Source organism: Streptomyces sp. P17 (assembly GCF_032436805.1).
GTDB lineage: Bacteria > Actinomycetota > Actinomycetes > Streptomycetales > Streptomycetaceae > Streptomyces.
Genome location: NZ_JAVRBF010000061.1, coordinates 1 through 48,632 on the forward strand (window position 1 = coordinate 1; position 48,632 = coordinate 48,632).

Genomic DNA, 48,632 nt, shown 5'->3' on the forward strand with positions numbered 1-48,632 from the left:
GGACAACGCCCACCCCAACCAGCGGCCGCCCCGCACCCCACACAGCTGCGGGCAGTCGTGCCGCCGGGACAACGCCCGCAGCCAAAGAGGCGGCACCCCGCGAGCGCGGGCAAGCGACCCCACGCCGGCCCCAGCCGACCCGCACCGCCGCACCCACGTCCGCCACAGACACCGTCACCGGCACCCACCTGGCCGCCTACGCCCTGACCCCCACCCACGGCTTCGTCCTCGGAGTGGCCGCCCCCCGCCGCGACCCCGCCGCCCACACCATCGCCTCCGTAGCCGCCGTACTCCTCTCCCTCCTCACCGGAGAACAGCAGAGCGGCACAGGGGCGGCGCGCACCTCCGCGCTGGTGCGGCTGTTGCTCGGGGCGAGGCCCGAGGACGTCGCTTCGCTGCTGGGCACCGGAAAGTGGCTCGTCGTCCATGCCAGGGCCGATACGCACACCCCTGACCCCGTAGCCGCCTCCGCCCTCGGCGCAGCCCTCGGCTCCCCCCTGGTCGACCTCGCGAAGGACGTCGTACGCGTCCTCGTCCCCGCCGACCGCACCCCCACCCCCCAACCCGGCTGGACCCTCGGCGTCAGCGACCCCGCACCCCCCGCGGAGTGGCCCGCCGCGGACACCCGAGCCGCCCGCGCACTCGCCCGCGCCCGCGCCACCCGCACTCCCCTGGCCCACCACGGCACCCGCCCCGCTCTCGCCGAACTCGTCCCCCACGACGAGGCGGAGACTCACGCCCGCACCCTCCTCCAACCCATCGTCCACGCCCCCGCGCTGGTCGACACGCTCCGCACCTGGCTGTCCCTGCACGGCAGTTGGGACCGCACCGCCGTCGCCCTCGCCGTGCACCGCAACACCGTCCGCCAGCGCATCGCGAGGTGCGAGGCACTGCTCGGCACCGACCTGGACGACCCCGACGTACGCATGGAGCTGTGGTTCGCCCTACGGCAGTGACCCGCGTCCCAGCGTCCGGGACACCCCGCGAGCCCGCAGGGGTCTGCCCCACAATGGGACACATGCCGATACCCGGGACACCCAGCCGCGCCGAGCTCGTCGAACACCTCGTCAGAACCCGTATCGCGGGCGACGTCGCCACCCCGCGCGAGAACAACCTCTCCCATTACCGCAAGCTGGCGAACGGCGAGCGCAACTGGTGGCTCGGCCTGGAGCTGGGTGACCGCTGGACCGACGAGCAGGACGTGCTCGCGGTGATGGCGGAGCGGGTCGGGGTGAACGACGACCCCGAGTACCGCTACGGCCAGGACACCATCGACCCCGAACTGACGGTCGCCGCGCTGGAGCGGATGGCGGGCCGGCTGCGCAAGGCGGCCGACGGCGGCCAGCGGGTGCTGTTCGCCACCGGCCACCCCGGCGGCCTGCTCGATGTGCACCGCGCCACCGCCGCCGCCCTGCGCACGGCCGGCTGCGAGATCGTGGTCATCCCGGACGGGCTGCAGACGGACGAGGGGTACGTCATGCAGTTCGCGGACGTGGCGGTGCTGGAGCACGGCGCCACCCTGTGGCACACGCACTCGGGCGAGCCGATGAAGGCGATCCTCACGGCGCTCGAGCGGCTCGGCAGCCCGCTGCCCGACCTGGTCGTCGCCGACCACGGCTGGGCGGGCTACGCCGGACAGCACGGCGTCGACTCGGTGGGCTACGCCGACTCCAACGACCCCGCGCTCTTCCTCGCCGAGGCCGAGGGGACCCTCCAGGTGACGGTCCCGCTCGACGACCATGTGGTCAGCCCCCGCTACTACGACCCGATGACGGCGTATCTGCTGGCGGAGGCGGGGCTGGTCTAACGCCGGGGGGCGCGGACCACGCCCTCCTGGATGACCGTGAGGGCCAGGCGGCCGTCCTGGGTGTAGATACGGGCCTGACCGAGGCCGCGGCCGCCGGAGGCCGACGGGGACTGCTGGTCGTACAGCAGCCACTCGTCGGCGCGGAACGGCCGGTGGAACCACATCGCGTGGTCCAAGGACGCTCCTACGACATCCCCTACGGCCCAGCCGCCCCGCCCGTGCGCCAGCAGGACCGAGTCCAGCAGCGTCATGTCGGAGACGTAGGTGGCGAGGACGACATGCAGCAGCGGGTCGTCACCGAGCTTGCCGTTGGTGCGGAACCACACCTGGGAGTGCGGTTCGCGCGGCTCGCCGAACTTCCCGTACGGGGGTTCGTCGACGTAGCGCACGTCCACCGCGGCGCGCGCCTCCAGGAACTTCTCCACGACCCCGCGGTCGAGATGGCCGTAGCCGCTCAGCCGTTCCTCCGAGGTGGGGAGCGTGGCGGGGTCGGGGGCCTCGGGCATCGGGGCCTGGTGCTCGAAGCCCTCCTCCGGGCGCTGGAAGGACGCGGACAGGGCGAAGATCGGCTGCCCGTGCTGGACGGCGACCACCCGGCGGGCCGTGAAGGAACGGCCGTCGTTCATGCGGTCGACGGTGTAGACGATGGGCGCGCCGGGGTCGCCGATGCGCAGGAAGTACGCGTGCAGGGAGTGGGCGAGTCGGTCCTCGGGGACCGTCCGCCCGGCGGCGACGAGCGCCTGGGCCGCGACCTGTCCGCCGAAGACGCGCGGAACGACGGCGGACCGGGACTGGCCGCGGAAGATGTTCTCCTCGATCTGCTCCAGGTCGAGCAGATCGAGGAGATCCTGTAGTGCCTGGCTCATGCGATGGTTGTACCGGCCAGTAATTTCCGGAACCTTACAGGCCCATGTCCTTCGCGATGATCGACTTCATGATCTCGCTGGTGCCGCCGTAGATACGGTTCACGCGGTTGTCCGCGTACAGGCGGGCGATCGGGTACTCGTTCATGAAGCCGTAGCCGCCGTGCAGCTGGAGGCAGCGGTCGATCACGCGGTGGGCGACCTCGGTGCAGAACAGCTTCGCGGACGCGGCCTCGGCCGGGGTCAGCTCACCGGCGTCCAGGGCCTCCAGCGCGCGGTCGGCGACGGCCTCGGCAGCGTCGACCTCGGCCTGGCAGGCGGCCAGCTCGAACTTGGTGTTCTGGAAGGAGGCGACGGACTTGCCGAAGACGGTGCGGTCCTGGACGTACTCCTTGGCGAACCGCACGGCGGCCTTGGCCTGCGCGTAGGCGCCGAAGGCGATGCCCCAGCGCTCGGAGGCGAGGTTGTGGCCGAGGTAGTAGAAGCCCTTGTTCTCCTCGCCGAGGAGGTCCTCGACCGGGACCTTGACGTCGACGAACGCCAGCTCGGCGGTGTCGGAGGTCTTCAGGCCGAGCTTGTCGAGCTTGCGGCCGACGGAGTAGCCCGCCGACTTGGTGTCCACGGCGAACAGGGAGATGCCGTGGCGGCGGTCCTCGGCGCTGGGCGCGTCGGTGCGGGCGCAGACGATCACACGGTCGGCGTGCACACCGCCGGTGATGAAGGTCTTGGCGCCGTTGAGGACGTAGTGCGTGCCGTCCTCGGAGAGCTTGGCGGTGGTCTTCATGCCCGCGAGGTCGGAGCCGGTGCCCGGCTCGGTCATCGCCAGCGCCCACATCTCCTCACCGGAGACGAACTTCGGCAGGAACCGCTTCTTCTGCTCGTCGGAGGCGAGCATCTTGATGTAGGGCAGGCCGAGCAGCACATGCACGCCGGAGCCGCCGAACTGGACGCCCGCGCGCGCGGTCTCCTCGTACATCACGGCCTCGAACTTGTACGAGTCGATGCCGGCGCCGCCGTACTCCTCGTCCACGCGGATGCCGAAGACGCCGAGCTCGGCGAGCTTGTAGTAGAAGTCGCGGGGCGCCTGGCCGGCCGCGAACCACTCGTCGTACACCGGTACGACCTCGGCCTCGATGAAGGCGCGGATGGTCTCCCGGAACGCCTCGTGGTCCTCGTTGAACACAGTACGGCGCACGCCGCCACCACCCTTCTGTGCGCCTGAACCGGCGCCGCTCTCGCGTACCTGGTTGCTCGCCGTCGGGGTTCCTCAATGGATGGCTGCGGTCCCATGGCTAAGCGCTTGCTCACATAGAACCGTACCGGCCAGTACGGACAGCCGTCCAGAGGATCAGCCCCGTAACGCTCGTCACTCCCCCGCCGCCGCGAAGGCCCCCCTTGCCATACGGTGCAGCAGTTCCGAGGTGGCCCCGCGGCCCGGCAGTGAGCCCGGGCGGCCCAGGTGCGGGGTGGAGTTCAGCAGGCCGAAGACCGAGTGGACGGCCGAGCGGGCCGTGGGTTCGGTGAGCGCCGGGTAGACCTTGCGGACCACGTCCACCCACAGCTCGACGTACTGGCGCTGGAGCTGGCGGACCAGCTTGCGGTCGCTGTCGCGCAGGCGGTCCAGCTCGCGGTCGTGCAGGGTGATCAGGGGACGGTCGTCGAGCGCGAAGTCGATGTGGCCCTCGATGAGGGAGTCCAGGATCTCGCCGGGACCTCCGCCGTCGGCCTCCGCGAGGCGCCGCTTGGCCCCCGTCAGCAGCTGGCCGCTGATGCCCACCAGCAGCTCCGCCAGCATCGCGTCCTTGCCCGCGAAATGCCGGTAGAGGCCGGGGCCGCTGATGCCGACGGCGGCGCCTATCTCGTCGACCCCCACTCCATGGAAGCCGCGCTCGGCGAACAGCCGCGCGGCCTCCTTGAGGATCTGCTCACGACGGGTGGGTGCGTCGGTTCTGGTGGCCATGGAAGCAATTCTAGACAGGGAGGTTAGCGGTCGTTAACCTGAAGGAAATGCGTTAACGCTCATTAACAAGGTGAGGGGACCGCAGGATGCACGAGGCACCCGAGCTGACGAGTGCGGCAGATCCCGCGTCGGAGGCCTGGAAGGCCAATGAGGAGGCGCAGCTCGCGCTGGTGGAGGAGCTGCGCGCCAAGCTCGCCGCCGCCCGTCTGGGTGGTGGGGACAAGGCGCGCGCCCGGCACACCGCGCGCGGCAAGCTGCTGCCCCGGGACCGGGTGGACACCCTGCTCGACCCGGGCTCGCCCTTCCTGGAGCTGGCGCCCCTCGCGGCCGACGGCATGTATGACGGACAGGCCCCGGCGGCCGGTGTCATCGCCGGGATCGGCCGGGTCAGCGGGCGGGAGTGCGTGATCGTCGCCAATGACGCCACCGTCAAGGGCGGCACGTACTACCCGATGACCGTGAAGAAGCATCTGCGGGCCCAGGAAGTCGCCCTGGAGAACCGGCTGCCCTGTCTCTACCTCGTGGACTCCGGTGGCGCGTTCCTGCCCATGCAGGACGAGGTCTTCCCCGACCGCGACCACTTCGGGCGGATCTTCTACAACCAGGCCCGGATGTCCGGCGCCGGGATCCCGCAGATCGCGGCCGTTCTCGGGTCCTGCACGGCGGGTGGCGCGTATGTCCCCGCGATGAGCGACGAGGCCGTCATCGTCCGCGACCAGGGCACGATCTTCCTCGGCGGGCCGCCGCTGGTGAAGGCCGCCACCGGTGAGGTCGTCACCGCCGAGGAGCTGGGCGGCGGCGAGGTCCATTCACGGGTGTCGGGCGTGACCGACCATCTCGCGGAGGACGACGCGCACGCCCTGCGGATCGTCCGGAACATCGTCGCCACTCTCCCCACGCGCGGGGCGCTGCCCTGGCAGGTGCGGCCGGCCGCCGAGCCCGAGGTCGACCCCTACGGCCTGTACGGCGCGGTGCCCGCGGACCCCCGCACCCCCTATGACGTACGGGAGATCATCGCGCGCGTGGTCGACGGCTCCCGTTTCGCGGAGTTCAAGTCCGAGTTCGGGCAGACCCTGGTCACCGGCTTCGCCCGGATCCACGGCCACCCGGTCGGCATCGTCGCCAACAACGGCATCCTGTTCTCCGAGTCCGCCCAGAAGGGCGCCCACTTCATCGAGCTGTGCGACCAGCGCGGGATCCCGCTGGTGTTCCTGCAGAACATCTCCGGGTTCATGGTCGGCAGGGACTACGAGGCGGGCGGTATCGCCAAGCACGGCGCCAAGATGGTGACGGCGGTCGCGACCACGCGCGTGCCGAAGCTGACGGTCGTGGTGGGCGGTTCCTACGGCGCCGGGAACTACTCCATGTGCGGCAGGGCCTACTCGCCCCGCTTCCTGTGGATGTGGCCGGGCGCCAAGATCTCCGTCATGGGCGGCGAGCAGGCGTCCTCGGTCCTCGCCACCGTCAAGCGCGACCAGTTGGAGGCGCGCGGCGAACAGTGGCCGGCCGAGGAGGAAGAGGCCTTCAAGGCACCGATCCGCGCGCAGTACGAGCGTCAGGGGAATGCCTACTACGCGACGGCCCGCCTCTGGGACGACGGTGTGATCGATCCGCTGGAGACCCGGCAGGTACTGGGCCTGGCACTGACGGCCTGCGCCAACGCGCCCCTGGGTGACCCCCAGTTCGGCGTCTTCCGGATGTGAGGGACTCATGACCATGTTCGACACAGTCCTCGTGGCCAACCGGGGCGAGATCGCGGTCCGGGTCATCCGTACGCTGCGCGCGCTGGGGGTCCGCTCGGTCGCCGTCTTCTCCGACGCCGACGCCGACGCGCGGCATGTCCGGGAGGCCGACACGGCGGTACGGATCGGACCGGCGCCGGCGGTCGAGAGCTACCTCTCGGCGGAGCGGATCCTCGAAGCCGCCGACCGCACCGGCGCCCAGGCCGTCCACCCCGGTTATGGCTTCCTCGCCGAGAACGCCGACTTCGCGCGCGCCTGCGCCGAGGCGGGCCTGGTGTTCATCGGGCCGCCGGCCGAGGCGATCTCCCTGATGGGCGACAAGATCCGCGCCAAGGAGACCGTGCAGGCGGCCGGGGTCCCCGTCGTCCCCGGCGGACGCGACCCCGAACTGGCCGACGCGGCCCGTGAGCTGGGTGCTCCGGTGCTGCTGAAGCCGAGCGCGGGCGGCGGCGGCAAGGGCATGCGGCTGGTGCGGGACCTGACCGCGCTGGAGGAGGAGATCGCGGCGGCCCGGCGTGAGGCCGCGGCCTCCTTCGGTGACGACACGCTCCTCGTCGAGCGGTGGATCGACCGCCCCCGGCACATCGAGATCCAGGTGCTGGCGGACGGCCACGGCAATGTCGTCCACCTCGGTGAGCGCGAGTGCTCCCTGCAGCGCCGCCACCAGAAGATCATCGAGGAGGCCCCCTCGGTCCTCCTGGACGAGGACACGCGCGCCGCGATGGGCGAGGCGGCGGTCCAGGCGGCCCGCTCCTGCGGCTACCGGGGCGCGGGCACCGTGGAGTTCATCGTCCCGGGCGGCGACCCCGCCGCGTACTACTTCATGGAGATGAACACCCGCCTCCAGGTGGAACACCCGGTCACCGAGCTGATCACCGGCACAGACCTGGTGGAGTGGCAGCTGCGGGTCGCGGCCGGGGAGAAGCTCGCCTTCGCCCAGGAGGAGATCCGGCTGACCGGCCACGCGGTCGAGGCCCGCATCTGCGCGGAGGACCCCGCGCGCGGGTTCCTCCCGTCGGGCGGCACCGTGCTGCGGCTGCGCGAGCCGCAGGGCGACGGGGTGCGCACGGACTCGGGGCTGAGCGAGGGCACCGAGGTCGGCAGCCTGTACGACCCGATGCTCTCCAAGGTCATCGCCTACGGCCCCGACCGCGCGACGGCGCTGCGCAAGCTCCGGGCGGCGCTCGCGGAGACGGTGACACTGGGCGTGCAGACGAACGCCGGGTTCCTGCGCCGGCTGCTGGCCCATCCTGCGGTGGTGGCCGGGGAGTTGGACACCGGTCTGGTCGAGCGGGAGGTCGACGGGCTGGTGCCGGCGGAGGTGCCCGAGGAGGTGTACGAGGCGGCGGCGGCCGTACGCCTTGAGGTGCTGCGGCCCGCCGGCGAGGGCTGGACCGACCCCTTCTCGGTGCCGAGCGGCTGGCGGCTGGGCGGTACGCCCAAGCCCCTCGCCTTCCCCCTGCGGGTTGCCGGTGACCCGGTCGAGTACGTCCCGCGAGGCGCCCACACCGTCACCGACGACCGGGTCTCCGTCACCCTCGACGGAGTCCGGCACACCTTCCACCGTGCCGCCGACTGGATCGGCCGGGACGGCGACGCCTGGCACGTACGCGACCACGACCCGGTCGCCGCGTCCCTGACCCGCGCCGCCCACTCCGGCGCCGACTCGCTCACCGCGCCCATGCCCGGCACCGTGACGGTGGTGAAGGTCGCCGTCGGGGACGAGGTGAGCGCCGGTCAGAGTCTGCTGGTGGTGGAGGCGATGAAGATGGAGCACGTCATCTCCGCCCCGCACGCCGGCACGGTCGCCGAACTCGATGTCTCGCCCGGTACCACGGTCGCCATGGACCAGGTGCTGGCCGTGATCGCACCGCACGAGGAGGTGGCCCAGTGACCCTGCCCATGGCAGTCCCCGAACCCGGTCTTCCCACCCGCGTCCGCATCCACGAGGTCGGCGCCCGGGACGGATTGCAGAACGAGGACGCGACCGTCCCCACAGACGTGAAGGCGGAGTTCGTCCGACGTCTCGCCGACGCGGGCCTGACCACCATCGAGGCCACCAGCTTCGTCCACCCGAAGTGGGTGCCCCAACTCGCCGACGCGGAAGAACTGTTCCCCCGCGTGAGCCACCTCCCGGTGAGTCTCCCCGTCCTCGTCCCCAACGAGCGCGGACTGGACCGTGCCCTGGCCCTCGGAGCCCGTCGCGTCGCCGTCTTCGCCAGCGCCACCGAGTCGTTCGCGAAGGCCAACCTCAACCGCACGGTCGACGAGGCCCTGGCGATGTTCGAGCCGGTCGTCGCGCGGGCGAAGGCCGAGGGCGTGCAGGTGCGCGGCTATCTCTCCATGTGCTTCGGCGACCCGTGGGAGGGCCCGGTCCCCGTCCCGCAGGTCGTCAAGGTCTGCCACGCCCTCCTCGACATGGGCTGCGACGAACTGAGCCTGGGCGACACGATCGGCGTGGCCACACCGGGTCACGTCCGGGCGCTGCTGACCGAACTCACCGAGCACGGCACACCCGTCGACCGACTCGCCGTCCACTTCCACGACACCTACGGCCAGGCCCTCGCCAACACCTACGCCGCCCTCCAGCACGGCGTCACCACCGTCGACGCCTCCGCCGGAGGCCTGGGCGGCTGCCCGTACGCGAAGTCCGCCACCGGAAACCTCGCCACCGAAGACCTCGTGTGGATGCTGCGGGGACTCGGCATCGACACCGGCATCGATCTCGGCCGTCTCGTCGCCACAAGCGAGTGGATGGCCGGCCGACTGGGCCGCCCCAGCCCGTCCCGCACCGTACGAGCCCTCTCCCACAAGGAGTGACCCCCATGAACCACAAGCTCTCCCCCGAGCTCGAAGAACTGCGCCGCACGGTGGAGGAGTTCGCGCACGACGTCGTGGCGCCCAAGATCGGTGACCTCTACGAGCGTCATGAGTTCCCGTACGAGATCGTGCGTGAGATGGGCCGCATGGGCCTGTTCGGGCTGCCGTTCCCCGAGGAGTACGGCGGTATGGGCGGCGACTATCTGGCGCTGGGCATCGCCCTGGAGGAACTGGCCCGGGTGGACTCCTCGGTGGCCATCACCCTGGAGGCGGGCGTCTCGCTGGGCGCGATGCCGATCCATCTGTTCGGCACCGAGGAGCAGAAGCAGAAGTGGCTGCCCCGGCTGTGCTCGGGCGAGATCCTGGGCGCCTTCGGTCTGACCGAGCCGGACGGCGGCTCCGACGCGGGCGCGACCCGTACGGCGGCCCGGCTCGACCCCGAGACGGACGAGTGGGTGATCAACGGCACCAAGTGCTTCATCACCAACTCCGGTACGGACATCACCGGCCTGGTCACGGTCACCGCGGTCACCGACCGCAGGCCCGACGGCAGCCCCCTGATCTCCTCGATCATCGTCCCGTCCGGCACCCCGGGCTTCACGGTGGCCCCTGCCTACTCGAAGGTCGGCTGGAACGCCTCCGACACCCGTGAGCTGTCCTTCGCCGACGTCCGCGTCCCGAAGGCCAACCTCCTCGGCGCCGAGGGCCGCGGCTACGCCCAGTTCCTGCGCATCCTCGACGAGGGGCGTATCGCGATCGCGGCGCTGGCGACGGGCCTGGCGCAGGGCTGTGTGGACGAGTCGGTCCGCTACGCCATGGAGCGCCATGCCTTCGGCCGCCCGATCGGCGCCAACCAGGCCATCCAGTTCAAGCTCGCGGACATGGAGATGCGGGCGCACACGGCCCGTCTGTCCTGGCGGGACGCGGCGAGCCGGCTGGTCGCGGGTGAGCCGTTCAAGAAGGAGGCGGCGCTGGCCAAGCTCTACTCCTCCACGATCGCGGTGGACAACGCCCGTGACGCCACCCAGATCCACGGCGGCTACGGCTTCATGAACGAGTACCCGGTGGCCCGTATGTGGCGCGACTCCAAGATCCTGGAGATCGGCGAGGGCACGAGCGAGGTCCAGCGGATGCTGATCGCGCGGGAAATGGGGCTGCCGAGCTGACAACGGCCTGCGCCGGGCCCCGGGTTGGGCCCCATGGACAGCTCACGGGTTGGGCGTTCCAGGGGCCCACCTCTGGACATCTGCTGAGGTTAGGCTAACCTACCTTCGAATTGTCCGGCGCAAGATCGCCCCGTTCGAAAGCAGCGTACCCATGTCCAACGCCAGAGCCACCCACCTCACCCGCCGTGGCATCCTCGCCGCGGGCGGCGCCCTCGGCCTCGGTGCCGTGCTCGCAGCCTGTGGCGACGGCGACGCAAAAAGCGGTGGCTCGGACCAGGAGACGGCCGCCGCGAAGTCCGGCCCGTGGTCCTTCAAGGACGACCGTGGCACGACGGTGAAGCTCGACAAGGTGCCGGCGAACATCGTCGCCTTCACCGGTGTCGCCGCCGCCCTCCACGACTACGGCATCCAGGTCAAGGGCGTCTTCGGCCCGACCACGACCGCGGACGGCAAGCCCGACGTCCAGGCCGGTGACCTCGACGTCAGCAAGGTCACCGTTCTCGGCAACGAGTGGGGCAAGCTCAACATCGAGAAGTACGCGGCCCTCTCCCCCGAGGTGCTCATCACCACGACGTTCGACGACGCCGGCACCCTGTGGTCCGTGCCCGTCGAGTCCGCGGACAAGATCGCCAAGCTCGCGCCGAGCGTCGCCATCTCCGTCTACGACCGCCAGATGACCCAGCCGCTCCAGCGCATGTGGGAGCTGGCCGAGTCGCTCGGCGCGGACATGAAGTCCGACGCGATCGCCGAGTCGAAGAAGAAGTTCGAAACCGCCGCGGCCCGGCTGCGCGCCGCCGCCAAGGCCAAGCCGGAGATCAAGGTGCTCGCCGGCTCCGCCGCGGAGTCGATCTTCTACGTGTCCGGCACCAACTTCTCCATCGACCTTGAGTACTTCAAGTCCCTCGGCGTGAACTTCGTCGAGCCCTCGGAGCAGGCGAAGGCGGAGAGCGGCGGCTGGTTCGAGGCGCTGAGCTGGGAGAACGTCGACAAGTACGACGCGGACATCATCCTGATGGACGACCGCTCCTCCACGATCCAGCCCGCGGACATCACCGAGGCGACCTGGAAGAAGCTGCCCGCCGTCAAGGCCGGCCAGGTCATCCCGCGTTCGCCCGAGCCGATCCTGTCGTACGACAAGTGCACGCCGCTGCTCGACAACCTCGCCGAGGCCATCGAGAACGCCAAGAAGGTCAGCTGACCCCCTGAAGGTCTCCAACTGACGCTCACTCAGGAGCATGCATGAGCACGGCCGTTGCCGCCGATTTCCGTTTCTTCTCTCTTCAGGTCGTACGGACTCGGCGGCTCGGTCCGTCTCTGGTCCGGGTGACCTTCGGCGGCCAGGAGCTGCGCGACTTCCACTCCGAGGGGGGCGACCAGTCGCTGTCGCTGTTCCTGCCGCACCCGGGGCAGGACGCCCCCGTCGTGCCGATCGAGCTCGGCGACGGCTGGTGGCAGGGCTGGCGTGAACTGCCCGACGACGTACGGGCCGTGATGCGGTCGTACACCCTGCGCGCGCTGCGGCGGGACCCGGACGAGATCGACATCGACTTTGTGCTGCACGGAGTCGAGCCCGGTGCCGCCGTTCCCGCGGGGCCCGCTTCCCGGTGGGCGGCGAGCGCGGCCGCCGGAGACCGCGTCCTGCTCATCGGGCCCGCCGTCGCCGACAACCGGGCCATCCGGTTCCGTCCGCCCGAGGACACGGATCTCATGGTGATCTGGGGCGACGAGACCGCCGTACCGGCCGTCTCCGCCATCGTCGAGTCACTGCCGGCCGGCACCCGCGCCCGGGTCTGGCTGGAGGTGCATCACGCCGGGGACATCCAGGACCTGGTCACCGAGGCGGACGCCGAGATCAACTGGCTGGTCCATGAGGACCAGGGCGCCGAGGGGTCCCCCATGGCCCTCGACGCCCTGCGCAAGGCCCGACTCCCGGCCGCAGAGCACCCGTACGTCTGGATCGCGGGCGAGTCGGGGTGTGTGAAGGCGCTGCGCCGGCACTTCGTCGTTGAGCGCGGGATCGACCGGCGCCGGGTCACGTTCGTCGGCTACTGGCGGCGCGGTCTGACCGAGGAGCAGCTGCGCGAGAGCGGCGAGTGATGCGACGGAAGTGACCACCGTCACGGGAGGGGCGGGGTTTCCCCTGCACACCCCCGGTAAAGTTAGGTTAGGCTTGCCTAAGTTGATCGACGCCGTCGCACTCCCCACTCCGCATCGCCTTCGTCCCGCACGGACTTCCCCTCGGAGGACCCCCCATGCGCTCGCACCTGCTCAATGACACGACCGCGGAGCAGTACCGCCGCTCCGTGACCGAAGGTATCGAGCGGGTGGCAGCCAAACTCGCCACCACCGACCGTCCGTTCACCGGTGTCACGGTCGACGCCCTCTCCCCCCGCATCGACGAGATCGACCTGGACCGCCCGCTGCACGACACCGCGGCCGTCCTCGACGAGCTGGAGGACGTCTACCTCCGCGACGCGATCTACTTCCACCACCCGCGCTACCTCGCGCACCTCAACTGCCCGGTCGTCATCCCGGCGGTGCTCGGCGAGGCGATCCTGTCCGCCGTCAACTCCTCCCTGGACACCTGGGACCAGTCGGCCGGCGGCACCCTCATCGAGCGCAAGCTCATCGACTGGACCACCGCCCGCATCGGCCTGGGCCCCGCCGCCGACGGTGTGTTCACCTCCGGCGGCACCCAGTCCAACCTCCAGGCGCTGCTGCTGGCCCGCGAGGAGGCCAAGACCGACTCGCTCGCCAAACTGCGCATCTTCGCCTCCGAGGTCAGCCACTTCAGCGTCAAGAAGTCGGCCAAACTCCTCGGCCTGAGCGCCGATTCGGTGGTCTCGATCCCCGTCGACCACGACAAGCGCATGCAGACCGTCGCCCTCGCCCGCGAGCTGGAGCGCTGCGCCAAGGACGGCCTGGTCCCGATGGCCGTCGTCGCCACCGCCGGCACCACCGACTTCGGCTCCATCGACCCGCTGCCCGAGATCGCCGAGCTGTGCGAGCAGTTCAACACCTGGATGCACGTCGACGCCGCCTACGGCTGCGGACTGCTCGCCTCCGTGAAGTACCGGGGCCGCATCGACGGCATCGAACGCGCCGACTCCGTCACCGTCGACTACCACAAGTCCTTCTTCCAGCCGGTGAGTTCCTCCGCCGTACTGGTCCGGGACGCGGCCACCCTGCGCCACGCCACCTACCACGCGGAGTACCTCAATCCGCGCCGGATGGTGCAGGAACGTATTCCCAACCAGGTCGACAAGTCCCTCCAGACCACCCGCCGCTTCGACGCGCTGAAGCTGTGGATGACCCTGCGCGTGATGGGCGCCGACGGCATCGGGCAGCTCTTCGACGAGGTGATCGACCTGGCCGCCGAGGGCTGGAAGCTGCTGGCCGCCGACCCGCGCTTCGACGTCGTGGTCGAGCCGAGCCTGTCCACCCTCGTCTTCCGCTACATCCCGGCCGCGGTGACCGACCCCGCCGAGACCGACCGCGCCAACCTCTTCGCCCGCAAGGCCCTGTTCGCCTCCGGTGCCGCCGTCGTCGCGGGCACCAAGGTCGGCGGCCGCCACTACCTGAAGTTCACCCTGCTCAACCCCGAGACGACGGCCGAGGACATCGCCGCCGTCCTCGATCTGATCGCCGGCCACGCCGAGCAGTACCTGGGAGAGACCGTTGTCCGCGCTTCCTGAATCCACCCGCACGTATGACTTCGTGGGCATCGGGCTCGGCCCCTTCAACCTCGGCCTGGCCTGTCTCACCGAGCCCATCGACGAACTCGACGGTGTCTTCCTGGAGTCGAAGCCCGACTTCGAGTGGCACGCGGGCATGTTCCTGGACGGCGCCCACCTCCAGACCCCGTTCATGTCCGACCTGGTCACCCTCGCCGACCCGACCTCGCCGTACTCCTTCCTCAACTACCTGAAGGAGAAGGGCCGGCTGTACTCGTTCTACATCCGCGAGAACTTCTACCCGCTGCGCGTCGAGTACGACGACTACTGCCGCTGGGCCGCGGACAAGCTGAGCAGCGTCCGCTTCGGCACGACGGTCAGCGAGGTGACGTACGAGAACGATCTGTACGTCGTGAAGACCACGGCCGGTGCCGAGTTCCGCGCCCGGCACCTGGTCCTCGGCACCGGCACCTCCCCGCACTACCCGCAGGCCGTGCAGGGCCTCGGCGGCGACTTCTTCCACAACTCCCGCTACATGCAGCACAAGGCGGAGCTCCAGAAGAAGGAGTCGATCACGATCGTCGGCTCCGGCCAGTCCGCCGCCGAGATCTACTACGACCTCCTCGCCGGGATCGACGTCCACGGCTACCGGCTGAACTGGGTGACCCGCTCCCCGCGCTTCTTCCCGCTGGAGTACACCAAGCTCACGCTGGAGATGACCTCGCCGGAGTACATCGACTACTACCGCGCGCTGCCGGAGGCCACCCGCTACCGCCTCACCTCCCAGCAGAAGGGCCTGTTCAAGGGCATCGACGGCGACCTGATCAACGAGATCTTCGACCTGCTCTACCAGAAGAACCTCGGCGGCCCGGTCCCCACCCGACTGCTCACCAACTCCTCGCTGAACAGCGCCCGTTACGAGAACGGCACGTACACGCTCTCCTTCCGCCAGGAGGAGCAGGAGAAGGACTACGACCTGGAGACGCAGGGCCTGGTGCTGGCCACCGGCTACGCGTACACCGAGCCGGAGTTCCTCAAGCCCGTCAGCGACCGTCTCGTCCGTGACTCACGGGGCAACTTCGACGTCGCCCGCAACTACGCCATCGATGTGACGGGCCGGGGTGTGTTCCTGCAGAACGCCGGCGTGCACACCCACAGCATCACCAGCCCCGACCTCGGCATGGGCGCCTACCGCAACAGCTTCATCATCAGTGAGCTGCTCGGCAGTGAGTACTACCCGGTCGAGAAGACCATCGCGTTCCAGGAGTTCGCCGTATGACCTTCACCTTCCGCCCTCTCGACCCCCTGAAGGACGCCGAGCTGCTGCACCGCTGGGTCACGCACCCCAAGGCCGCCTTCTGGATGATGCAGGACGCGAAACTGGAGGACGTCGAGCGCGCCTACATGGAGATCGCGGCCGACGAGCACCACCACGCGCTGCTGGGTCTCGACGAGAACGGCGAACCCGCCTTCCTGATGGAGAAGTACGACCCGGCCCACCGCGAACTGGTCGGCCTGTACGAGCCGCTCCCCGGCGACGTCGGCATGCACTTCCTGACGCCGGCCACCGGCACCCCCGTGCACGGCTTCACCCGGTCCGTCATCACCGCCGTGATGGCGCACCTCTTCGAGGACCCGGCGGTCGAGCGCGTCGTCGTAGAGCCGGACATCGCCAACAAGGCCGTGCACGCCCTGAACGAAGCCGTCGGATTCGTGCCCTCGCACGAGATCCAGAAGCCGGAGAAGAAGGCCCTGCTGAGCTTCTGCACCCGGGAGCGGTTCCTGCTCGCGACGGGGGTGGCCGCATGACCCTCGCCGACTCCGTGGCCCACCTCTCCCCCGAACGCTGGGAGCAGGCCAACCGCCTCCTCGTCCGCAAGGCCCTCGCCGAGTTCGCGCACGAACGGCTGATCACGCCCGAGGCCACCGCCGACGGCGGCTTCGAGGTCCGCAGCGACGACGGTCTGACCCGGTACCGGTTCACCGCCGTCCGCCGCGCCCTCGACCACTGGCAGGTCGACGCCGACTCCATCTCCCGTCATCGAGACGGCGTCGACCTCCCCCTCGCCGCGCTGGACTTCTTCATCGAGCTGAAGCAGGCGCTCGGCCTGAGCGACGCGATCCTGCCGGTCTACCTGGAGGAGGTCTCCTCCACCCTCTCCGGCACCTGCTACAAGCTCACCAAGCCGCAGCTCCCGGTCGCCGAGCTCGCCAGGAGCGGCTTCCAGGCCATCGAGACCGGGATGACCGAGGGCCACCCCTGCTTCGTCGCCAACAACGGACGGCTCGGCTTCGGCATCCACGAGTACCTGTCGTACGCCCCCGAGACCGCGAGCCCGATCCGGCTGGTGTGGCTGGCCGCGCACAGGTCGCGGGCCGCGTTCACGGCGGGTGTGGGCCTGGAGTACGAGTCCTTCATCCGGGACGAGCTGGGCGAGGACACGGTCGAGCGGTTCCACGGCGTGCTGCGCGAGCAGAACCTGGACCCCGCCGACTATCTCCTCATCCCCGTCCACCCCTGGCAGTGGTGGAACAAGCTCACCGTCACCTTCGCGGCCGAGGTCGCCCGCAAGCACCTGGTGTGCCTGGGCGAGGGCGACGACGAGTATCTGGCCCAGCAGTCCATCCGGACCTTCTTCAACCGGTCCAGCCCCGGGAAGCACTACGTCAAGACGGCCCTGTCCGTCCTCAACATGGGCTTCATGCGCGGCCTTTCGGCGGCGTACATGGAGGCGACCCCGGCCATCAACGACTGGCTCGCCCAGCTCATCGAGAACGACCCGGTGCTCAAGGAGACGGGCCTCACGATCATCCGCGAGCGCGCGGCGGTCGGCTACCGGCACCTGGAGTACGAGGCGGCGACGGACCGCTACTCGCCGTACCGCAAGATGCTGGCCGCGCTGTGGCGGGAGAGCCCCGTCTCCTCCCTCCGGGAGGGTGAGTCCCTGGCCACCATGGCCTCCCTCGTCCACGTCGACCACGAGGGCGCGTCCTTCGCGGGCGCGCTGATCGAGCAGTCAGGTCTGGAGCCGACGGAGTGGCTGCGCCACTACCTGACGGCGTACTTCACCCCGCTCCTGCACAGCTTCTACGCCTACGACCTCGTCTTCATGCCGCACGGCGAGAACGTGATCCTCGTCCTCAAGGACGGTGTCGTCCAGCGCGCGATCTACAAGGACATCGCCGAGGAGATCGCGGTCATGGACCCGGACGCGGTGCTGCCGCCGACGGTCGAGCGGCTGCGCGTGGACGTCCCCGAGGACACGAAGCTGCTGTCCATCTTCACGGACGTCTTCGACTGCTACTTCCGCTTCCTCGCCGCGAACCTCGCGACGGAGGGCGTCCTGACCGAGGACGACTTCTGGCGCACGGTCGCGGAGGTCACGCGCGCGTACCAGGCGACGGTGCCGGAGCTGGCGGACAAGTTCCAGCAGTACGACATGTTCGCCCCGGAGTTCGCCCTGTCCTGCCTCAACCGCCTCCAACTGCGCAACAACCAGCAGATGGTGGACCTGGCGGACCCGGCCGGGGCACTGCAACTGATCGGCACGCTGAGGAACCCCATCGCAGGGTTCTGATCCCACAGACGGACGGGCGCCCGGGAGTACGGTCCTCCCGGGCACCCGTCAGCTTTTCAACTCCGGGCAGGGCAGCGCCGCCAGGTGCGCGGGACTGTATCAATGTGCGGCTCCGCCGCGCGGGCGCGACCAGCCCTCACGGTGCCGCAGCCGAATCACTGCCAAGGCACCCGCGGCGACCGACAGAACGAGATCCCCATCGCTTCCCATCGCGGCCCCTGCGCGGCAAGCCGCACCTTGTAGCCGTCCCAGTCATGCGTGGCCGCAGGAGACCACCACCCCAGCCGCAGGAGACCACCCCAGCTCGGCCACGCCCGCGACCCTCGGGAACGCCATGTACTCGATGTCGGCGGACGTCTGAATCGTCTCGCTCCAAAGCGGCGCCTCAACCCCCCGCACCGCCGAAGCAGGCACCCCGGCCAGATGGTCCCCGGGGTCCCAGTCGTAGGACCGCTTCACCTCGGCGTACCCCGCCCAGGACAGCCCCAAGGGAGTCCGCTCGTCGTACTTCATGTCGAGGTAGATCCGGTCGGCGGGCGCTCATGGAGGTGCCCATCGCGACCAGCGGCAGAGAACCGAGAAGGCGAAACGTTCTGTGGTGCTGTCTCACAAAACCGTCCCTTCTGTGAACCATTGAACCCCAAAAAAGGTCTGGACCACTCTCTCGTGAGACAGGTGGAACAATCCACCCCATGGCGGAAATCATCCAGAAGGACGGCACCTGGGCCTTCGACGGGGACGCACTGCGGCTGACACCGGGACGGGACAAGAACGTCAGCCTCCTCCGTAAGACCCTGGGTGAACTCGTCGTCCCCCTGGGCGCGTTGGCGGGGGTCTCGTTCGAACAGGGCAAGAAGGCCGGGCGGCTCAGGCTGCGGCTGCGGGACGGCGCCGACCCGCTGCTGCACGCCTCCGGCGGCCGCCTCACCGAGCCCCACGACCCCTACCAGCTGATCGTCGAGCCCGGCCGCTACGGCGTCGCCGAGTACTTCACCGACGAGGTCCGCAACGCCCTTCTGCTGGACCAGGTCCCGGCCGACCCGGTCACCGAGTTCCTCCTGCCGGGCCCGGCGGTCCCGCTCTCCGTCTCCGCGGGCGACGGCACCGCGAGCTTCGACGGCGAGCGGATCCGGCTGGAGTGGAACTGGAAGACGGAGGACGCCAAGGCCGCCGCCGGGGCCCGCACCCTCGCCCTCACGGACATCAGCGCCGTCGAGTGGCATCCGGCCGCAGGCCTGGAGAACGGCCACCTCCGTTTCACCGTCCGGAACGCCCCGACCAAGGCCCCGCCCAAGTACGACCCCAACGCCGTGGAGCTGTGGGGCTTCAAGAAGGACCCGCTGATGGCCCTGGTCGCGGCGGCCGTCCAGGCCCGGCTCCCGCACCCGGCCGCGGCCGCCACGGACGTACGACAGCCGGAGCCCTCCGAGGCCGCCCGCCCGCTGCCGCCCGCCGCCGAGGACGACCACGACGCGCTGCTGCGCCGACTGCGCGAGCTCGGCGAGCTGCACCGCACGGGGGTCCTGACGGAGGAGGAGTTCACCCTCGCCAAGCAGGCGATCCTGAAGCGGATGTGAGCTGCCGCACCCCAGCCCCGACACAGCTGCCCGAAATCGGGCAGGATTCTTGCGAAAGAGCCATCGGTACCCCAGGATCTACCGGGTGCACGACGAACTTGTTGATCACCTGACGCGATCCACGCCCCTCAACCGGGGCGAGGCGCTGCGGGTGATCCAGGACGTGCTCGCCTACTTCGACGAGACGACCGAGCAGTACGTCCGTCGCCGCCACCGCGAACTCCAGGCCCAGGGCCTGGTGAACGCGACGATCTTCGAACGGATCGAGGCGGACCTGAAATACCGGGCGGTGGCACCGCCGGAGCTCACCCTCCGGCAGCTGCGCCGGATCGTCTACGGCTAGGACTGCGTATATATGTGCGGAATCGTCGGATACATCGGCAAGCGTGACGTCGCGCCCCTGCTCCTGGAGGGCCTCCAGCGCCTGGAGTACCGCGGCTACGACTCGGCGGGCATCGCCGTCACCTCGCCCAAGACCAGCGGCCTGAAGACGGTCAAGGCCAAGGGCCGGGTCCGTGACCTGGAGGCCAAGATCCCGGCGCGCTTCAAGGGCACCACCGGTATCGCCCACACCCGCTGGGCCACCCACGGTGCCCCCTCCGACGTCAACGCCCACCCGCACCTGGACGCCGAGGGCAAGGTCGCCGTCGTCCACAACGGCATCATCGACAACGCCTCCGACCTGCGCCGCAAGCTGGAGGCGGACGGCGTCGAGTTCCTCTCGGAGACCGACACCGAGGTTCTCGTCCACCTCATCTCCCGCTCGCAGGCGGAGAAGCTGGAGGACAAGGTCCGCGAGACCCTCCGGCTGATCGAGGGCACCTACGGCATCGCCGTGCTGCACGCCGACTTCCCGGACCGCATCGTGGTCGCCCGCAACGGCTCCCCGGTCGTCCTCGGCATCGGCGAGAAGGAGATGTTCGTCGCCTCGGACATCGCCGCCCTGGTCGCCCACACGCGGCAGATAGTGACCCTCGACGACGGCGAGATGGCCACCCTCAAGGCCGACGACTTCCGCACCTACACGACGGAGGGCACCCGGACCACCTCCGAGCCCACCACCGTGGAGTGGGAGGCCGCCTCCTACGACATGGGCGGCCACGACACCTACATGCACAAGGAGATCCACGAGCAGGCCGAGGCCGTGGACCGCGTCCTGCGCGGCCGGATCGACGACCGCTTCTCCACCGTGCACCTCGGCGGCCTCAACCTGGACGCCCGCGAGGCGCGCCGGATCCGCCGCGTGAAGATCCTCGGCTGCGGCACCTCGTACCACGCGGGCATGATCGGCGCCCAGATGATCGAGGAGCTGGCCCGGATCCCCGCGGACGCGGAGCCGGCCTCGGAGTTCCGCTACCGCAACGCGGTCGTGGACCCCGACACCCTCTACATCGCGGTCTCCCAGTCCGGTGAGACGTACGACGTCCTCGCCGCCGTCCAGGAGCTCAAGCGCAAGGGCGCGCGGGTCCTCGGCATCGTCAACGTCGTCGGCTCGGCCATCGCCCGCGAGGCGGACGGCGGCATCTATGTGCACGCCGGGCCCGAGGTCTGCGTGGTCTCGACGAAGTGCTTCACGAACACCACGGTCGCCTTCGCCCTGCTCGCCCTGCACCTCGGCCGCACCCGTGACCTCTCGGTCCGCGACGGCAAGCGGATCATCGAGGGGCTGCGCAAGCTCCCCGCCCAGATCGCCGAGGTCATGGAGCAGGAGGCCGAGATCGAGCAGCTGGCCAAGGCCTACGCCGACGCCCGCTCGATGCTCTTCATCGGCCGGGTCCGCGGCTACCCGGTGGCCCGCGAGGCCTCCCTGAAGCTCAAGGAGGTCTCCTACATCCACGCGGAGGCCTACCCCGCCTCCGAGCTCAAGCACGGCCCCCTGGCCCTGATCGAGCCGGCCCTCCCCACGGTGGCGATCGTCCCCGACGACGACCTCCTGGAGAAGAACCGCGCGGCCATGGAGGAGATCAAGGCCCGCAGCGGCAAGATCCTTGCAGTGGCCCACCAGCCCCAGGAAAAGGCCGACCAGACGATCGTGGTCCCGAAGAACGAGGACGAACTGGACCCCATCCTGATGGGCATCCCCCTGCAACTCCTCGCCTACCACACGGCCTTGGCCCTGGGCCGGGACATCGACAAGCCCAGGAACCTCGCAAAGTCAGTGACAGTGGAGTAGTTGGCCTAGGAGACCGAGAATCTTGAAAACCCGCCCGACTTGCACCGGATTGCCCCGATCGACTTTTGCGGGCGAACCTGGGCGATCGGGGCGGCCCAAGCAAGATCTTCAGGACACTTCTAGGGGTCGGGGCCGTATCGATTTGCGGCTCCGCCGCGTGGGCGCGACCAGCCCCCACGACCCGCAGAGGCCGGACAACGGGACGGACCCCCACGTGTTGCCACCAAACACGGGGGGGTCCGTCTCTGTCGCCGGGGAGCCGCCCGCTCCCCAGCCTGCGCAGCTAGGGGGTGTTTTGAAAGTCCCGCACAGCACCCACGGCGCCCGGCACGCACCCTCGCCGCACCGGCCAAAGACCCAAGTACGTCCAGTACGAGGGCCTTCGTCCGGCACGCCGAGGGCACGCACCGAACACCGCGGGCACCGCACAGGACTTTCAAAACACCCCCTAGCCGGTGGCCGTCACGCCCCGGCCGGCAGCACGCCGCGGAACCGAAGTGGGCCAGTGAGCGAGCGCCGCGGTCGCCGCATACCAGGCAACAGCCCCCGCGGCGACGGCGAACCAGCCCCCGACCTTCGCCAGCCCGTCGTTCTCGGCGAACATCGAGATGGACAGCAGAAGCAGCGACACGAAGAACAGCCCGTACGCCCCCCGACCCAGCTGATCCCCACCCGCGAGGGTCAGCGACAGCGCCACGAGGGCGAACAGCAGCAGGAACAGTCCGGCGGCGTTCGCGGAGACCTGCGCGTCGGCGGAGACGGCCCACGTGAACCACAGCGCACCGAGCGCCGCGAAGGCCGTACCGGAGACGTTGTCGCGGTCACGGAATGCCATCAGACCGGCGACGAAGAGGGCAACTCCACCCACGTACTGGGCGATTGATACGGTGTCAGCGGCCGACACGCCGTCGATGACCTCGGTGTACCCGAGCCCGAAGGCCAACAGGGTGATACCCAGGGCGAGTCGGCCGACCACGGTGGTGATTCCGCTTCCCGCGGAGACGTCGTTGTCCACGGCGGGCTCCCTTCATGCATGTGCAGTTGTGCGGTGAGCGATATATGCCCTTCACAAAGGCACAAACACCTCTACGCGCCAGTAGATTCATACGTGAAGGAAAGAAGAAAGCCGCATCTCACCTGGGACAACGGCGAGTTACGGAATGACAACGACGGGCCGCTGCGCCCGCTTGGCGAGCCGCCCCGCGACGGAGCCGAAGATCCGCCCCACGATGCCGTGCGTGGAGCCCACCACGATCGCGTCCGCTTCGTACTCGCGGCCGACCTCTTCGAGTTCATGGCAGATGTCACCGCCACGCTCCACGAGGATCCACGGCACCTCGGCGAGATAGTCCGCACAGGCGAGCTCAAGGCCCAGCACCTCGGTGCGGTGGTCGGGGACGTCCACGAAGACCGGCGGCTCACAGCCGGCCCACACCGTGGTGGGCAGCCGGTTGGCGACATGCACGATGATCAGGCCGGAGCCGGAGCGATGGGCCATGCCGATGGCGTAGGCAAGGGCGCGCTCACTGGAGGTGGAGCCGTCGAATCCGACCACGACGCCGTGCTTGAAGGCGGGGTCGCAGGAATGACGTGTCTCTTCCGCCGCCAGGGGCTCGGCCGCCGTGGGGTCGGCGACGGGCCGCTTGCGGTCCGCGGGTTCGAAGAATTCGTGACCGGCCATGGCTGTCTCGGCGTTGTGATCCTTGTGTGGGTGGGACGACAGGGTGCGGCGGAGCTGTGTCCGGGAATCATCTTCCCAACCCCATACCCCCAAGGGTACGGCGGCACGCCTCCTTAGCCCAGGTCCCGCTACGAGCTCCGCGGGGGTTCCAGGGAGCATGCACGAGGGTGCGCCCGTAACGCAATGGTTGCTGCGCTGTACAGGCGGTTTGCACGGGATGGGGGCACGGCCGCCACGGCACCCCCTCCCCGGCGCACAGTGACCGACCGCTCGAACACGCGTTGATCCCGGTGAGCCACCGACACCGGGAGCCCGCAATGTCCGGACAGCAGCACCAGGACAGCACCACCGACGTGGTCCGCTGGGCGGCGTTCTGCTGCGTCCTCGTCCCCGTCGTCCTCCTGTGGTACGGCACCTCTCTCGCCGGCGCCACCGGCACGGCCCTGGGTCTGGCCGCCGTCACCGCGGTCTGCCGGGTCCTGCTGCGCCGCTCCGAGCGCGGCGCGGAGTGTTCGCTCGCCGAGGAACACGCCTCGCCCGCACCCCGACATGGGCGCCGTCACCGGAGTGGGACGGGCTCACATCGGGGCGGACGCCACTCCGGGGGAAATACACCGGGCGGCTGACCGGTTTCCATGCCCTCAGACGCTTCTTTTCAGCCAACTTCTCGCGACCGCGCATCCCTTGCCCGACCCACCCCCCAACCCCCGTTCGACCTGCACGGAAAGGGCCTCGAAGGTGCCGCGCACCCTACGTGGATTGGCCACTGCGACAAGGCGCACTTCCCTGCACGGCCCGTGAGTGCAACGCTTCGTGATCGAATGCTTCACGCCAAGTTGCCAAGTCGACAATGTACCGAGTGGCGAACCGGCCACTCCGGCGCGACGCGACACAGTAGATTCGATCTTGACTGTCTACGGCGGGGGACTCGTGCAGGACCGAGGGGAAACGTGCAGGAGCGACACAACCGAGGAGCCGCGACCACCGAGGGGGGCTTAGCAGTATGAGCCACGACTCCACTGCCGCGCCGGAAGCCGCGGCCCGGAAACTCTCCGGGCGACGCCGCAAGGAGATCGTCGCGGTGCTGCTGTTCAGCGGCGGCCCCATCTTCGAGAGTTCCATACCGCTGTCGGTGTTCGGCATCGACCGACAGGACGCCGGCGTACCGCGCTACCGCCTGCTGGTGTGCGGCGGCGAGGAGGGACCGCTGCGGACCACAGGGGGCCTTGAACTCAGCGCACCACATGGCCTGGAGGCGATCTCGCGGGCGGGCACGGTCGTCGTGCCGGCCTGGCGCTCGATCACCTCGCCACCGCCGGAGGAGGCGCTCGACGCACTGCGCCGGGCGCACGAGGAAGGCGCCCGCATCGTAGGGCTGTGCACCGGCGCCTTCGTCCTCGCCGCGGCAGGCCTGCTGGACGGCCGCCCCGCGACCACCCACTGGATGTACGCACCGACGCTGGCCAAGCGCTACCCGTCGGTGCACGTGGATCCCAGAGAGCTGTTCGTCGACGACGGAGACGTACTGACCTCCGCCGGTACGGCGGCCGGAATCGATCTCTGTCTCCACATCGTGCGGACGGACCACGGCAATGAGGCGGCCGGCGCGCTGGCTCGCCGCCTGGTCGTCCCCCCGCGCCGGACGGGAGGCCAGGAGCGCTACCTGGACCGCTCTTTACCGGAGGAGATCGGCGCCGACCCGCTCGCCGAGGTCGTCGCCTGGGCGCTGGAGCATCTCCACGAGCAGTTCGACGTGGAGACGCTGGCCGCGCGGGCGTACATGTCGCGCCGCACCTTCGACCGCCGCTTCCGCTCGCTGACGGGCTCGGCCCCGCTGCAGTGGCTGATCACCCAGCGGGTGCTGCAGGCCCAGCGGCTGCTGGAGACGTCGGACTACTCGGTGGACGAGGTCGCGGGCCGCTGCGGTTTCCGCTCACCGGTGGCGCTGCGCGGTCACTTCCGCCGCCAGCTCGGCTCGTCGCCGGCGGCGTACCGGGCGGCGTACCGCGCCCGCCGTCCCCAGGCCGAGCGGCCGACGGCGGACGCCGACACCGCCCCCGGTCCGGCGCCCACGCTGCACCAGGAACCCGGCCCGGTCCCGCTCCAGGCCCGCCGCACCCCGGCGACCACCACGGTGGGCTCGAACCTGGCCTCCGCCTCCTCGGACAACGGCCGGGAGACGTATCTGCCACGGGCGACCCTGCCGGGGCAGCGCAGCGGGACGTGACACCGGCCTCGGACGCCGGACGAGCTGACCGACTCAGCCCGTCCGGCGTCCGGGGCTGCGGCCGGACCTCCGCACCCGACGCGGGGCACCCAAAAGCGGACGTCAGCCGTAGGGTGGTCGCATGAACGATCGCATGGTGTGGATCGACTGCGAGATGACCGGCCTCTCGCTGTCCGACGACGCGCTCATCGAGGTGGCCGCCCTCGTCACCGACTCCGAGCTGAACATCCTCGGCGACGGTGTGGACATCGTCATCCGGCCGCCGGACTCGGCACTGGAGACGATGCCGGAAGTGGTGCGTCAGATGCACACCGCGTCCGGGCTCCTCGACGAACTCGCCGGCGGCACAACACTGGCGGACGCCGAGGCCCAGGTCCTGGCGTATGTACGCGAACACGTGAAGGAACCCGGCAAGGCCCCCCTGTGCGGCAACTCCGTCGGCACCGACCGCGGATTCCTGCTGCGGGACATGCCGAAGGTCGAGGAGTACCTCCACTACCGCATCGTCGATGTCTCGTCGGTCAAGGAGCTCGCCCGCCGCTGGTACCCGCGCGCGTACTTCAACAGCCCCGAGAAGAACGGCAACCACCGCGCCCTCGCCGATATCCGCGAGTCCATCGCGGAGCTGCGCTACTACCGCGAGGCCGTCTTCGTCCCCCAGCCGGGCCCGGACTCCGACACCGCCAGGACCATCGCCGCGAAGCACGTTCTGCCTGCTCAGTAGCGCCGGGAGGGGCCCGGGCCAGGGCCCCCGGAAAAGCCGGGCGCGAGCACCCCTTCGGACCCTGTACACTTTTTCTCGGCCGGTCGGTGAACCACCAAGGAAACCGCCGGTCATGGTGGGTGTAGCTCAGCTGGTAGAGCACCTGGTTGTGGTCCAGGATGCCGCGGGTTCGAGTCCCGTCACTCACCCTGAGTGATCAGCCGGTGACCTTGTATCAAGGTCACCGGCTGATTGCGTTACGGAGACATCGCCCATGCCCGACCCACTGCGCACCCCACGGCTCGACCTCCTGCCGCTGCGCGTCGAGCACGCCGAGGAGATGGCCGCCGTACTGGCCGACCCGGCCCTGCACACCTTCATCGGCGGCTCGCCCCTTACCCCCGAGGCGCTGCGGGCCCGCTGCGAGCGGCTCGCCGCCGGTTCGCCGGATCCGGACGTCTCCTGGTGCAACTGGGTGCTGCGGCTGCGGGCCGAGGGATGTCTGGTGGGGACCGTCCAGGCCACGGTCACCGCCCGCGCCGCGGAGATCGCCTGGGTCGTCGGCACGCCATGGCAGGGGCGGGGGCTGGCCTCGGAGGCGGCACGCGCGCTCGTCGGCCTGCTCGCCGGGCGTACCGTCATCGCCCATATCCACCCCGGCCACACGGCCTCGGCCGCGGTCGCACGGGCCGCCGGTCTCGCCCCGACCGACGCGTGGCAGGACGGCGAGGTCCGCTGGCAGCGCTCCGGCTGAAGCCGCAGGTGAGGCGTATCGTCAGCTTATGAGCCGGTCTTGAACCTGGGAGGCTCGTCATGACGTCGCGGCGGATCCGTCATCGGTGGCGGCTGCTGACGTGGCTGGTCCTGGCGTTCAATCTGGCGATGCTGCTGTGGCTGGTGGTCGCGCTGGACGCGGCGGAGCGAGACGCCGGCACCTGCGTCGGCGAACTGTGCCGGGAGGCCAACAATCCCGGCAGCTCCACCGGTACCTGGCTGGTGGTCTTCGTCTGGCTGGCGGGCGTGGTCCTGCTCGGCGCCGCCTGGCTGATCACCCACCACACCGAACGTCCGGGGCGCCGGCCCCCCAGGGGCTGGCACCGCTAGGGGGTGTTTTGAAAGTCCTGTGCGGTGCCCGCGGTGTTCGGTGCGTGCCCTCGGCGTGCCGGACGAAGGCCCTCGTACTGGACGTACTTGGGTCTTTGGCCGGTGCGGCGAGGGTGCGTGCCGGGCGCCGCGGGTGCTGTGCGGGACTTTCAGAACACCCCCTAGGGCCTGTCCGGCGGATCAGGTCGGCTCCGAGAACGGTGCATCTCAGCCGGGGCCGAGCGGGGCGATGGGGCGGCCCCGCGCGAGGTTGTTCGAGCGTGGGGGGAGCGGGCGGATGCAAGGCGGAGGCGGGAGTCGACGCGGAGCGTCATGATCCGCCGGACAGGCCCTACGGCCCGCCCTGGGAGACCACTGAGAATCTTGAAAACCCGCCCGACTTGCACCGGATTGCCCCGATCGACTTTTGCGGGCGAACCTGGGCGATCGGGGCGGCCCAAGCAAGATCTTCAGGACACTTCTAGGACGACGCCCGCTCCTCCAGCTCCGTCGCCAGCACCATCTGCCGCCGCTCAAGGCCCCGGGACACCGCCGGGCGCCGGTCGGCGATCTCCTCCAGCAGCAGGTCGATCATCCGGCGGCCCATCTCCTCGATCGGCTGGCGCACGCTGGTCAGCGGGGGGTCCATATGGCGGGCGATGGCCGAGTCGTCGTAGCCGACCAGCGCCACGTCGTCGGGGATACGGCGGCCCACCTCCCGCAGCACCTGCCGGGCCCCCGCCGCCATCACGTCCGAGCCCGCGAAGACCGCGTCCAGACCGGGCCGGCGCTCCAGCAGCGCGGTCATCGCGCGCCGGCCGCCCTCCTCGGTGAAGTCGCCGGGCTCGATCAGCTTCTCGTCCACCGTGTGGCCCGCGTCCCGCAGGGCGTCGCGGTAGCCGTCGACGCGGCGCTGGGCGCCGTAGACGTCGAGGCGGCCGGTGATGTGGGCTATCTCGTGGCGGCCCCGGGAGATCAGGTGCTCCACGGCCTGGCGGGCGCCGCCGTAGTTGTCGGAGTCCACCGAGGTGAGTGTCTCCGCGGCGGACCTCGGGCCGCTGATCACGGCCGGAATCTCCAACTGGGCGAGGAGATCGGGCAGCGGGTCGTCGGCGTGCACCGAGACCAGCAGGACACCGTCGACCCGGTGCGCCGCGAGGTACTGGGCGAGCCGGCGCCGCTCACGGTCGCTGCCCGCGAAGATCAGCAGCAACTGCATCTCGGTGTCGCCCAGTTCGGCCCCGACGCCCTTGAGCATGTCCGAGAAGTACGGCTCCGAGAAGAAGCGGGTCTCCGGCTCGGGGACGACGAGGGCGATGGCGTCGGTGCGGTTGGCGGCAAGGGCACGCGCGGCCGTGTTCGGGACGTAACCGAGCTCGGCGACCGCGGCCTCCACTGCCGCACGGGTGGCATCACTGACCCGGGGCGATCCGTTGATCACCCGGGACACCGTGCCGCGACCGACACCGGCACGCGCGGCGACCTCTTCGAGGGTAGGACGCCCACCACTCCGCCCCCGCGCTCCGTGGCTTGCCATGGGCTCCGCCTTTCGCCGTCATCTTGTCGCCGGCCTGGAATTTAACAGTCCTGTCCGTCAGTGTGACCGTCCAGCGGGGAGCGCCGCCCCCGGCCCCGGACGGATGGGCGCGCCCCCGGGGATCCAGTTAACGGCCCTATAACTGAACGCATCTCTCCGCTCCCATGCCCTTGACACCCCCGCCCGGACCGACGACTCTTCAACACATCACCTGTGGGAGCGCTCCCACGGTACCTGACACATACACATCCCGCACGTTCCCCGCCCGAGCCGCAGCGAGAACCAACGGGCCCAACAGTGCAGTTGGCCGGGGGGTCGGCACGTCAGGGCAACAGGAGGACGCAATGCGAGCACGTACCCGAATCCGCCGTAAGGCGGTTGTCCTCGCGGCGGTGGCGTCGCTGGGCACCGGGCTGCTGGCCGGCTGTGCCGACGACGGCAACGACGACGACAGCCCGTCGACCAAGGGCGGTGGCGGAAAGATCAAGATCACCCTTGGCCTCTTCGGCACCGCCGGATTCGAGGAGTCCGGTCTGTACAAGGAGTACGAGAAGCTCAACCCGAACATCGACATCCAGCAGACCGTCGTCGAGCGCAACGAGAACTACTACCCGGCGCTGCTCAACCACCTCACCACCAACAGCGGCCTCCAGGACATCCAGATGGTCGAGGTCGGCAATATCGCCGAGATCGTCCAGACCCAGTCCGACAAGCTGCTCGACCTGTCGAAGTACGGCAAGAAGAGCGACTACCTGGAGTGGAAGTGGCAGCAGGCCACCACGCCGGAAGGCCAGACGATCGGTGTCGGCACCGACGTCGGCCCGATGGCCATCTGCTACCGCACGGACCTCTTCAAGGCGGCCGGTCTGCCCACCGACCGCGAGGAGGTGGGCAAGCTGTGGGAGGGCAGTTGGGACAAGTTCGTCGACGTCGGCAAGCAGTACCAGGGCAAGGCGCCCAAGGGCACCACCTTCCTCGACTCCCCCGGCGGTCTGCTCCAGGCGGTCCTCAGCGGTGAGAAGGACCGGTTCTACGACTCCTCCGGCGAGGTCATCTACAAGACGAACCCTGCTGTGAAGGACGCCTTCGACCTGACGGCACAGGCCGCCGAGGACGGGCTGATCGGCAACCAGACGCAGTTCCAGCCCGCCTGGGACACGACGATCGCCAACAGCAAGTTCGCCGCGATGTCCTGCCCGCCGTGGATGCTCGGCTACATCAAGGGCAAGTCGAAGCCCGACGCGGCCGGCAAGTGGGACATCGCCCAGGCGCCCAAGTCCGGCAACTGGGGCGGCTCTTTCCTGACCGTGCCCAAGTCCGGCAAGAACACCGAGGAGGCCGCGAAGCTGGCCGCCTGGCTGACCGCTCCCGAGCAGCAGGCCAAGCTCTTCGGCGTGCAGGGCAGCTTCCCGTCCACCCCGGCCGCGTACGAGTCGACCGAGGTGACGAGCGCCAAGAACGACATGACCGGTGACGCGCCGATCGGCACGATCTTCGCGCAGGCCGCCGAGAACATCCCGGTCCAGACGATCGGTCCGAAGGACCAGATCATCCAGCAGGGCCTGACCGACAACGGCGTGGTTCTCGTCACCCAGGGCAAGTCGCCCAAGGAGGCATGGGACAACGCCGTCAAGACCATCGACAACGCCCTGGATCAGTGACCCGTATGACCACTGGGCACCACACCGCCGCCGCGTCCCCCGCCAAGGAGGGGGGCGCGGCCCCGGGCCGCCCGTCGGGCGGCGGTCCGGTGACCGAGCAGGAGCAGAGGCGCCGTAAACGGCTCTCCCGCCGCTGGCAGCGGGACGTCCGCTGGAGTCCCTACGCCTTCGTCTCGCCGTTCTTCCTGCTGTTCCTCGCCTTCGGCCTGTTCCCGCTGCTCTACACGGGCTGGGCCTCGCTGCACCGGGTGGAGCTGACCGCGCCGACCGACATGGAATGGGTCGGGCTGCGCAACTACACCCGGATCTTCGACGACGACTTCTTCTGGAACGCGGCCGAGAACACGCTGACCATCGGCATCATCTCGACCGTTCCGCAGCTGATGATGGCGATGGGCATCGCGCACATCCTCAACTACAAGCTGCGCGCCTCGACCTTCTACCGGGTCGCCATGCTGGCGCCGTACGCGACCTCGATCGCCGCCGCCTCGCTGGTCTTCGTGCTGCTCTTCGGCCGCGACTACGGCATGATCAACTGGGCGCTGGGCGCGGTCGGGATCGACAACATCGACTGGCAGAACGACAAGTGGGCCTCCCAGATCGCCGTCTCGACGATCGTGATCTGGCGCTGGACCGGGTACAACGCGCTGATCTACCTCGCCGCGATGCAGGCGATCCCGCAGGATCTGTACGAGTCGGCCGCGCTGGACGGGGCCAACCGCTGGCAGCAGTTCTTCCACGTGACGCTGCCCTCGCTGCGCCCGACGATCCTGTTCACGGTGGTCGTGTCGACCATCGGTGCCTCCCAGCTGTTCGGCGAGCCGTTGCTGTTCGACGCGAACAAGGGCGCCTCGGGCGGATCCCAGCACCAGTTCCAGACACTCGGCCTGTATCTGTACGAGCAGGGCTGGGTGAACCAGCATCTGGGCCGTGCCTCCGCCATCGCCTGGACGATGTTCCTGATCCTCATCGTGGTCGGGATCGTCAACTACGTCATCTCGCGCCGGCTGCGCGCCAGTAGTTAGGAGACCGGCCGTGACGACGACCCTGACGAAACCCGATGCCCCCGAGGAACGGCGGCGCGTACGGCGCCCGAAGTCGGCGCGGGCCGGCGGGCACATGCACGCGGGCCCGATCGCGTATGTGATCCTCGGTCTGTTCACCATCGGCTCGCTGTTCCCGCTGGTGTGGACGGCCATCGCGGCCTCCCGTGACAACCAGCGGCTGGCCGAGACACCCCCGCCGTTCTGGTTCGGCTCGAACCTCTTCGACAACCTCGATCTCGCCTGGAACGACGCCAACTTGGGCGAGGCGTTCATCAACACCACGTTCGTGGCCGGGGTGTCGGCGCTGACCATCGTCTTCCTGTCGACGATCGCCGGATTCGCCTTCGCCAAGCTGCGCTTCAAGGGCCGTAACGCGCTGATGCTGATCGTGATCGGCACGATGATGGTGCCGCCGCAGCTGAGTGTGATCCCCCTGTACATGATCGTCGCCGAACTCGACTGGTCCGACCAGCTCCAGGCGGTGATCCTGCCCTCGCTGGTGAGCGCGTTCGGTGTGTTCTTCATGCGGCAGTACCTGCTCCAGGCACTGCCGGACGAGATCATCGAGGCGGCCCGGGTGGACGGCGCGAGCAGTTGGCGCGTGATCTGGCATGTGGTGTTCCCGGCGGCCCGTCCCGCGATGGCGGTGCTGGGGATGCTGATGTTCGTGCAGACCTGGAACGACTTCCTGTGGCCGTTCCTGGTGCTGACCCAGAACGGCAATCCGACCGTGCAAGTGGCGGTCGCGGGCCTGGGCCGCGGCTATACGCCCGACCAGTCCCTGATCATGGCGGGCGCGCTGCTGGGCACGCTGCCGCTGCTGCTCGTCTTCGCGATCTTCGGCAAGCAGATCGTGGGCGGCATCATGCAGGGCGCGGTCAAGGGCTGAGGCCCGCACATCTTCCCGGGGGGCCGGGTCACCGCCGCCTCGGCCCCCGTCTCTCCCCCACACTCCTCCCCATTCCCCCTACCTGTTGGTCTCCACGACCTCCTATGGGAGCGCTTCCATGCCTGAGTCCGCACAGCCGGTGACCCCGGTGACCTTTCCTCCTGCCTTCCTCTGGGGCGCAGCCACCTCCGCGTACCAGATCGAGGGGGCGGTGCGGGAGGGCGGCCGTACCCCGTCGATCTGGGACACCTTCAGCCATACGCCGGGCAGGACGGCCGGCGGCGAGACCGGTGACATCGCTGTCGACCACTACCACCGCTACCGCGACGACGTGGCGCTGATGGCCGAGCTGGGCCTGACCGCGTACCGCTTCTCGGTCTCCTGGTCGCGGGTGCAGCCGACCGGCCGGGGGCCCGCGGTCCAGCGGGGTCTGGACTTCTACCGGGGCCTTGTGGACGAGCTGCTCGCACACGGCATCAAACCGGCCGTCACGCTCTACCACTGGGATCTGCCGCAGGAGCTGGAGGACGCGGGCGGCTGGCCGGAGCGGGACACGGCGTACCGGTTCGCCGAGTACGCGCAGATCGTCGGCGAGGCGCTCGGCGACCGGGTGGAGCAGTGGATCACACTCAACGAGCCCTGGTGCAGCGCCTTTCTTGGGTACGCCTCGGGTGTGCACGCGCCCGGCCGTACCGACCCGGCGGCCTCCCTGCGCGCCGCGCACCATCTGAACCTGGCGCACGGACTCGGCGCCTCGGCGCTGCGCTCGGTGATGCCGGCCCGCAACTCGGTGGCGGTGAGCCTCAACTCCTCGGTGGTCAGGTCGGTTTCAGACGACCCGGAGGACCTGGCGGCCCGGCAGCGCATCGACGACCTGGCCAACGGCGTCTTCCACGGTCCGATGCTGCACGGCGCCTACCCGCAGTCGCTGCTGACGGCGACGGAGTCGCTGACCGACTGGTCGTTCGTGCAGGACGGCGATCTGGCCCTGATCAACCAGCCGTTGGACGCGCTGGGCCTCAACTACTACACGCCGACCCTCGTTTCGGCCGCCGCGTCGGCGCCGACCGGGCCGCGGGCGGACGGTCACGGGGCGAGCGCGTACTCCCCCTGGCCGGCCGCGGAGGACGTCGCGTTCCACCAGACCCCGGGCGAGCGTACGGAGATGGGCTGGACGATCGACCCGTCGGGCCTGCACGACCTGATCATGCGCTACGCCCGCGAGGCGCAGGGCCTGCCGCTGTACATCACGGAGAACGGCGCGGCCTACGACGACAAGCCCGACCCCGACGGCAACGTCCACGACCCCGAGCGGATCGCCTACCTCCACGGCCACCTCTCGGCGGTCCGCCGCGCCATAGAGGACGGCGCGGACGTCCGCGGCTACTACTTGTGGTCCCTGATGGACAACTTCGAGTGGTCCTACGGCTACAGCAAGCGCTTCGGCGCGGTGTACGTCGACTACACGACGCTGGAACGGACCCCGAAGTCGAGCGCCCTGTGGTACGGACAGGCGGCGCGGACGGGGGCGCTTCCGGGGGTGGAGTCGGTCTGACGGGGAGCGGGGCGCGGCGCCTTGCGGGGGTGCCGCGCCCCGGTCTCTCCGGCTACTTGTAGGCCCCGAACGCCTTGGTGAAGGCGTTCTTGTCCTGGTCGACGGAGCTGCAGGTCGCGTCGGCCGCCGGCTTCGGGCCGCCGGGGCAGGCCTTGTCGCGGGTCCCGGACCACATCGACAGCCAGCCGAGGCCCTTGGACTTGGCGAAGTTCACCAGCTGGGTGGCGTCCTCGACCTTGAAGATCTCGGTGACGACGTCGTTGACGCCGATCATCGGGGTGACCGCGACGGTCTTCCAGGCGGCGCTGTCGGACAGGCCGAGGACGCCCTTGATCTGGGCCTGGGTGGCGGTGGCGGCCTGCTCGGCGTAGGTGCCCATGTCGCCGCTGTAGGCCGGGCCGTAGTCCATCGCCATGATGTTGACGGCGTCGATGCGCACGCCGTTCTTCTTGGCGTCGGCCAGCAGGTCCACGCCGGGCTGGGTCAGGCCTTCCGGCATCACCGGGAGGGTGAAGGAGACGTTCAAGTCCGGGTTCTGCTTCTGCAGCTCGGCGATGGCCTGGGCGCGGCGGGTGTTGGCCGCGCTGTCGGGCAGCGCGCCGCCCTCGACGTCGAAGTCCACCTTGCTGAGGTCATAGGCGTCCACGACCTTGCCGTACGCCGTGGCCAGCGCGTCCGCCGAGGAGCAGGTCGTCGCCAGCTCGCTGCCTGCCGCTCCGCCGAAGGAGACCCGGACGTCGCCGCCCTTGGCGCGCAGGGCGCCGATCTGCGCGGCCACCGCGTCGCTCGCCAGGTCGCTCACCCCGCCCCACTTGGGCGTGCAGCCGCCGCCGTCGGTGATGAACGCGAGATTGTAGTCCGTCACGCCGGTGGCCTCTGCGGTGGCGACCAGGTCGAAGGCCGGGTAGAGGGAGGTGTCGACGTACGGGGCGAATCCGGCGTTCGTGGGGGTTCCGCTGCCGGTGGACTCCGTGGGCTTGGCGGTGGGGGTGGCGGTTTTGGGCGGGGTGGGGGTGGGCGTGGGGGTCGCCGTCTCCGTCGGGCGGCCGGTCGGCTCCGGCGTCGCCCCTTCGTCCGGGGAGCACTTGACCCCGTCGATGACACAGCCGGTCGGGTCGCCGGAGCCGTTGACGACGAAGCCGACGGTGACGGACTCGCCGGCCGCCAGGCCGTCCTTGTCCCAGGCCGCCGGCTTCACGGTGACGCGCGCACCGCTCACGCTCGACTCGGCATTCCACAGCGAGCTCAGCTTCGCGCCCGAGGGCAGGTCGAAGGTGAGGGTCCAGTCGGCCTTCGCCGAGCCGGTGTCATTGGTGACGACGTACTGCGCGGTGTAACCGGTCGACCAGTCACTGGTCCTGGTGTACGCGGCGCCCACGCCGGCCGCCTGCGCGGTGCCGGTGAGGAAGACGGCGCCGCCACCGACCACGGCCGCGGCGACGAGTCCGCCTATCGCCTTGTTCCTGCCGCTGACCTTGCGCCGGTGGATGCTCATCGCATGCCTGCTTTCGCTGCTCACGGGGGTGGGTGTGCGGCAGCACGCTAGCGAGGCCGAATCGGGCAAACAGCCTGATCGGGACGGCGGTTGAGGATCTTAGGGTGCGCTTAAGGAAGGGATCGGGGGCGGTTAAAGGTCGAGACCAGTCGGCCGCTACGGCGCCTGCGCACCCGGTGCCCCCGGCGCTCGGGCGCCCGTCCGTCGAGCTGGATCCAGATCCGCACCTCGGTCCCCCCGAGCACGGACGAGCCGATCCGCACATCCCCGCCGGTCGACTCCGCGAGTCGGCGCACGATGTCCAGGCCGAGCCCGGTCGATCCGGCGCTGCCCGAGCCCCGGCCGCGGGCCATCGCCGCCTCGGGGTCGGGTATGCCGGGCCCGGCGTCCGACACGAGCACGATCACCGCGTCCTCGCCGTTGTGGACGTCGACCGCGAAGGCCGTGCCCTCCGCGGTGTGCCGGAAGACATTGCCGAGCAGCGCGTCCAGCGCGGCGGCCAGATCGGCCCGGGCCACGGGTATGCGCACCGGCCGGTCGACCCCGGCCACCCGCACCTTGCGGCCCTCGTCCTCGGCCAGCGCCGACCAGAACGCCATCCGCTCGCGCACCACCTCGGCCGCGTCGCACCCGGCCCCCGGACCGGCCGCCGCCGTCTGCGGCTTGGCCTCCCGGGCGGTACGGATGATGGTGTCGACCTCCCGCTCCAACTGGGCGACGGCGGCCCGGGTCTGCTCGGCGGCCGGGCCGTCCCCGAGCGATGCCGTGTTGAGCCGCAGCACGGTCAGCGGGGTCCGCAGCCGGTGCGAGAGATCGGCCGCCAGCTCCCTTTCGTTCGCGAGCAGTTGGACGACCTGGTCGGCCATGGAGTTGAACGCCGCTGCCGCGAGCCGCAGTTCGTTCGGCCCCTCCTCGGGCACCCTGGCGCCCAGCTTGCCCTCGCCCAGCTCGTGCGCGCCCTCGACCAGGCGCTGCGCGGGCCGCACCATCCGTACGCCGAGCCGGTCGGCGACCGCGACCGAGCCGACGATCAGCGCGACACCGACGGCGGCGAGGACCGCCCAGGCCGTCGAGACGCCGTTGCTGACCTCGGACTCGGGGACGTACACCTCCACGACCGCGATCTCGCCGGAGCTCAGCGCGACGGGCTGGAGCAGGGTGGAGCCGCCGGGCACCTCGGTGGTGGAGGCGCGGCCGAGCCGCCGTACGGTCGCGATGTCGTCGCCCGCGGCGCGCTGCCGGCCGATGTCGACGGCGTCGGCCCCGTCGGCCGCCGGTATGTGCACGGCCATCTCCGCCTCGGAGCCCGCGGAGGCCACGACACGTTCGAGCTGGTCGCGGTCGGTGGTGATGGACAGCGCCGGGGCGACCGCCGCGGCCTCCCGCTCGGCGTTGGAGAAGGCGCGGTCGCGGGCCATCTCCTTGATGACGAGTCCGAGCGGTACCGCGAAGGCCAGCACGACCATCGTGGTGACGGCGAGGGAGACCTTGACCAGGGCCCATCTCATAGCGGCCCCCCTTGCAGCCCTGGCGGCTCCAGCTTCACCCCGACCCCGCGCAGGGTGTGCAGATAGCGCGGGCTCGCGGCGGTCTCGCCGAGCTTGCGGCGCAGCCACGACAGGTGCACGTCGATGGTCTGGTCGTCGCCGTAGGACTGCTGCCACACCTCGGCGAGCAGTTCCTTGCGCGGTACGACGACGCCCGGGCGGCCGGCCAGGAAGGCGAGCAGGTCGAACTCACGGCGGGTGAGGTCGAGGCGTACGCCGTCCAGTGCGGCCTGGCGGCGCAGCGGGTCGACGGTCAGGCCGCCGACGCGGAGCACGGACTCCGGCTGCGCCTCCCCGACGGCGGCCCGGGACCGGCGTAGGACCGCGGCCATGCGGGCGGACAGGTGCTCCACGGAGAACGGCTTGGTGAGGTAGTCGTCGGCGCCGGCGTTGAGCAGCCGGACGACCTCCGTCTCGTCGTCGCGTGCCGTGGCGATGATCACAGGCACATCGGTGATCCCGCGCAGCATCTTCAGGGCCTCGGACCCGTCCAGGTCGGGCAGACCGAGGTCCAGGATGACCACGTCGAAACGGAAATGGGCGACCTCGCGCAGCGCCTCAAGGGCGGTGCCGACACTGCGCACGGTGTGTGCGGCGTCGGTCAGATGCCGGATGAGGGCGGAGCGTACGAACTGGTCGTCCTCGACCACGAGCACACTTGCCATGCGCCGCACCGTACGCCATGCGGCCGAGCCCGGTCCGGGCCTGTGGACAACTGCGCCGCTGTGCACAACCGGGCGACACTTGTGGGACGCGTGAGGCAGTATGACCCGCGATGCGCAGAGGACTCGTACACGTACTGGCTTGGTCGCTCGCCACGGGCGCGGCGGTCACGCTGTCGTGGTGGGGCGTGCGCACGGTGATGGCGGGCACGGCGTACGACCCGCCCCGCGCCCTGCCCATCGCGGCGGCGGACGCGACGACCCCGGAGTCGACGCCGCCGGCGTCCTCGACGCGGCGGGGGACTCCGTCGCAGCCGGAGTCCGCGAAGAGCCCGTCGCCGAAGCCGTCGTCCCCGTCGGACACACCCCGGCCCTCCGGCACGCCGACCCCCTCCCCCACGGCCTCGGGCCAGGTCGAGAGCTACGACACCGACGGTGGCCGGGTGGTCTTCGACCTCCGCAAGACCTCCGCGACGCTGGTGTCGGCGACGCCGGGCGCGGGCTGGTCGATGCAGGTGTGGAAGACGGAGTCGTGGATCCGGGTGGAGTTCGCGCAGGGCGCGGACCGGGTGTCGGTGTTCTGCACCTGGCACGACAGCGCCCCGCGGGTGGAGATCGGGAACTACTGACCCGGCTCTGGTGCCGCGGCAGGCAACGTTTGCCCGTCAAGGAGCGGCGTCCGGTGCGTGCTCTCGGCGTGCCGGCCGGAAGCCCTCGTACTGGTGGATGTACCTGGGCTTTCGGCCGGTGCGGCGAGAGTGCGTGCCGTCGCGTCGCGACGGGGCGAACGTCGCCTGTCGTGGCACTAGGGGGTGTTTTGAAAGTCCTGTGCGGTGCCCGCGGTGTTCGGTGCGTGCCCTCGGCGTGCCGGACGAAGGCCCTCGTACTGGACGTACTTGGGTCTTTGGCCGGTGCGGCGAGGGTGCGTGCCGGGCGCCGTGGGTGCTGTGCGGGACTTTCAAAACACCCCCTAGCTAGCGGAAGACGGACGCCGGGGGCGCCGGTGAGGCGACCGCCGCCGCGTCCGTGACGGGGACCGCTCCGCCGGTGAAGTCGGTGAGGGTTCTGCCGTGCTCGACCCTTCCCGGGTGGGGGTCCGAGGCGGCTCGGCGGGTCAGTTCCGCGATCGGGAGCGGGTGGTCGGCGGCGACCAGGACGGCGTTGCCGAAGCGTTTGCCGCGCAGCACCGTCGGGTCGGCGACCAGGGCGAGCTCGGGGAAGCGGGCGGCCGCGGTGGCGATCTGGCCGCGCAGATGCGCGAGCGGCGGCCCGTCGGCGAGGTTGGCGGCGTACCAGCCGCCGGGGCGCAGCGCGCGGTGGACCTCGTCGAGGAACTCGGTGGAGGTCAGATGGGCCGGGGTGCGGGCGCCGCTGAACACATCGGCGATGACGAGATCGGCCCAGCCGTCGGGCACCTTGGCGAGCCCTTCCCGCGCGTCCACCGAGCGCACCCGGATCCGGGCGCCCCGCTCCAACGGCAGCTCGCGGCGGACCAGTTGGACGAGGGTCGCGTCCCGCTCGACGACCTGCTGGGTGGAGCGGGGGCGGGTGGCGGCGACGTAACGGGCGAGGGTGAGGGCACCACCGCCGAGGTGCACGGCCTGGACGGGCTTCCCGGCAGGGGCGACGAGGTCGATGACGTGCCCGAGCCGCCGCTGGTACTCGAAGGAGAGACAGGCCGGGTCGTCCAGGTCGACGTGCGACTGCGGCGCACCGTCGATGAGCAGCGTCCAGGCCCGCACCCGATCCCGGTCGGGTATCAACTCGGCGAGCCCGCCGTCGACCGCCTCGACGACGGCAGCGACGGCCGGGTCGTGGCGGCGGGGGTTTTTCGACTTGCCCATTGGGCCATTATGCGGAGGGCCGCGGAATCATGCAGTCCGCGTGAGCCGCGGGCGGTCGGTCACCGGCAGTTGTCCGCCGCCTCGATCAACCGCGCCGCCTCCCCGAGGGCCGCCCGCAGCACCGCCGGATCCGTCGCGAGGTCCGCCTCCCCGGGCGGCAGCAGCCAGTCGGAGCCCTCCACCGGAGGTTCGGGATCCAGGCTCAGCCCCCGCCCATCGGTCTGCGTACAGGTGCTCCCCGGCACGTCCCATCCGGCAGCCGTCCCGGCCGGCACCACGAACCCGAGCGTGTCGCAGCCGTCGTCGTGCAGTACGGGCCCGACCGCGTCCCCCGCCCCCCGCCGAAGGATGTCGACCGCCTCCAACCCCTGCCGCGTCGGCACCGTCACCAGATCGCAGGCCACTCCGGCGCACGGCGGCGCGCTGCACTCCGGGGTCGGCGGGTGCCCCACCGTCGTCGACGGCGTACAAGGATCGATGCTCTGACTGGTCTCCATCCCGGCCTCCACCACGGAACCCTCCTCGAAACGAGCGGGTCGGGAGTCGGGCGGCTCCCGGTCCATGTGGTTCAACGTGTCACCGCGTCAACGGCTACGGCACAAGTCCGCCGCAAAGGATGGCAGTTCATGGCAGATGCTGGATGAGATATCCGGTTTGTAGCCAAACACTGCGTGGCGGGTCCGACACAGCAGGTACGTTCTTGCCCGCCGGACACCAGGGGCACGAAGCGAACAAATCGTTCAACTCGCCTCCAGTCCGGCATGGTTCGACGGTTCGCACGAGAGGACCCGGCCATGACGTCGTCAGAGCTGAACTCGTCCAAGACCCCCAGACCACCACGACCGAACCTCGCCTTCCGGCAGTTGCGCGGACAGCGCTCGCCGGCCGAGTTCGCCGCGGCGGTCCGCAGGGCCGCGCGCGAGATCGGGGAGCGGGTCAGCTGTGACGCGCGTTACGTCGGCCGGGTCGAGGCGGGCGAGATCCGGTGCCCCAACTACGCCTACGAACGGGTGTTCCTGCACATGTTCCCCGGTCGCACGCTCACCGACCTCGGCTTCGCGCCCCGCTCGTCCGTCCGCGGACGCCGGGCGCGCGTCGAGGTGAGTGAGACGTGGGGGGTGCCCGAACCGTATGACACGCAAGACCCGTACGACACGCACGAGAAACCCGAGGAGAGCGACGTGCTGCGTCGCGCATTCATGACCGGCGGAGGCGCCACGGTGGCCGCCGCCTCACTCAGCCCCTTCGGGCTCGCCCTCGACGCCACGGCCGCGGAACGTCCCGCGCGGCGGGCCGGGGCGAGCGAGGTGGAGGTGCTGGAGGAAGCGGTCCGCAGGATCCGGCTGCTGGACGACCGGCACGGCGCGGACGGCCTGTACCGGCGCGCGGCGGCTCCGCTGCGCGCCGCCTATGCGCTGCTGGACGCCGGTACCACGCGGCACGCCGCGGGAGAACGGCTGCACTCGGGCGCCGGTGAGCTGGCCATCTCGGTCGGTTGGCTGGCGCACGACTCGGGGCGCTTCGACGACGCGCGCTCCCATTACGCGGAGGCGCTTGCGACCGCCCGGATGGCCGGGGACCCGGCGCTGGAGGCGCACGCCTTCTGCAACACGTCCTTCCTCGCGCGGGACGCGGGCCGCCCGCGCGAGGCAGTACGGGCGGCACAGGCTGCGCAACGCGTCGCGCGCCCCCTCGGCTCCGCGCGCCTGATGTCCCTGCTCGCGCTGCGCGAGGCGGGCGGCTGGGCGGGCCTCGCCGACCGCACGGGCTGCGCGCAGGCACTCGCGCGTGCCCAGGCCCTCTACGACCGGGGCCGCTCGGACGCCGACCCCGAGTGGATGAGCTTCTACGGCGAGGCGGAGCTGGAGGGCCTGGAGGCGCAGTGCTGGTCCACGCTGGGCGACTGGCGCCGAGCAGCACGACACGCGGGCCGCGCGGCCCATCTCCAGGACCCGCACTTCACCCGCAACACCGCCCTGTACACCGCGGAACTGGCAGACGACCTGGCGAGGGGCGGCCGCCCGGACGAGGCGGCGGTGGCGGGAATGCGCGTCCTGGACCTGTTGACCGAGGTCCAGTCCTCCCGCATCCAGACGATGCTGGCAGGCACGGCCCGGGTCCTGCTCCCGCACAAGCGGGCGTCAGAGGTATCGACGTTCCTGGACAAACACGCGAGCTTGCCGCGGGCGGTGTGAAGGCGAACGGCGGCTGGGCGTTCTCAGCCGCCCAGATGCCCCAAGTCGTTCCAGCTCTCGATCGCCGGCTCCCCGTACGCCCAGCCCAGAACCGAGAGCGACGTCGGATTCAGCCGTATCCGGGCAGCGAACGACAGCGGCAGCCCCAGCCACCGCGCCCCTATGGACCGCAGGATGTGCCCGTGGGCGAAGATCAACACATCCCGTTCCGATGACCGCGCCCACGCCACCACCTCGTCCGCCCGCGCGGTGATCTCATCCAGCGTCTCCCCCGAGGGAACCCCGTCCCGCCAGATCAGCCACCCTGGCCGCACTGCCTGGATCTCGGCAGGGGTCATGCCCTCGTAGTCGCCGTAGTCCCACTCCATCAGCGTGTCCCAGACAGCGGCCCGCTCCCCGAACCCCGCCAGCTCACACGTCTCACGCGCGCGTACCAGCGGACTGGTCCGCACCTCCACCCCCGCAAGCCCCTCCAGCGGAGCGCGATGCAGCCGCTCCCCGAGCAGCTTCGCCCCCCGCCGCCCCTCCTCCAGCAGCGGCACATCGGTCCGCCCGGTGTGCTTGCCGGACAGCGACCACTCGGTCTGTCCGTGCCGGGCCAGCAGAATGCGCGGTGCCATGGGGTCGGGTGCCTTTCCAGGAATATGCGGGGCGGAACCCATCCATCATCCCGCACCCTGTGAGGGGGCAACCAGGAGGGCGATCTCTGCGTCTATCAGGGCCGGGGGCGCCCGACGGAGGCGTGCACATACACCGTAAAGTGGCCCGTCCGGGCAACCGGCACCACGACGAGAAGGGGGAGGCGATCGGATGCCGCACGCCGAGACACCGGGCATACAGGCGGCACCGCGAAGCCGTCTGCGCTGGTGGACCGAGCTGCCGCTGATCGTTTTGGTGTACGCGTGCTACTCGGCGGGCCGCCTGCTGGTCGCCGGCGATGTCAATTCGGCCGTGGACACCGGCCTGGCGATCCTGCGCATCGAGAAGCTGCTGTACCTCAACGCCGAGCAGCCGCTGAACCGTCTCTTCACCCGCGAACCCTGGCTGGGCGTACCGGCCGACTTCTGGTACGCCTCGCTGCACTACCTGATCACCCCGGCGATCCTGGTCTGGATCTTCAGATCCCACGCCGCGCACTACCGCGCCGCCCGCACCTGGCTGATGACGTCCACGTTCATCGGCCTGATCGGCTTCACCCTGCTGCCGACCTGCCCGCCCCGGCTGCTCTCCCCGACGTACGGCTTCGTGGACACGATGGCGCAGTACAGCATGTACGGCTGGTGGGGCGGCGACGCGAGCGCCCCGAAGGGTCTGGGCGGTCTGACCAACCAGTACGCGGCGATGCCGAGCCTGCACTGCGGCTGGGCGCTGTGGTGCGGCGTCATGCTGTGGCGGTACGGCGGGACCCGCCTCGCCAAGACCGCAGGTGTGATCTACCCGCTGGTGACCGTGATCGTGGTCTTGGGCACCGCGAACCACTACTTCCTGGACGCGGTCGCGGGCGTCGCCGTGATGGGAGCCGGGTTCCTGCTGACGCCCTACGTCATGCGGTGCGCGGAGCGGGTCCGGGCGCGCTTCGAGGGCCGCGGCAGCCTGATCGCGGCCCGTTCGGCCCGGTCCGCCACCGAGGCCTCTCCCGCCGCACCGGCCTCGATTGTCAGTGGCGGATGCCAGACTTCCGCGGGTGAGCGATTTCCACGGCAGCGCGAGTCACGGTTCGAGTCCGGAGCCGAGCCGGGTGCCTCTCCCACGGACGCGGGGGACGGCGCTCCGGCACCGGCTCGCTGAGCTGCGCGGTCCCGAGGTACCGGCCAAGGCGCTGGACGCGCGCGCCCTGGCCGCCCTCGCCGCCAACCCCGGCTGCAGACGGCGCGCGATCCTCGACGGCGCGGGCGTGAACAAGACGGCGCTGGCGAGCGCGCTGGGCGCGCCCTCGGCCTTCGGTCAGTCGCAGTTCGCCCTCACCCGGGGCAACGCCTTCGAGGCGAAGGTCAAGGCGGACGGCGGCGCCGAACTGCTGCGGCTGGTGCACGAGAAGCTGGACCGCTCCGCCGAACCTCCCGCCCACGCGCAGGTGCCGGACCTCTCCGCGACCGGCCCCGAGGGCCGCGCGGCCCGCACGGCGCTGGCGCTGCGCGAGGCGGGCGAGGCACCGGGCTCCTGGACGCTGCTGGACCACCCGATGCTCGCGCTGGACGTCGCGGGCTCGCCCGCCTTCCTGGAGCCGGACGCGGTGGTGGTGCACCCCGACGGCAGCTGGACGGTGGTGGAGATCAAGTCCTTCCCGATGCTGGACGGTTCCGCGGACCCGGCGAAGGTGGGCGCGGCGGCCCGGCAGGCGGCGGTGTATGTGCTGGCGCTGGAGCAGGTGGCGGCCCGTCTCGAACCGCACCCGCGCGTGCGGCACCGGATCCTGCTCGTGTGCCCCAAGGACTTCTCCAACCTCCCCACCGCCTCCGGCGTCGACGTGCGCAAGCAGCGCGCGGTGACCGCCCGTCAGCTGGCCCGGCTCACCCGGATCGAGGAGATCGCCGAAGCGCTCCCCGAGGGGACCTGCTTCGACCCCGGGCTGCCCGCCGCCGAGCTGACGGCCGCCGTGGAGGCCGTCCCGGCGACGTACGCGCCCGAGTGCCTGTCCGCCTGCGAGCTGGCCTTCCACTGCCGTGACCGCTCCCGGGCGTCCGGCGCGGTCACCTCGCTGGGCCGATCGGTCCGCGCCGAACTGGGCGGTCTGAGCACCGTCGAGGACGTGCTGGCGGCGGCCCACGGCAGGGCCGGGGACCCGGCCGACCCGGCGGTGGCGGCGCTGCGCAGAGCGGCACACCTGCGTGCCGAGGCGCTCGGCGCGCGGGAGGCGGTCCCGTGTCCCTGATCGCCACCCTCGCCCGCCTCGAAGCGGTCAGCACCGGCCGCGCCCAGCCCTCGGCCACCGTCCGCCACCGGCAGCTGTCCGAGCGCCCGCTGGTCTTCGTGCCGCTCACCACCGCCGGTGAGACCGGCGCCCCGCTCGGCGCGCTGGTGGGCACGGACCGGGACGCGCCCCGCCTGCTGGTCGTACCGCAGCCGCGTGACCGGGATCTCAGGTTCGCGTTCCTCGCCGACCTGGCCGACATCGTCCTGCCGTACATCGAGGCCTACACCGAGGTCGTCGAGGCCGCCGAGCGCACCGAAACCGACCCGGAGACGGGCAAGCGGGTCAAGGTCGAGGTCGATCTGTGCGCGGACGCCCCCCAGCTGATCGTCCCGAGCCGGACAGGCCTGGAATTCGTACGCCTGCTCGGCCGTTCGATGCGCTTTCGCCGTACGGCGGAGCAGGACCCGGAGACCCCCTACCCGGCGCCGCCCCGGGTGCCGCTGCTCGGCCGGTGGCTGACGCACTACGGCGAGCGGTCCCGCGTCCCCGGCTCCTCGCTGCTGCTGGCGATGACCGACGTACTGGCCCGGCACTGGGCGACCGGGCAGTCCACGCTGGAGGACCAGCACCTGGGTGCGCTGCTCGCCTGGATCGACCCGCCGCAGGGCGAGAGCGGCGCCGAGGCCGCCACGCGCGCGGAGCTCGCCCGCGACGAACAGGGCCAGTTGCTGTGGCCGCCCGCGGGTCCGGCCACCGACCCGGCGTTCGACAACAGGCTGCTCGCCCCCGCCATCGAGCGCTACGACCGTGCCCGCACCGCGCTCGCCGCCGCCGAGGACGGTCTGGAGGCGGACGACCGGCTCGGCGCGCTGACCGCCGCCGAGCGGGACATCCGCGCGCTGGTCGAGAGCCGCACCCGGCCCACCTGGGACGCGGTGTGGCGGGGCCTGGACCTGCTGCGGGCGCTGCCCGCCGGCGCGCATGTCGAGGAGCGGTGGACGCGCGACCGCTGGTCGTTCACCGCCCACCGCGACCGGATCACGGCAGGCGAGCCCCCGCAGCCGCGCCGTGACGACGCGGTGACAGCGGCGAACAAGCTCGCCTCGCGCGAGCGCGAACAGGCCCGGCTTGAGGCGCAGGAGGCGCTCGACGACCCGCTGGTGATGGCCGGGCGGCGGCTGGCCGGGGAGGCGTTCGCGGGCGAGGTCACGGATGTCGTCATGGCCTGCAGCGAGGGCAAACGGCCGAGCCCGCGACCGCTGGTCACCGTCCGCACCGACGACCGGCCGCGGCTCGGCGAGCGGGTGAAGGTGTACCGCTCGCTGGGCGGGAAGCCGCAGTCGGCGGAGTTCGTCAGCGGCGAGGGCGATCTGCTGGTCCTGCGGGTCCTGGACAAGATGGGCCGCGGCAAGGAGCCCGAGGAGGGGTCCGTGCCGGAGAAGGGCGACCGGGTCCTCTACACCCTGTTCGAACACGAGCAGCGCGGCGGCGCCAAGCTGCCCGACCCGGAGCAGACGCCGTGGACGCACGGCGGGCCGCCCGGCGAGGCCGGACCGGAGGCCGCCGATCAGCCGACCGAGGAGGACGTCCTGTGACCGCCGTGTTCGACCCGGGTGCGGCGGCCGCGCAGGCCACCGACGCGATCCTCGCCGACACCCTGCACGGCATGCACCGCGGCGTGGTCGTCGACTCCCCGCCCGGCGCCGGCAAGTCCACGCTCGTGGTGCGCGCGGCGCTGGAACTGGCCGAGGCGGGCCGCCCGTTGATGGTCGTGGCGCAGACCAACGCCCAGGTCGACGACCTCGTCCTCCGCCTCGCCGAGAAGAGCCCCGAACTGCCGGTGGGCCGCCTGCACAGCAGCGACGCCGACCCGTACGACAAGGCGCTGGACGACCTGCCGAACGTACGGAAGTCCGCGAAGGCGGCGGAGCTGACCGGGCTGCCGGTCACGATCTCCACGGCCGCGAAGTGGGCGCATGTGAAGGCCGACGAGCCGTGGCGGCACGCGATCGTGGACGAGGCGTACCAGATGCGCTCGGACTCGCTGCTGGCCGTGGCCGGGCTGTTCGAGCGGGCGCTGTTCGTGGGCGACCCGGGGCAGCTGGACCCGTTCGCGATCGTGGGCAGCGAGCAGTGGGCGGGGCTGTCGTACGACCCCTCGGCCTCGGCCGTGACCACCCTGCTGGCCCACAACCCCGAGCTGCCCCAGCACCGCCTGCCGGTGTCCTGGCGGCTCCCGGCGTCGGCGGCGCCGCTGGTCTCGGACGCGTTCTACCCGTACACGCCCTTCCGCAGTGGCACGGTCCACGACGACCGCCGCCTCACCTTCGCGGTCCCCTCCGACGGCTCAGGACCCGACAAGGTGATCGACGAGGCGGCCGAGGCGGGCTGGGGCCTGCTGGAGCTTCCCGCGCGGCACACCCCGCGCACGGACCCGGAGGCGGTCCGCGCGGTCGCGGCTGTCGTACGACGGCTGCTGGACCGGGGCGGCGCGGCGGCGTCGGAGCGCTCGCCCGACCCCGCGCCGCTGACCGCCGACCGGATCGCCGTCGGCACCGCGCACCGCGACCAGGCGGCGGCGGTGCGCGCGGCGCTCGCGGATCTGGGCGTCGGTGACGTCACCGTCGACACGGCGAACCGCCTCCAGGGCAGGGAGTACGACGTCACGGTCGTCCTCCACCCGCTCTCCGGCCGCCCCGACGCCACCGCCTTCCACCTGGAGACGGGCCGCCTGTGCGTCCTCACCTCCCGCCACCGGCACGCCTGCATCGTGGTGTGCCGCGCGGGCGTGAGCGACCTCCTGGACGACTATCCATCGACGGAGCCGGTCCAGCTGGGGACGGTGGTGAAGTTCCCGGACGGCTGGGAGGCGAACCACGCGGTGCTGGCGCGGCTGGCCGAGCATCGGGTGCCATGGCGGCCCTGACCGACACACCGCATATCTCCTCCGCCGCGTGCCCGCCGGAGGCGGCCCAAGGATGCAGTCCCGGACGGCTGGGAGGCGAACCACGCGGTGCTGGCGCGGCTGGCCGAGCATCGGGTGCCATGGCGGCCGTGACCTGGGAGTCGCGGCCCTCTTGCGCGGGCGCGGGACAATGGACGGTGGCCCACTCCACAGGGGGTCATCCGTGACGTACGAGGAGGAGAAGACATGGCGGAGCCCACGCCGCGTCGGCACGAACCGCGGCTACGCCCCGCGCCCCTGCTCTTCGAGCCCACGCAGGCGGCCGCCGACCCGGAGCACTTCTTCGACCTGGAGTCCATCGAGGACCCCCGGGCCCTGCTCGCGCGGGCCACGGAGCTGACGCTCGCGTTCCGGGCGGCGGCCGACCGTGCCGTGGAGTTCCAGGCCCTCGCGGCGGCCCAGCTCGCCGACCCCCGGCGCTTCGACCGGCTGACGCCCGCGGACATCGCCGAGCGCGCGGAGTGGACCGAGGACTACGCCAAGAAGATGGTCGAGTTCGGGAGAGATCTGCTGCGGGGGGCCGTCGAGGGGCGGGAGCAGATCGACCCCGTCTGAGACCGCTCTCGGCATATGCCAGACGGGCAAGATCCGGGCAAGATACTCCTTCCCGCCCCCTCCTGTCCCCGTTTTTGGCAACCCTCAGAAACGGAACGCTCACGCCCGGTAGATCTAGTTGCCATGAGCAGTTGCCTCGACGCCTCGGGCGTCACCCCGGACGGAGCCGCCTGGCTGGCCTCGGCAGGAACGTATCCGCGCAGCACCCTGGCGTTCTGGGAGGAGCGGCCCGAGGACCCCGTCGTGCTGCCCTGCGGTGCGGTGTTCGACGTGGTCAGCGCCCCCGCGATGTTCGGGCGCCGAATGCTCGACCGACTCTGGGACGACGGCCCCGGCTCCGGCCCGGTGGCGGTGTTCCGGGGCCGGATGCTGCTGTTCGCCGCGCCGGGCACGGCCCAGCGGCTGCCCTCGCTGCTGAGCTGGGAGGAGTGGGGGGCGCACGGGGAGGACCGGCGTACGCGGGCGGTCCCACCGCTGCTGTGCCACGGCACCGGCGACGCCGTGACCGTCCCCGTCCCCGCCCCCGTCGGCACCCCCGGCCGCGCCCCCTCCCACTCCCGCTGGCTCGTCGCCCCGGACACCCGCCACCCCTGGCTGCCGGGCCCGGAAATCCTGCTGTGGGCGGCCGTACGGGCGGCCCGCGCTGCGGTGCGGATATCGATTTTTCCTCCCGCCGACCAGGATGCTAAGGTCTACGACGTCAGCAGGCGCCGCTAGCTCAGTTGGTTAGAGCAGCTGACTCTTAATCAGCGGGTCCGGGGTTCGAGTCCCTG

General features: G+C 70.7%; 44 protein-coding genes, 1 tRNA gene and 1 pseudogene. 33 read left to right on the forward strand and 13 right to left on the reverse strand.

What is annotated here, in order from left to right; genetic code table 11:
• Together RMT89_RS31760 and RMT89_RS31765 are read left to right on the forward strand one after the other, a co-directional pair.
• The coding region (locus RMT89_RS31760; protein WP_315887188.1) for a helix-turn-helix domain-containing protein at window positions 1-956 on the forward strand (956 nt) is incomplete at its 5' end.
• A gap of 62 nt (window positions 957-1,018) precedes the next feature.
• A complete protein-coding gene (locus tag RMT89_RS31765) occupies window positions 1,019-1,807 on the forward strand; it encodes a phosphatase (protein ID WP_315887189.1) in 789 nt (262 codons plus the stop codon).
• Here the strand turns inward: RMT89_RS31765 and RMT89_RS31770 are convergent.
• The 3 genes from RMT89_RS31770 to RMT89_RS31780 form a co-directional block, all read right to left on the reverse strand.
• Entirely contained in the window at window positions 1,804-2,673 is an 870-nt protein-coding gene (locus RMT89_RS31770) for an acyl-CoA thioesterase II (RefSeq protein WP_315887190.1), read from the reverse strand. The two genes, RMT89_RS31765 and RMT89_RS31770, sit on opposite strands and share 4 nt — an antisense overlap.
• A gap of 34 nt (window positions 2,674-2,707) precedes the next feature.
• Window positions 2,708-3,865 (reverse strand): acyl-CoA dehydrogenase family protein, encoded by a 1,158-nt coding sequence (locus RMT89_RS31775; RefSeq protein ID WP_315887191.1) that lies wholly within the window; start codon window positions 3,863-3,865, stop codon window positions 2,708-2,710.
• Window positions 3,866-4,036: 171 nt separating this feature from the next.
• Window positions 4,037-4,630, reverse strand: coding sequence for a TetR/AcrR family transcriptional regulator (locus tag RMT89_RS31780; protein ID WP_315887192.1), 594 nt, complete (start codon window positions 4,628-4,630; stop codon window positions 4,037-4,039).
• A gap of 86 nt (window positions 4,631-4,716) precedes the next feature.
• Here RMT89_RS31780 and RMT89_RS31785 point away from each other — a divergent pair, with 86 nt between their 5' ends.
• From RMT89_RS31785 to RMT89_RS31830, 10 genes are all read left to right on the forward strand, one after another.
• Window positions 4,717-6,333: a carboxyl transferase domain-containing protein gene (locus RMT89_RS31785; protein ID WP_315887193.1), complete on the forward strand. Its 1,617-nt coding sequence runs from the start codon at window positions 4,717-4,719 to the stop codon at window positions 6,331-6,333.
• Window positions 6,334-6,346: 13 nt separating this feature from the next.
• Window positions 6,347-8,266 carry a biotin carboxylase N-terminal domain-containing protein gene (locus RMT89_RS31790; protein WP_315887194.1) on the forward strand — a complete coding sequence of 640 codons (1,920 nt, stop codon included), beginning with the start codon at window positions 6,347-6,349 and terminating at the stop codon, window positions 8,264-8,266.
• Window positions 8,263-9,192, forward strand: coding sequence for a hydroxymethylglutaryl-CoA lyase (locus RMT89_RS31795; RefSeq protein WP_315887195.1), 930 nt, complete (start codon window positions 8,263-8,265; stop codon window positions 9,190-9,192). Before RMT89_RS31790 ends, RMT89_RS31795 begins: the two co-directional genes overlap by 4 nt.
• 5 nt (window positions 9,193-9,197) lie before the next feature.
• Complete coding sequence (locus RMT89_RS31800) at window positions 9,198-10,358, forward strand: acyl-CoA dehydrogenase family protein (protein WP_315887196.1); 1,161 nt, start codon at window positions 9,198-9,200, stop codon at window positions 10,356-10,358.
• A gap of 151 nt (window positions 10,359-10,509) precedes the next feature.
• Window positions 10,510-11,556 carry an ABC transporter substrate-binding protein gene (locus RMT89_RS31805; protein ID WP_315887197.1) on the forward strand — a complete coding sequence of 349 codons (1,047 nt, stop codon included), beginning with the start codon at window positions 10,510-10,512 and terminating at the stop codon, window positions 11,554-11,556.
• 41 nt (window positions 11,557-11,597) lie between these two features.
• Entirely contained in the window at window positions 11,598-12,455 is an 858-nt protein-coding gene (locus tag RMT89_RS31810; protein WP_315887198.1) for a siderophore-interacting protein, read from the forward strand.
• 155 nt (window positions 12,456-12,610) lie between these two features.
• Window positions 12,611-14,053, forward strand: a complete 1,443-nt coding sequence (desA, locus tag RMT89_RS31815; protein ID WP_315887199.1) for a lysine decarboxylase DesA — start codon at window positions 12,611-12,613, stop codon at window positions 14,051-14,053.
• Complete coding sequence (locus RMT89_RS31820) at window positions 14,037-15,311, forward strand: SidA/IucD/PvdA family monooxygenase (protein WP_315887200.1); 1,275 nt, start codon at window positions 14,037-14,039, stop codon at window positions 15,309-15,311. Before desA ends, RMT89_RS31820 begins: the two co-directional genes overlap by 17 nt.
• Entirely contained in the window at window positions 15,308-15,841 is a 534-nt protein-coding gene (locus tag RMT89_RS31825) for a GNAT family N-acetyltransferase (RefSeq protein WP_315887201.1), read from the forward strand. The genes RMT89_RS31820 and RMT89_RS31825 overlap by 4 nt, the downstream gene beginning before the upstream one ends.
• Window positions 15,838-17,610: an IucA/IucC family siderophore biosynthesis protein gene (locus RMT89_RS31830; RefSeq protein WP_315887202.1), complete on the forward strand. Its 1,773-nt coding sequence runs from the start codon at window positions 15,838-15,840 to the stop codon at window positions 17,608-17,610. The genes RMT89_RS31825 and RMT89_RS31830 overlap by 4 nt, the downstream gene beginning before the upstream one ends.
• 155 nt (window positions 17,611-17,765) lie before the next feature.
• Here the strand turns inward: RMT89_RS31830 and RMT89_RS31835 are convergent.
• Window positions 17,766-18,150 (reverse strand): annotated as a pseudogene (locus RMT89_RS31835) (family 20 glycosylhydrolase); the annotation flags it as partial.
• 152 nt (window positions 18,151-18,302) lie between these two features.
• Here RMT89_RS31835 and RMT89_RS31840 point away from each other — a divergent pair.
• The 3 genes from RMT89_RS31840 (at window position 18,303) to glmS (ending at window position 21,360) form a co-directional block, all read left to right on the forward strand.
• A complete protein-coding gene (locus tag RMT89_RS31840) occupies window positions 18,303-19,187 on the forward strand; it encodes a DUF4429 domain-containing protein (protein WP_315887203.1) in 885 nt (294 codons plus the stop codon).
• An 85-nt stretch (window positions 19,188-19,272) separates the two neighbouring features.
• Entirely contained in the window at window positions 19,273-19,530 is a 258-nt protein-coding gene (locus RMT89_RS31845; protein ID WP_315887204.1) for a hypothetical protein, read from the forward strand.
• 12 nt (window positions 19,531-19,542) lie between these two features.
• Complete coding sequence (gene glmS, locus RMT89_RS31850) at window positions 19,543-21,360, forward strand: glutamine--fructose-6-phosphate transaminase (isomerizing) (RefSeq protein WP_315887205.1); 1,818 nt, start codon at window positions 19,543-19,545, stop codon at window positions 21,358-21,360.
• A 448-nt stretch (window positions 21,361-21,808) separates the two neighbouring features.
• Here glmS and RMT89_RS31855 read toward each other — a convergent pair whose 3' ends face one another.
• Window positions 21,809-22,375 carry a GPR1/FUN34/YaaH family transporter gene (locus RMT89_RS31855; RefSeq protein WP_315887206.1) on the reverse strand — a complete coding sequence of 189 codons (567 nt, stop codon included), beginning with the start codon at window positions 22,373-22,375 and terminating at the stop codon, window positions 21,809-21,811.
• A 138-nt stretch (window positions 22,376-22,513) separates the two neighbouring features.
• Window positions 22,514-23,041 carry a universal stress protein gene (locus RMT89_RS31860; RefSeq protein WP_315887207.1) on the reverse strand — a complete coding sequence of 176 codons (528 nt, stop codon included), beginning with the start codon at window positions 23,039-23,041 and terminating at the stop codon, window positions 22,514-22,516.
• Between the two features lie 317 nt (window positions 23,042-23,358).
• Here RMT89_RS31860 and RMT89_RS31865 point away from each other — a divergent pair, with 317 nt between their 5' ends.
• From RMT89_RS31865 to RMT89_RS31890, 6 genes are all read left to right on the forward strand, one after another.
• Entirely contained in the window at window positions 23,359-23,667 is a 309-nt protein-coding gene (locus RMT89_RS31865) for a hypothetical protein (RefSeq protein ID WP_315887208.1), read from the forward strand.
• A 377-nt stretch (window positions 23,668-24,044) separates the two neighbouring features.
• Window positions 24,045-25,268 (forward strand): helix-turn-helix domain-containing protein, encoded by a 1,224-nt coding sequence (locus RMT89_RS31870; protein WP_315887209.1) that lies wholly within the window; start codon window positions 24,045-24,047, stop codon window positions 25,266-25,268.
• A 121-nt stretch (window positions 25,269-25,389) separates the two neighbouring features.
• Entirely contained in the window at window positions 25,390-25,992 is a 603-nt protein-coding gene (gene orn / locus RMT89_RS31875) for an oligoribonuclease (protein WP_315887210.1), read from the forward strand.
• Window positions 25,993-26,107: 115 nt separating this feature from the next.
• A tRNA-His gene (locus RMT89_RS31880) sits at window positions 26,108-26,180 on the forward strand.
• A 65-nt stretch (window positions 26,181-26,245) separates the two neighbouring features.
• A complete protein-coding gene (locus RMT89_RS31885; protein WP_315887211.1) occupies window positions 26,246-26,725 on the forward strand; it encodes a GNAT family N-acetyltransferase in 480 nt (159 codons plus the stop codon).
• Between the two features lie 59 nt (window positions 26,726-26,784).
• Window positions 26,785-27,075, forward strand: coding sequence for a hypothetical protein (locus RMT89_RS31890; protein ID WP_315887212.1), 291 nt, complete (start codon window positions 26,785-26,787; stop codon window positions 27,073-27,075).
• A 460-nt stretch (window positions 27,076-27,535) separates the two neighbouring features.
• Here the strand turns inward: RMT89_RS31890 and RMT89_RS31895 are convergent, their stop codons facing one another.
• Window positions 27,536-28,591: a LacI family DNA-binding transcriptional regulator gene (locus tag RMT89_RS31895; RefSeq protein ID WP_315887213.1), complete on the reverse strand. Its 1,056-nt coding sequence runs from the start codon at window positions 28,589-28,591 to the stop codon at window positions 27,536-27,538.
• Window positions 28,592-28,935: 344 nt separating this feature from the next.
• Here RMT89_RS31895 and RMT89_RS31900 point away from each other — a divergent pair, with 344 nt between their 5' ends.
• The 4 genes from RMT89_RS31900 to RMT89_RS31915 all read left to right on the forward strand — a co-directional run bounded on the left by RMT89_RS31900 (window position 28,936) and on the right by RMT89_RS31915 (window position 33,742).
• Complete coding sequence (locus tag RMT89_RS31900) at window positions 28,936-30,252, forward strand: extracellular solute-binding protein (RefSeq protein WP_315887214.1); 1,317 nt, start codon at window positions 28,936-28,938, stop codon at window positions 30,250-30,252.
• Window positions 30,253-30,257: 5 nt separating this feature from the next.
• The gene (locus RMT89_RS31905) at window positions 30,258-31,277 is read left to right on the forward strand and encodes a sugar ABC transporter permease (protein WP_315887215.1); all 1,020 of its coding nucleotides are present in this window, start codon (window positions 30,258-30,260) and stop codon (window positions 31,275-31,277) included.
• Between the two features lie 10 nt (window positions 31,278-31,287).
• On the forward strand, window positions 31,288-32,187 hold the full coding sequence (locus RMT89_RS31910; protein ID WP_315887216.1) for a carbohydrate ABC transporter permease: 900 nt from the start codon (window positions 31,288-31,290) through the stop codon (window positions 32,185-32,187).
• Window positions 32,188-32,305: 118 nt separating this feature from the next.
• A complete protein-coding gene (locus tag RMT89_RS31915) occupies window positions 32,306-33,742 on the forward strand; it encodes a GH1 family beta-glucosidase (protein ID WP_315887217.1) in 1,437 nt (478 codons plus the stop codon).
• A gap of 52 nt (window positions 33,743-33,794) precedes the next feature.
• Here RMT89_RS31915 and RMT89_RS31920 read toward each other — a convergent pair whose 3' ends face one another.
• From RMT89_RS31920 to RMT89_RS31930, 3 genes are all read right to left on the reverse strand, one after another.
• Window positions 33,795-35,237 carry a cellulose binding domain-containing protein gene (locus RMT89_RS31920; RefSeq protein WP_315887218.1) on the reverse strand — a complete coding sequence of 481 codons (1,443 nt, stop codon included), beginning with the start codon at window positions 35,235-35,237 and terminating at the stop codon, window positions 33,795-33,797.
• Between the two features lie 110 nt (window positions 35,238-35,347).
• Window positions 35,348-36,745 (reverse strand): HAMP domain-containing sensor histidine kinase, encoded by a 1,398-nt coding sequence (locus tag RMT89_RS31925; protein ID WP_315887219.1) that lies wholly within the window; start codon window positions 36,743-36,745, stop codon window positions 35,348-35,350.
• Window positions 36,742-37,449, reverse strand: coding sequence for a response regulator transcription factor (locus tag RMT89_RS31930; protein ID WP_315887220.1), 708 nt, complete (start codon window positions 37,447-37,449; stop codon window positions 36,742-36,744). The genes RMT89_RS31925 and RMT89_RS31930 overlap by 4 nt, the downstream gene beginning before the upstream one ends.
• A gap of 110 nt (window positions 37,450-37,559) precedes the next feature.
• Here RMT89_RS31930 and RMT89_RS31935 point away from each other — a divergent pair, with 110 nt between their 5' ends.
• Complete coding sequence (locus RMT89_RS31935; protein ID WP_315887221.1) at window positions 37,560-38,075, forward strand: hypothetical protein; 516 nt, start codon at window positions 37,560-37,562, stop codon at window positions 38,073-38,075.
• Window positions 38,076-38,420: 345 nt separating this feature from the next.
• On the opposite strand, the gene RMT89_RS31940 is transcribed toward RMT89_RS31935, so the two are convergent.
• Together RMT89_RS31940 and RMT89_RS31945 are read right to left on the reverse strand one after the other, a co-directional pair.
• Window positions 38,421-39,290: a fused MFS/spermidine synthase gene (locus RMT89_RS31940; RefSeq protein ID WP_315887222.1), complete on the reverse strand. Its 870-nt coding sequence runs from the start codon at window positions 39,288-39,290 to the stop codon at window positions 38,421-38,423.
• Between the two features lie 59 nt (window positions 39,291-39,349).
• Window positions 39,350-39,802 (reverse strand): hypothetical protein, encoded by a 453-nt coding sequence (locus tag RMT89_RS31945; RefSeq protein WP_315887231.1) that lies wholly within the window; start codon window positions 39,800-39,802, stop codon window positions 39,350-39,352.
• A 282-nt stretch (window positions 39,803-40,084) separates the two neighbouring features.
• Here RMT89_RS31945 and RMT89_RS31950 point away from each other — a divergent pair, with 282 nt between their 5' ends.
• Window positions 40,085-41,485, forward strand: a complete 1,401-nt coding sequence (locus tag RMT89_RS31950; RefSeq protein ID WP_315887223.1) for a hypothetical protein — start codon at window positions 40,085-40,087, stop codon at window positions 41,483-41,485.
• 23 nt (window positions 41,486-41,508) lie between these two features.
• Here the strand turns inward: RMT89_RS31950 and RMT89_RS31955 are convergent, their stop codons facing one another.
• On the reverse strand, window positions 41,509-42,105 hold the full coding sequence (locus tag RMT89_RS31955; protein ID WP_315887224.1) for a histidine phosphatase family protein: 597 nt from the start codon (window positions 42,103-42,105) through the stop codon (window positions 41,509-41,511).
• A 190-nt stretch (window positions 42,106-42,295) separates the two neighbouring features.
• On the opposite strand from RMT89_RS31955, the gene RMT89_RS31960 reads away from it, so the two are divergent.
• The 6 genes from RMT89_RS31960 (at window position 42,296) to RMT89_RS31985 (ending at window position 48,576) form a co-directional block, all read left to right on the forward strand.
• Window positions 42,296-43,273: a phosphatase PAP2 family protein gene (locus RMT89_RS31960; protein WP_315887225.1), complete on the forward strand. Its 978-nt coding sequence runs from the start codon at window positions 42,296-42,298 to the stop codon at window positions 43,271-43,273.
• Window positions 43,224-44,357, forward strand: coding sequence for a hypothetical protein (locus tag RMT89_RS31965; RefSeq protein ID WP_315887226.1), 1,134 nt, complete (start codon window positions 43,224-43,226; stop codon window positions 44,355-44,357). Before RMT89_RS31960 ends, RMT89_RS31965 begins: the two co-directional genes overlap by 50 nt.
• Window positions 44,348-45,934, forward strand: a complete 1,587-nt coding sequence (locus RMT89_RS31970) for a hypothetical protein (RefSeq protein WP_315887227.1) — start codon at window positions 44,348-44,350, stop codon at window positions 45,932-45,934. The genes RMT89_RS31965 and RMT89_RS31970 overlap by 10 nt, the downstream gene beginning before the upstream one ends.
• On the forward strand, window positions 45,931-47,265 hold the full coding sequence (locus RMT89_RS31975; protein ID WP_315887228.1) for an AAA family ATPase: 1,335 nt from the start codon (window positions 45,931-45,933) through the stop codon (window positions 47,263-47,265). The genes RMT89_RS31970 and RMT89_RS31975 overlap by 4 nt, the downstream gene beginning before the upstream one ends.
• A gap of 225 nt (window positions 47,266-47,490) precedes the next feature.
• Entirely contained in the window at window positions 47,491-47,859 is a 369-nt protein-coding gene (locus RMT89_RS31980) for a hypothetical protein (RefSeq protein ID WP_315887229.1), read from the forward strand.
• A 123-nt stretch (window positions 47,860-47,982) separates the two neighbouring features.
• The gene (locus RMT89_RS31985; RefSeq protein WP_315887230.1) at window positions 47,983-48,576 is read left to right on the forward strand and encodes a bifunctional DNA primase/polymerase; all 594 of its coding nucleotides are present in this window, start codon (window positions 47,983-47,985) and stop codon (window positions 48,574-48,576) included.
• Window positions 48,577-48,632 lie beyond the last annotated feature (56 nt).

Bases quoted from the DNA above. Each gene is read 5' to 3' on its own strand.
- RMT89_RS31770 (WP_315887190.1), bottom strand. From the start codon at position 2,673: ATGAGCCAGGCACTACAGGATCTCCTCGATCTGCTCGACCTGGAGCAG.
- RMT89_RS31920 (WP_315887218.1), bottom strand. From the start codon at position 35,237: ATGAGCATCCACCGGCGCAAGGTCAGCGGCAGGAACAAGGCGATAGGC.
- RMT89_RS31870 (WP_315887209.1), top strand. From the start codon at position 24,045: ATGAGCCACGACTCCACTGCCGCGCCGGAAGCCGCGGCCCGGAAACTC.
- RMT89_RS31865 (WP_315887208.1), top strand. From the start codon at position 23,359: ATGTCCGGACAGCAGCACCAGGACAGCACCACCGACGTGGTCCGCTGG.
- RMT89_RS31925 (WP_315887219.1), bottom strand. From the start codon at position 36,745: ATGAGATGGGCCCTGGTCAAGGTCTCCCTCGCCGTCACCACGATGGTC.
- RMT89_RS31940 (WP_315887222.1), bottom strand. From the start codon at position 39,290: ATGGGCAAGTCGAAAAACCCCCGCCGCCACGACCCGGCCGTCGCTGCC.
- RMT89_RS31905 (WP_315887215.1), top strand. From the start codon at position 30,258: ATGACCACTGGGCACCACACCGCCGCCGCGTCCCCCGCCAAGGAGGGG.
- RMT89_RS31960 (WP_315887225.1), top strand. From the start codon at position 42,296: ATGCCGCACGCCGAGACACCGGGCATACAGGCGGCACCGCGAAGCCGT.
- RMT89_RS31840 (WP_315887203.1), top strand. From the start codon at position 18,303: ATGGCGGAAATCATCCAGAAGGACGGCACCTGGGCCTTCGACGGGGAC.
- RMT89_RS31935 (WP_315887221.1), top strand. From the start codon at position 37,560: ATGCGCAGAGGACTCGTACACGTACTGGCTTGGTCGCTCGCCACGGGC.
- RMT89_RS31930 (WP_315887220.1), bottom strand. From the start codon at position 37,449: ATGGCAAGTGTGCTCGTGGTCGAGGACGACCAGTTCGTACGCTCCGCC.
- desA (WP_315887199.1), top strand. From the start codon at position 12,611: ATGCGCTCGCACCTGCTCAATGACACGACCGCGGAGCAGTACCGCCGC.
- RMT89_RS31785 (WP_315887193.1), top strand. From the start codon at position 4,717: ATGCACGAGGCACCCGAGCTGACGAGTGCGGCAGATCCCGCGTCGGAG.
- RMT89_RS31790 (WP_315887194.1), top strand. From the start codon at position 6,347: ATGTTCGACACAGTCCTCGTGGCCAACCGGGGCGAGATCGCGGTCCGG.
- RMT89_RS31765 (WP_315887189.1), top strand. From the start codon at position 1,019: ATGCCGATACCCGGGACACCCAGCCGCGCCGAGCTCGTCGAACACCTC.
- RMT89_RS31955 (WP_315887224.1), bottom strand. From the start codon at position 42,105: ATGGCACCGCGCATTCTGCTGGCCCGGCACGGACAGACCGAGTGGTCG.
- orn (WP_315887210.1), top strand. From the start codon at position 25,390: ATGAACGATCGCATGGTGTGGATCGACTGCGAGATGACCGGCCTCTCG.
- RMT89_RS31915 (WP_315887217.1), top strand. From the start codon at position 32,306: ATGCCTGAGTCCGCACAGCCGGTGACCCCGGTGACCTTTCCTCCTGCC.
- RMT89_RS31810 (WP_315887198.1), top strand. From the start codon at position 11,598: ATGAGCACGGCCGTTGCCGCCGATTTCCGTTTCTTCTCTCTTCAGGTC.
- glmS (WP_315887205.1), top strand. From the start codon at position 19,543: ATGTGCGGAATCGTCGGATACATCGGCAAGCGTGACGTCGCGCCCCTG.
- RMT89_RS31825 (WP_315887201.1), top strand. From the start codon at position 15,308: ATGACCTTCACCTTCCGCCCTCTCGACCCCCTGAAGGACGCCGAGCTG.
- RMT89_RS31885 (WP_315887211.1), top strand. From the start codon at position 26,246: ATGCCCGACCCACTGCGCACCCCACGGCTCGACCTCCTGCCGCTGCGC.
- RMT89_RS31805 (WP_315887197.1), top strand. From the start codon at position 10,510: ATGTCCAACGCCAGAGCCACCCACCTCACCCGCCGTGGCATCCTCGCC.
- RMT89_RS31890 (WP_315887212.1), top strand. From the start codon at position 26,785: ATGACGTCGCGGCGGATCCGTCATCGGTGGCGGCTGCTGACGTGGCTG.
- RMT89_RS31900 (WP_315887214.1), top strand. From the start codon at position 28,936: ATGCGAGCACGTACCCGAATCCGCCGTAAGGCGGTTGTCCTCGCGGCG.
- RMT89_RS31895 (WP_315887213.1), bottom strand. From the start codon at position 28,591: ATGGCAAGCCACGGAGCGCGGGGGCGGAGTGGTGGGCGTCCTACCCTC.
- RMT89_RS31800 (WP_315887196.1), top strand. From the start codon at position 9,198: ATGAACCACAAGCTCTCCCCCGAGCTCGAAGAACTGCGCCGCACGGTG.
- RMT89_RS31985 (WP_315887230.1), top strand. From the start codon at position 47,983: ATGAGCAGTTGCCTCGACGCCTCGGGCGTCACCCCGGACGGAGCCGCC.
- RMT89_RS31980 (WP_315887229.1), top strand. From the start codon at position 47,491: ATGGCGGAGCCCACGCCGCGTCGGCACGAACCGCGGCTACGCCCCGCG.
- RMT89_RS31950 (WP_315887223.1), top strand. From the start codon at position 40,085: ATGACGTCGTCAGAGCTGAACTCGTCCAAGACCCCCAGACCACCACGA.
- RMT89_RS31830 (WP_315887202.1), top strand. From the start codon at position 15,838: ATGACCCTCGCCGACTCCGTGGCCCACCTCTCCCCCGAACGCTGGGAG.
- RMT89_RS31780 (WP_315887192.1), bottom strand. From the start codon at position 4,630: ATGGCCACCAGAACCGACGCACCCACCCGTCGTGAGCAGATCCTCAAG.
- RMT89_RS31860 (WP_315887207.1), bottom strand. From the start codon at position 23,041: ATGGCCGGTCACGAATTCTTCGAACCCGCGGACCGCAAGCGGCCCGTC.